We start from the raw sequence: 56,166 nt of genomic DNA, 5'->3' as shown, positions 1-56,166 counted from the left end.
CTGACGGTCGAAGCGGCCCGGGCGCAGCAGGGCCGGGTCCAGGATGTCGGGGCGGTTGGTCGCGGCGATGAGGATGACGTTCGTCTTGACGTCGAAGCCGTCCATCTCGACGAGCATCTGGTTCAGCGTCTGCTCGCGCTCGTCGTGCCCGCCGCCCATGCCTGCGCCGCGGTGGCGGCCGACGGCATCGATCTCGTCGACGAAGATGATCGCGGGCGAGTTCTGCTTGGCCTGCTCGAACAGGTCGCGGACGCGGCTGGCGCCCACGCCGACGAACATCTCGACGAAGTCGGAGCCGGAGATCGAGTAGAACGGCACCCCGGCCTCACCCGCGACGGCGCGCGCGATGAGGGTCTTGCCGGTGCCGGGCGGGCCGTACAGCAGCACGCCCTTGGGGATCTTGGCGCCCACGGCCTGGAACTTGGCGGGCTCGGCGAGGAACTCCTTGATCTCCTGGAGCTCCTCCACGGCCTCGTCCGCGCCCGCGACGTCGGCGAAGGTCACCTGCGGGGTGTCCTTGCTGACGAGCTTGGCCTTGGACTTGCCGAAGCCCATGACCCGGTTGCCGCCGCCCTGGGCCCGCGACAGCAGGAACCAGAACACGACGCCGATCAGCAGGAACGGGATCAGCACCGACAGCATGGAGGACCAGAAGCTGGGCTGCGGCACCTCCGAGTCGAACCCGTCGGCCGGGTCGGACTTCACGATCGCGTCCTCGACCCGGTCGCCCTGCGGCACCGTGTAGAAGAACTCGACCGTCTTGCCGTGGTCGACCTCCTCGGCGGCGTCGCCGTCACCCTCGGTCGACTTGTACGCCTTGGTGAGCTCGAGCTCGACCCGCTGCTCGCCTTCGACCATGAGGGCATGCTTCACCGTGCTGCCGTCGAGCAGCTCGATCCCCTGTGACGTCTCGATCCGCGAGACGTTGGGCTGGTTCAGTGCCGAGATGGCCAGCGTCACCACGACCAAGGCGACCAGGATCCAGATGACGGGCCCACTCAGAAGCTTCTTGATGTTCATCGGCGACGGGGACTAGGCCCCGTTTCCCTCCGCTCGCGCAGTATGTATCCGTCGAAACTACATGGTCTCCCTGAGAGGAGCCCCGAGTGTTCGCCCAGAGCATGTGACTCCTGCACCACACTCGCCCGGACGCGACGAACCGTCCGGGACGGGCACCGTTCAGCCGCCGTAGACGTGCGGTGCCAGGGTGGCAACGAACGGCAGGTTGCGATAGTTCTCCGCGTAGTCGAGGCCGTAGCCCACCACGAACTCGTTCGGGATGTCGTAGCCGAGGTACTTCACGTCGACGTCGGCCTGCGCGGCGTCCGGCTTGCGGAGCATCGAGGCGATCTCGACCGACTCGGGGCCGCGCGAGCGCAGGTTCGACACCAGCCAGGACAGCGTGAGACCCGAGTCGATGACGTCCTCGACGATGAGCACGTTGCGGCCCGTCAGGTCGGACCGGAGGTCCATCAGGATGCGCACCACCCCGGAGGACTTGGTGCCCGAGCCGTAGGACGACACGGCCATCCAGTCCATCTGGGCCTTGTGGTGCAGGCGCCGGGACAGGTCGGCCATCACCATGACCGCGCCCTTGAGCACGCCGACCAGGAGCAGGTCCTTGCCCGCATAGTCCGCGTCGATCTGGGCGGCCATCTCGTCGAGCTTCTTGCTGAGCTGCTCCTCGGTGAGCAGCACCTCTGCGAGGTCGGTTCCGACGTCGGACTTGTCCACGAGTCACTCCTGAGTCGTTGTGGGGGGTCTGACGCCGGTCCAGCCGTCCGAGGTCCCGGTCGGCGCGGCGCGCAGGAAAAGCCTGCCACACGCACGACGCGCCCGTGCGCCGCCCGGGAGCCCGGCCGGGCCCTGGCCGCTCCAGGACACGACGAACGCGTCGAGCGCGTCGACGTGCCGCGTGGTGGTGTCCGTCGGCCGGCAGCCGGCCGCGAGCGCCGCGAGCCGCAGGGCCCGGCGCCGCAGGGCCGGGTGGGCCGCCGCGAGAACGCCGACGTCGAGGGCGCGCTCGCCGGGTTCTCCCACCGGGCCGTCCTGCGCCGCCGCCCCCGCCCGCGCCAGGAGGTCGGCCGCGAGGGAGTCCAGCAGGTCGGCGTCGTCCCGGGCCTGGTCCGCCGTGCGCGCGAGGGCCTCGGCGACGCCCGGCCCGAGCGTCGCCTCGAGCACCGGCAGCACGCGCCCCCGCACCTGGGAGCGCAGCGGCGTGAACTGCTCCGCGGGTCCCGCGTCGGGCAGCAGGTTGGTCGGGTCGGTCCAGAAGTCGAGGCCGGACGCCGCGCACACCGCCTCGGTCTGCGCGCGGCGCAGCCCGAGGAAGGGCCTGGCGAAGATGCCGCGCTCGCGCGGCATCCCGGCGAGCGAGCGGGCGCCGGCGCCGCGCGCGAGGCCGAGCAGCACCTGTTCCGCCTGGTCGTCGAGGGTGTGCCCGAGCAGCACCCGGCGGGCGCCGGTCTCGGCGACCGCCTCCTCGAACGTGCGGTACCGCACCTCCCGGGCGGCGGCCTCGGGTCCAGCGGGGGCCGGGGCGCCGGGCCAGTCCGGCCTGCGGACCAGCACCGGGTCCAGGCCCAGGGCGCGGCACTGCGCGGCGGCCCGGGCGGCGACGTCGGCCGACCCCGCCTGCAGCCCGTGGTCCACGATCACCGCGCCCGCCCGGACGGCGTGCCCGCGCGAGCGCACCGACCGTCCGACGCGGCGGGCCTCGAAGGCCACCGCCGTGGCGAGGGCGAGGCTGTCGGCCCCGCCGGAGCACGCGACGAGCACGAGGTCGTCCGGGCCCAGGCCGAACAGCGCCGCCCGGACCGCGGTACGGGCCGCGGCGACGGCGGGGTCGACCCTGGCCACGGTCAGCCGTGCACCCGGCGCACCCACGCGCGGGCGTCCGCGATCTCCCGGGCGGTCGGCAGGTTCTCGGGCCCGGCCCACACGGCGTTGAGCCCCTCGCGCCCCACGGCCCGCTCCACGGACCGCACGAACGCGGCCCCGTCGCGGTACTGGGCGAGCTTGGCCTCCATGCCGAGCAGCTTCTGCACGACGACGTCGAACGTGCTGCGCCCCTCGCCGTCGCGCCGCCGCTCGAACTTGGCCCGGATGCGCCGCACGGACGGCACCACCCGCGGCCCGACGGCGTCCATCATCACGTCGGCGTGCCCCTCCAGGAGGGCCATGACGGCGGTGATGTCGGCGAGCTCGGCCTTCTGGTCGTGCGTGAGCACGCCGTCCATGATCGTGCCGCCCTCGCCGCGCAGGGCGTCGAGCACGCTCCGCCCGATCACGGCGATCTTCCGGTCGAACCGGGCCTTGGCCAGCTCGGCCGAGGTCCGGGCCATGCCCGCGACCAGGCCCTGGGTGCGGCCGCTCAGGTGCCCCGACAGCCAGGGCGCCGCGGCGAACTGGAGGGCGTGCGTCTGCTCGTGCAGGCAGACCCACAGGCGGAAGTCCGCCGTCGGGACCTCCAGCGCGCGCTCGGCCTGGAGCACGTTGGGGGCGACGAGGAGCAGGCGGCCCGGTCCGGAGTACGGGTCGAACTGGCCGAGCACCCGCCCGCTGAGCAGGGCGAGCACCGCCCCGATCTCGGCGGCGCCGGCCATCTGGGCGCCGGCCGAGGTGGCGCTCTTGGAGACCTCGGCGACGACGGCGCCGATCCCGTCCGTCATCACGGCCATCGACTGGGTGTTCGCGCGCGCCCAGGTCGCCCGGTCCACCACCGCGACCGGGCTCAGCGCCGCGCCGCCGGCGGCCTGGACGGCCGGCGTCATGCGCGTGGTCTCCAGCACGTGCCCGACGGCGTCGCCCGCCGCCGTCCGCAGGCCGCTCACCAGGGAGTCGAGCTCGTCCCGGTCCGCGCGGGGCCCGGGTGCGGCGAGACGTGCCGCGATCTGGGCGGCCGCCGACCAGTCGACGATCTGAGGGGTTGTGGAGACCTGGGTCACCGGACCACGGTACGGCCAGGAGCGGTCGCGCGTCAGCCCTGGGCGGAGTACGCCGCGAGGTCCCCGACGAAGTCGTCGTAGATGGACGTGGCGCCCGCCGTCTGCTTGGCGGGGATCGAGTCGGCGAGCACGGAGAAGACGAGCAGCCGGTCGTCGGCGGTGATCACGGTCCCGGCGAGAGCGCGCACCTTGGGCAGGCTCCCGGTCTTGGCCCGCGCGAGCCCCTGGGCGGGGTTGTCGCCCGTGAACCGGCCGTGGCTGGCCGCGAGCGTGCCCGTCAGCCCCGCGATCGGCATGCCGGCGGCCTCGCTGCGCAGCTGGGGGTTCGCCGGGTCGACCATGACCCCGAGCAGGTCGACGAGCTGCTGCCCGCTCAGGTAGGAGCCGTCCCCGAGCCCGGAGCAGTCCCGCAGGCGCGCGCCGGTCATGTCGACGCCGAGGTTCTTCGCGGCCGCGATCACGGCCTGCGTGGCGCCGTCGTTGGAGCCCGGCAGGCCGGCGTCCACCGCGACGAGCCGCCCGAGCACCTCGGTGATCGTGTTGTCCGAGTACTGCATGGCGAACCCGACGACCTCCGCGAGCGGGGCCGAGCTGACCTCGCCGAGCACCCGCGCGTCGTCCGGGGCGTTCTCGTCCACCACGGCCCCGGCGGTCTTGAGCCCCTGGTCCTCCAGGGCCGCGGAGAACGCCTCGGCGGCGTACTTGCCCGGGTCGGACGCGCGGGGACCGTTGTCGGTGTAGCCGTCGGACAGCAGGCCCACGTTGATCCCGACGGACGAGACGGGCGCGATGTAGCCGGCCGCGATGTCGGGGCTGGCGACGGTCGGCGCGATCTCGTCACCGGTGAAGAGAGTGTCGTCGAGTGCGACCCGCACCTCGGTGTCGCCTGTGACCTTGATCTTGGCGGCGACCTGCTGGGCGAGATCAGCCAGCCCGGCCCGGCCGTTAACCGCGTTTGGGTCGCCCTTGCCCTCGGCCAGCATCATGTCGCCGCCGCCGACCAGCACCACCGTGTTGTCGTCGACGAGCACGGCCTTGGTGTCCAGCGTGCTGTTCGCCCTGGACGACGTGAGCGCGGCGACGCCGGTGAACAGCTTCTGCGTGGACGCGGGGGTCATGAGCTTGTCCGGGCTCGACGAGCCGAGCACCTGGCCGGTCGCGCCGTCCGCCACCACGACGCCCACGCGCGAGCCGAGCCGCTTGTCCTTGGCCAGGTCGCTGACCAGGCGCTGCATCTCCACGCTGTCCGGCACCGGGGCGTCGTCCGGGAGGTCCTCCAGGAGCGCGACGGGCGCGGGCCCGTCGACCGCCCCGGGGGCGGACGGGAAGGGACTGGGCTCGGGCCAGGGCGCGGCGGTCGTGAGCATGCCGGGGACCATGTCGTACGCGTCCGCCACCAGGTACCCACCGAACAGTGCGACGACCGCGGCGACGGCAGCGCCGGAGCGCAACCCCCACTCCATGGGCATCCTCTCGATCGTCACGTGAAAGCCATCGCCAACTCTAGTCGCGGCAAACCACGCGGCGTGTACGACAGCGGCGATTCACGGGAAATTTCACCCACACCTGCCGTCGCTTCCCGCGCGCGTCGCGCACGCTGCGAATTATGCCGAACGCGGACAGTGGTTCTGACCACAGGTCACGGTCGGGAAACAAGACACATGGCACACTGGACGAGCGCAAGACCGCCGCCGCGGTAAGACACTTCGGCGACCATCATCGAGAACTGGAGCACATCGGCGTGGAGTTCGACGTCACGATCGAGATCCCCAAGGGTCAGCGGAACAAGTACGAGGTGGATCACGAGACCGGACGCATCCGCCTCGACCGCATGCTCTTCACCTCGACGCGCTACCCGGACGACTACGGCTTCATCGAGGGCACCCTCGGCGAGGACGGCGACCCCCTGGACGCGCTCGTGCTGCTGGAGGAGCCCACGTTCCCCGGCTGCCTGATCAAGTGCCGCGCGCTCGGCATGTTCCGTATGCGCGACGAGGCCGGCGGCGACGACAAGGTGCTGTGCGTGCCGACCGGTGACCAGCGCGCGGCGTGGCGCCAGGACATCGACGACGTCTCGGACTTCCACCGCCTGGAGATTCAGCACTTCTTCGAGGTCTACAAGGACCTGGAGCCCGGCAAGTCCGTCGAGGGCGCCCACTGGGTGGGCCGCGCCGACGCCGAGGCGGAGATCGTCCGCTCGATCCAGCGCGCCAAGGACACGGGCTACTACGACAAGCACTGAGCCGGACCCGGTCACCGAGCCCTGACGACCTCGGCCCGCGTGCACCCCGTCGGGGTGCACGCGGGCCGAGGTACTTCTGCACGACCGTCGGCGAGTCAGTCACTTACATCCAATGTCCTCTGGCACGGCTGGGCCGCAGAGGTAGAAGTCCCAGCCGTTCGTGACGACGTGCTCCCTGCCGTCGGGAGTCAGGTAGGTGAACCTGATGTCTCGCAGGTGTGCGCCGTCCGATGTTCCCGTCACACCGAACACGATCTCGCCGATAGACCCGCTGATGGGCGGATCGCCCTCCACGCGACACTTGCGCGTGACTGTCATGCCGGTGAATTTGTCGTCGATAGGCTCATAGCCCCTCAAGGAAGGATCTTCGAGGGCGCCATATGCACTCCCGATTGCGTTCACTTCTCCGACCGTGAACGTCCTGACACCCACATCGACGGAAACTGGTTCCAGGCCGGCGCTGCTCGACCAGGACACGTCCGCGATCTCGATCGGACCATCTCCCCGAGCGACGCACGGCATAAAGCTCCCGAACATACCGCTCCAGTTGTGACCGTCAGCAAGATCTTCCGGCATCGCAATGCCGATCAACCCGGACCCGGGATACAGAGACAACGCATGATCTAGGTCATCCGCATGAGTCTCCACCCCGTCAGCCTCGTCACCTGCGGAGCACCCCGCAACCAGCAGGCACAGGAGCAAAGAAGCTCCGACCGTGATCGCCCTGTCCACACCAAGCCCTTTCGTCAATTGAAATTTGACATGAAATGGCGGCACGGTGAGGAGTGCATCCTCACCGTGCCGCTCTCAGGGCCTAGCTCTGGTATCGGAGCATCAACTGACGTCTCCCGAAACCACTTTGCGTGCCTGTCGCCATGCTTCCTCAAACTACCCACGGACGACGACGTCCGTTCCTGGCAGGACGGGCAGTACCAGGGCAGTTTGCGGTCAGAACACGGACATCAACAGGTGCATCACCGTCATGTGCCACGGCTTTCTTGCGCGTCAGGGCCGGCCCGCGTAGGGCATCGCGCTCGACAGGCGCAGCGGGTTCTCCGACAGCGGGTGCCCGGGCAGCGTCGCCTCGATCATCATGCCGCCGCCCGTGTACATGGCGACGTGGTAGATCGACGACGGATCGCTCGGATCCGAGCCGTAGAAGATGAGGTCACCGGGCCGCAGGGCACCGTAGCCCACCTTGCCGACCGCCAGGTACTGCGAGCGCGACGTCCGCGTGATGTCCACGCCCTGGCTCGCCCACGACATCATCGTCAGGCCCGAGCAGTCGTACGACGTCGGCCCCGCGGCGCCGAGCAGGTACGGCGCGCCCAGCTTGGTCCGGGCCCAGCCCACGGCGCCGATCCCTCGGCCCGCCGACCCGGCGGAGACCCCTGAGGTGGGCGGGACGACGGGTGCAGCCGCCGGCGGTTCGCCCGACGTCGTGCCGCCACCGCCGGCACCACCGGAACCGCCGCCCGAACCGCCCGGCTCCTCCGCCCGCCCGGCGTCCTCCTCAGCCCGGGTCTCCGCCCGAGCCTCCGCACGGGCCGCGTCCCGGGCCTCCTGCTGCCGTTCAAGCTCCGCCCGCGCCGCCGCCTCGCGCGCGGCCTCCGCGGCGGCGGCCCGGGCGGCCTCCCGCTCCCGCTCGATCCGCACGCTCGTCTGCCGCAGCTCCGCGAGCCGCGCCACCAGGGCATGCCGCTCCACCTCGGCCGCCCGGGTACGCGCCTCGAGGTCCGCGGCCGCGGCCTGGGCGCTGTCGAATGCGGACTCGGCCTGCTCGGCCGCCGCGTCGAGCTCCTTCTTCGCCGCCGTCCAGCGCGCGTCGGCGGACTCCGACGTCGCCCGCGCGTCCTGGTACTCCGCCAGGGCCCCGCCGACCTTGCGCTGCACCGCACGCTCGGCCGCGCTGCGGCCCACCATGTCGGTCACCGAGTCCGCCCGGAGCGCGACGCCGAGCGAGCCCAGGCCGTCGTCGCGCGACGACGCCCGGTACACCTCGGCCAGGCTCCCCCGCGCCGCCACCTCGCCCTGGTGCGCCTTCGCGGCCGCGGACCGGGCCTTCCCCACCTTCCGCTCCGCCTGCTCGACGGCCTGCTGGGCCTCGGCGTAGTCGGCCGCCGCGACCTGCACGCGGACCCGTGCCGCCTCGAGCTCGGAGCGGAGCGTCGCGAGCGCGGCCTCGGCCTGCTCGACGTCGAGGGTGCCGGCGGCGACCGCGTCCCGGGCGGCCTGCGCGTCCTGGGCGGAAGGCGGGTCGGCGGGCGGGTCCGCCTGCGCGCTCGGGCCCCACGGGAACACCAGCCCGAGGGCGAGGACCGCGGCCCCGAGAGCCCGGAGTGCCAGCACGGCGTGGATCCGTCGCATGATCCCCCTTCCGGTCCGCACCTCTTCGGCGTGTCGCCTTGCGCGGATCCTGTGAATCACTTCGTTGTTACCGGTCCAAATGTGCCCCGAGCATCCGAAGTGCGCATCCGGAAGGCAAAACGGCGCATAGGACGACACGGGCCCGGAGTCGCCCGCGGTGTCTCATTTCTGCATCTCACGATTCAAGACATGTCTTTCGACCTCGCCTTGGTGCGTCTACGGTCACACCATGACTCGTCGAATGTGTTGTTGCTGATCCAGCGCACGTTCGCCTGCCCTCGGCCGGTCGGCCGACCTCCGCGTGCGCGCCCTCGACCCCGCCGCGGACCCATCCCCTGATGCGCAGGCCCTCCGGGGCACGCCGCGGCACCGCTCGGTCAGTTCAGCCAGAAGCACGCCACACCGCAGAGGAAGCAGGGAGAGCCATGACTCAGCCCCAGTGGTCGTTCGAGACCCGCCAGATCCACGCCGGCCAGGAGCCGGACCCCACCACGGGCGCACGCGCCCTGCCGATCTACCAGACCACGTCGTTCGTGTTCCCCGACGCCGGGGTCGCGGCGGACCGGTTCGCCCTGAAGGACCTCGGCCCGATCTACACCCGCATCGGCAACCCCACCCAGCAGGTGGTGGAGGACCGGATCGCCAGCCTGGAGGGCGGCGTCGGCGCCCTGCTGGTCGCGTCAGGCCAGGCCGCGGAGTCGCTCGCGATCCTCAACCTGGCGCAGGCGGGCGACCACGTCGTCGCGTCCGCGAGCCTCTACGGCGGCACCTACAACCTGCTGCACCACACGCTGCCCAAGTTCGGGATCGAGACCACGTTCGTGGACGACCCGCACGACCTCGACGCGTGGCGCGCCGCGGTACGCCCCAACACCAAGGCGTTCTTCGGCGAGACCATCCCGAACCCGCGCTCCGACGTGCTCGACATCGAGGGCGTCGCCGCGGTGGCCCACGAGACCGGCGTCCCGCTGATCGTGGACAACACCGTCGCCACGCCGTACCTCATCCGCCCGTTCGAGCACGGCGCCGACATCGTCGTCCACTCGGCGACCAAGTATCTGGGTGGCCACGGCAGCGCGATCGGCGGCGTGATCGTCGACGGCGGCCGGTTCGACTTCGCGGCCGACCCCGAGCGGTTCCCCGGCTTCAACACGCCGGACCCGAGCTACAACGGCATCGTCTTCGCGCGGGACCTCGGCGTGAACGGCGCGCTGGGCGCCAACCTGGCCTTCGTGCTCAAGGCGCGCGTCCAGCTCCTGCGCGACCTCGGCGCGGCGATCTCCCCGTTCAACGCCTTCCTGCTCGCGCAGGGCCTGGAGACGCTGTCGCTGCGGATCGAGCGGCACGTCGCCAACGCCGAGCACGTCGCCCGGTGGCTGGAGAGCCGGGACGACGTCCGCGGCGTGCACTACGCGGGCCTGCCGAGCTCGCCGTGGAACGCCAACGCCCAGAAGTACGCGCCCCAGGGCGCCGGTGCGGTGCTCGCCTTCGAGCTCGACGGCGGCACCGAGGCCGGCCAGGCCTTCGTCTCCGCCCTGCAGCTGCACTCCAACGTGGCGAACATCGGCGACGTCCGCTCGCTCGTGATCCACCCCGCCTCCACGACGCACTCCCAGCTCACGCCGGACGAGCAGGCGCTCTCGGGCGTCACGCCCGGCCTGGTCCGTCTCGCGGTGGGCCTGGAGAACGTGGAGGACATCCTGGCCGACCTGGAGCTCGGCTTCACCGCCGCCAAGAACCTCCTGGGCGGCGAGACGGACTGATCCACCCGCAGTACCCGGGGCGGGCACCGGAGAAACCCCGGTGCCCGCCCACCACCCCGAGCCGCAGGAGGAGCCATGGCCGTCACCACCCCGAAGGCCGCTCACGGTGCCCTTGACCCGAGCATCCGCACCACGAGCGTCCCCTTCTCCGTGCCGCAGGACACGCACGGCGGGGGCGACGTCGCCACGCCCGGCCCGGCCGGACCCGTCGAGACCTCGCGCGCCCGGAGCAAGCCGCCCGTCCCTCCGAGCGGCGCCTGGCGCGAGGGCGACGACCCCGGGCTCCGGCAGTTCGCCGACGTCGGCGCGTTCGAGCTGGAGGCCGGCGGCCGCCTGCCCGCCGTCCGCGTGGCCTACGAGACCTGGGGCACGCTGAACGCCGACGGCTCGAACGCCGTGCTCGTGCTGCACGCCCTCACGGGCGACTCGCACGTCGCCGGCGAGGCCGGGGCGGGGCACGTGACCGCCGGGTGGTGGAGCCAGATGGTCGGCCCCGGCCGGCCCATCGACACGGACCGGTACTTCGTGGTGGCGCCCAACGCGCTCGGGGGCTGTCAGGGCACGACCGGACCGTCGTCGACGGCGGACGACGGGCGCCCCTGGGGCGGCCGTTTCCCCTACGTCACGACCCGCGACCAGGTGGCCGTGGAGATCGCGCTGACCCGGGAGCTCGGGATCCGGTCGTGGGACCTCGTGATCGGCGCCTCGATGGGCGGGCTCCGCGTGCTGGAGTGGGCGCTGCTGGGGCCCGAGTCCGGCATCCCCGTGCGCAACCTCGCCGCGATCGCGACGACCGCGCAGACCGGCGGGGACCAGATCGCGTGGGCGCACCCGCAGCTCGCCGCGATCCGCGTGGACCCGCGCTTCCGCGGCGGCGACTACTACGACGCGGCCGACGACGACGGCCCGCACACCGGCCTGGGCATCGCCCGCCAGATCGCGCACACGACGTACCGCACGGGCTACGAGCTGGACCAGCGCTTCGGCCGCCTGCCGCAGGGCGGCGAGGACCCGTTCGCGGGTGGCCGGTTCGCCGTGCAGTCGTACCTGGAGCACCACGGCGACAAGCTCGCGCGCCGGTTCGACGCCAACTCCTACCTGGTGCTCACCGAGTCGATGCTGTCGCACGACCTGGGCCGCGACCGCGGCGGCGTCGAGGGCGCGCTCAGCCAGATCACCGCGCGCACCCTGGTCGTGGCGGTGGACAGCGACCGGCTGTTCCCGCCCACCCAGTCGGCGCGGCTCGCGCGCTGGATCCCGCGGGCCGAGCCGCTGCGGATCGTCACGAGCGACGTGGGGCACGACGGGTTCCTGGTCGAGGCGGACCAGATCGGCCCGATGGTGAGCGAGTTCCTCGGGTAATCGTCGCGCGGTCCGCACGCCCCAGGCTTAGCGTGGCCGTATGCCAAAGCTCAACCCGTACCTCAGCTTCAAGTCCGAGGCCAAGGATGCCCTGGACTTCTACCAGTCCGTGCTCGGCGGCGAGCTCGAAGTCAGCACCTTCGGTGGAACCCCGATGGAGGGGATGCCCACACCCGACGAGGACAAGGACCTCGTCATGCACGGCCAGCTCGATGCCCCGGGCGGCCTCACGATCATGGCGGCCGACACGCCGTCGTTCATGGAGTACGTGGCGCCCACCAGTGGCGTCACCGTGTCTCTGACCGGCGGCCCGGACGACCACGACTACATCAGGAACGCCTACGAGAAGCTGTCCGACGGCGCGACGCCGGGCCAGCCGCTCGAGCTCGCCCCGTGGGGCGACTACTACGGGGCGCTCACCGACAAGTTCGGCATCTCGTGGATGTTCGACATCGGGACGGAGCAGTCCGCCGGGTGATCTTTCGTTACTGAACCTGGCTCCAGTAACCTTCGTCGGGCCGGTCGACGCCGACCGGCCCGACGAAGAGGAGCGTCCAGTGACACAGCGCCGTGCACTCTCCATCCTTGCCTCGCTCGGCCTCGCGACCTCGGTCGCGGCCACCGCCTCCGCCCCGGCGCAGGCCGACCCGCCGCCACGAGAGGTGCTGTTCGTCGCCAACAACTGGGACGGCACGGCCTCCGTGCTGTCCTCGGGCGCGGACCTCACGCCCGTCGGGCAGGTGGACGTGATCCCCGACCGCGAGCAGCGGATGCGCGAGATCTACCGCGACCCGGTGCGGCTCGCGGCGTTCCTGGTGATCCGGGAGACCGTGGGCGAGGGCCACGACCAGTACGCGGACGACATGTACACCACGCCCGACGGCTCCTCCCTCGTGGTGTCCCGACCGAGCTTCGCCGACGTCGTCTCCATCAGCCTCGCCACGGGCGAGGTCGAGTGGCGGTTCCCCGTGTCCGGCCTGCGGGCCGACCACATGGCGGTGTCGCCGGACGGGACCCAGGTCGCCGTCTCGGCGTCGACCGGTAACCGGGTGCACGTGCTGGACATCGAGACCGGCGCCGAGGCCGGCTCGTTCGCGACCGGCGACAAGCCGCACGAGAACGTCTACACGTCCGACGGGCTGATCTGGAACATGTCCATCGGCGAGGTCAACAACGACCTCGACGACCCCGCGCTCGACTTCCTCAAGGGCGACCGGGTCATCACCGTGGCCGACGCCGAGACGTTCGAGGTGGTGCGCGAGATCGACATGCGCGACCGCCTCGACGCCGCGGGGCTGGGCACCCTGTCCGACGCCGTCCGCCCCGCCACCTTCAGCCCGGACGAGTCGAAGCTGTACTTCCAGGTGTCGTTCTTCGGCGGGTTCCTGGAGTACGACGTCGCGAGCGACCGGATCACCCGGGTCAAGGCGCTGCCGCGCGTCTTCGAGGGCCGCCGCGACGAGATGGTGAACGACTCGCGCCACCACGGCCTCACCATGCAGCCCTCGGGCGAGCACCTCTGCGTCGCCGGGACCATGGACGACTACGCCATGGTCGTGGACCGGGCCACGCTCGCCGAGGGCCCGCGGGTCGACGTCGACAAGCCGTACTGGTCCACCGTGACGGGGGACGGCGCGGCGTGCGTCGTCTCGGAGTCGGGCGCCGACCAGGTGACGTCCATCGACTTCGCGACCGGGCGGAGGATCACGTCGGTGCCGGTGGGCGACCACCCGCAGCGCGTGCGGCTGGGCAGCGTCCCGGCCGGCTGGTCCGGTACGACGAGCCAGGTAGGTTGAACGGATGCTTGCCGCCTACGTGACCCGCTTCTCGCCCGACAGCCCGCTCGACGGCCTGGAGGTGGGCGAGCGACCTGAGCCCGGGACCCCGGAGCACTGGACCACCGTGGAGGTCCGGGCCGCGTCCCTGAACCACCACGACCTGTGGTCGCTGCGCGGCGTGGGCCTGCGGGAGCAGCAGCTGCCGATGATCCTGGGCACTGACGCCGCGGGCGTGGCCCCGGACGGGTCCGAGGTGATCGTGCACGGCGTGATCGGGGCCGACGGCCACGGCGTCGGGCCGAAGGAACCCCGCTCGCTCCTCTCGGAGCGCTACCCCGGGACCCTCGCCGAGCGGGTCGCCGTGCCCACCGCGAACCTGGTGCCGAAGCCCGCCGAGCTGTCGTTCGAGGAGGCCGCGTGCCTGCCGACGGCTTGGCTCACCGCGTACACGATGCTGTTCACGCAGGGCGGCCTCACGCCGGGCGACCGCGTGCTGGTGCAGGGCGCGGGCGGCGGTCTGGCGACGGCGGCGGTCGTGCTGGGCGCGGCGGCGGGCCTGGAGGTCTGGGTGACGTCGCGCTCCGCCGAGAAGCGGGAGCGGGCCGTCGCGCTGGGCGCGGCGGGCGCCGTCGAGACGGGTGCCCGGCTGCCGGCGCGCGTCGACGCGGTGCTCGAGTCGGTGGGTCAGGCCACCTGGGCGCACTCGATCCGCTCGGTGCGGCCGGGCGGCTCGGTGCTGGTCTGCGGCGCGACGTCGGGCGACGCTCCCCCGGCGGAGCTGACGCGCATCTTCTTCCAGGAGATCCGGGTCCAGGGCGTCACCATGGGCTCGCGGGAGGACCTGGGCGTGCTCGCCCGGTTCTGCGCCCGTACCGGCGTGCGCCCGGTGATCGACGCCGAGGTGCCGCTCGCAAAGGCCGCCGAGGGCCTGGCACGCCTGGACGAGGGCGGACAGTTCGGCAAGGTCGTCGTCCGGCCCTAGGCCCGCCGGCCCGCTCAGGCGAACCGGCGGGAGAACTCCTCCACGAGCGTGGGGCCCGTGTCGCCGATGCGCCACACGCTCCAGCCGTCCGCGGTGTACGAGCCCGAGGCCGCGGTGGCCGCCGAGTCCGGGTGCCGGTACCGGGCGCCGTTGGCCAGCTCGATGGCGCCGTCCGGCAGGAGCATCGCCTCGAAGTGCTGGTTGCGCCTCGGGCGCGACCACACGATCCGGGTGGGCATGCCGATGCTGCGGGCCAGTGCCTCCAGGTCGGGGTCGTCCTCCTCCTCGAACAGCATCGGGGTGCTGGCCCGGATGCTCTCGCCCGGCGGCACCGGACGGGCCGGCGCCTCGGGCGCGCTCGACGGGTACGGGTCGGCGGCGAACGACGTCTGCCCGTAGCCGTCGTCCGGGCCGGCCAGGTAGCCGCCGGACTCCCACGGGCTCTGCTCCACCACGACCGGCGCAGCGCCGTCGGCGTAGGGCGACTGGTAACCGGGCTGCTCGCCGTAGCCGTAGCCGCCCTGGTCGCCGTAGCCGGAGGCCTCGGCGGAGTAGTCGTACGCGGGCGCGGCGGAGGCGGGCGCGAAGGACGACTCGGACTGGAAGGCGGGCTCGCGCTCGTAGCGGGGCCGGGTGATCTCGAAGTCCGGGGTCTCCGGCTCGGGCGCGGCGGCGTAGGCGGGCGCCTCGTCGTACGGCGCGGGCTGCCAGAGGTTCTCCTCGGCCGGCTGCGGCGCGGGGGGCGGCGGGGGCGGCGCGTAGGGGGCGGCGGCGGACGGCGTCGGGCCGGACGCCGGGTAGCCCCCCGGTGCCGGCTCGTCCGGCTGGCTCGACGCCGCGAACCGGTCGGTGCGCGAGCGGCGGCGTACCGACGGGGCGGCTGCCGGGGCGGGTGCCGGCTCGGCGGGGGTCTCCGCGCGGGCCGGCGTGCTCGTCCCGCCCAGGGAGGACCGGCTCGCGGCGAGGCGCGGCGGCGTGCTCGGCGTCGGACGGGACTCCGCGCCGGGGCGCACCCGGGAGACCGGGGAGCTCGGTACGGGCGGGGCGCTCGGCGGGGCCGGGGGGCTCGGCGGTGCATCGGCCGGCGCGACCTGGGCCGGCGCCGCCTCGGACGACGCCGCGGCCTGCGCACGGCGGCCCGCGCGGGTGCCGGCGGCGCGCTCGGGCGTGCCCCGCTGCGCACCCCCGCGGAGGCTCGACCGGAGACCGGTCGCCGCGTTGGTGGGGCTGGACGGCGGGCCGTCGGCGACGGGCGGCTTGGGCGGCGCGGGGCGCTCGGGCCGGGCCTGCGGGGCCTGGGCGACGACCGGCATCTTGCCCGTGAGGGCGTAGCCGACCTTCACCCCCTCCTCGAAGGCGTCCTTGGGCGCCGAGGAGCCGCCGCCGGTGACCCCGCCGGTCACGCCCGTACCCATGGACGTGCTGACCGAGCTCGTGATGGTGCCGCCGATCGGCGCCGACTTCGGGGCCGGCAGGCCGGGCGGCAGGTGCACCACGAGCGGCGACACGTCGAGGAACTTGCGGCCGTCGTTCGAGTTCACGACGCCCATCTTCAGCACCTCGACGGGCATCGAGGGCTGGCGCAGGAAGTCGACGGCGTTGAGGATCTCGTCGGGCGCGTTCTGGCAGATGATGATGAGCCGCGCGCCCCCGCCGCCGTTCTTGCCGGCCTGCGTGCGCGTGATCGGCACGCTGTCGTAGAACGCCGCGACGTCGTGCTGGAACGAGCTGGCCCCGCCGCGGTAGCGCGCCGCGAGCTCGGCGCGGGTCAGCCGCCCTGCCGCGCCGGCGTGGTCGAGCGCCTTGGCGAGGTTCTCGCGGTCGAGGTCCGCCACCAGCTCCACGACGACGGGCGAGCCCGACGCGTCGAGGGCGAGCAGGTGGGGCTCGTCCGGGCCGGAACCCTGCGCGATCGGGAAGACCTCTTCACCGAGGAGCCCGTCGATGTGGGAGTCGACCACCTGGTTGGCCGTGGTCTTCAGGCCGGGTTCGGAGCCGTCCGGGCCGTTGGCCGACGTCACGAGGAGTGGCCGCTGGGTATCGACCTCGAACAATGGCATCTCGTGATCTCCCCGGGTCCTGCGGCATCGGTCCGCCTTAGCCTAAAGGCCGCTGGCAAGTGTCCGGAAACACGGGGGTGAAGGGTTAGTGAGACTTGTCCAGTGGCCGCGCGGTGCGTAGGGTCCCGGCCATGATCACGACCCACGCCCCCACGTTCCTGTCCCGGCGACGTTCTGTCGCCGGTCAGCAGGCGCGCGGAGCGGGAAGGTGCCACCAGGCACGTCGATGAGCGCCGCGGCGTCGGTGACGACGCTGTGGCCGGTCCTGGCCGCGGGTCTCGTGGCCGGGTACGCCGTGGCCCTGCCGGTGGGACCCGTCGCGTCGTACCTCGTGGGCCTGGCCGCCCGGCACCCGTGGCGCGTGGGCGTGGCGGGCGCGCTGGGCATCGCGACCGTGGACGGCGCGTACGCCCTGGTCACCGGCCTCTTCGGCACAATCGTCGCCGACCTGGTGCGGCCTGTCGCCGGTCCGCTCCGGGTCGCCTCCGCCGCCGTGCTCGTGGTGCTCGCCGCCCACGGCGCGTGGACCGCGTGGCGCGAGCGGGCGGCGTCGGACGGCGGGACGCGCACCGACCCGCTCAGCGCGCCGCGCGCCTTCGGAAGGTTCGTGGCGATCACCGCGATCAACCCCGGCACCGTCCTGTTCTTCGCCGTGGTCGTCACCGGCGGCGCGCTGCTGCCCGACGCCGCGGCGACCGGTGCCGCACCGGCCGCCGCCGTCGTGTTCGGGGTCGCCGCGTTCCTGGCGTCGGCGTCGTGGCAGCTCGTGCTGGCGCTCGGCGGCACGCTGCTGGGCCGGGTCCTGTCCGGGCCGCGCGGCAGGCTGGGCACGGCGCTGGCGTCGTCGGGCCTGATGGTGGCCCTGGCCGTCGTCCTGCTGCTGGGCTGAGGCCGCGGACGCCGCCGCACCCGTCAGGAGTGGCCGGTCTCCGACTCGTCGGCGGCCAGCCGCTCCTCGACCCGGGCGATCTTGCTGTCGATCTGCCCGGCGGCGGCACCCGGCCGGATGTCGGCCTTGATGACGAGGGACACCCGGTGCCCGCCGCGCGCGACGGAGTCGGTCGCGCGCTGGATCACCGGCATCACCTCGTCCCAGGACCCCTCGATCTCGGTGAACATCGAGGTGGTCCGGTTGGGGAGCCCGGACTCCCGGACGATACGGACGGCCTCGGCGACCTGGTCGGCGACGGACTCGCCTGCGGTCATGGGGGCTACGGAGAACGCGAAGACAGCCATGCACCCATCCTGCCCCCTCCGGACGGGTCCGGGAGGTACTGACCTGTGCGACGCGCACGTAGGCTCGACGCGTGAACGTCACCCTCCTCGCCGGCGGGGTCGGCGGTGCGCGGCTCGCGCACGGCCTCGATCTCGCGCTCGGCGCGGCACCCACCGGAAAGCCGGCCCCGGCCCTGACCGTCGTCGTGAACGTCGGCGACGACACCGAGCTGCACGGCCTCGACATCTCCCCCGACATCGACACCGTGCTCTACACCCTCGCCGAGCTCAACGACGAGGAGCGCGGCTGGGGCCTGCGCGGCGAGTCGTACGCGACGCTGTCCGCGCTCAAGGACCTCGGCGAGGACACCTGGTTCACCCTCGGCGACCGGGACCTCGCGACCCACATCGTGCGCACCGCGCGGCTGCGCCGGGGCGAGCCGCTGTCCGCCGTCACGGCGCACCTGGCCGCCGCGATGGGCGTCCGCCCGCGGGTGCTGCCCGCCACGGACGACCGGCTCGCCACCCTCGTCGACACCCCGTCGGGACGGCTCGGCTTCCAGGAGTACTTCGTGGGGCGGCAGCACGCGGACGCCGTCCTCGGCCTGCACTTCGACGGGGCCGACGCCGCCCGCCCGGCCCCCGGCGTGCTCGACGCGCTGGCCGCCGAGCTGGTGGTGCTCGCGCCGTCCAACCCGTTCCTGTCCATCGAGCCGCTGCTCGCGGTGCCGGGGGTCCGGGAGGCGCTGGCGACCGCCCCGGGCCGCCGCGTGGCGGTCAGCCCCATCGTGGGCGGGCAGGCGATCAAGGGACCGGCCGCCCAGATCCTGGAGTCGCTGGGGCACGAGGTCTCCGCCCTGGGCGTGGCCCGGATCTACGCGGACCTCGTGGACGTCATGGTGATCGACGAGCGCGACGCGAACCTCGCCGGGCCCGTCGCCGACCTCGGCCTGACCGTGCACGTCACCGACACGATCATGGGCGGCCCGACCGGCCGTGAGCGCCTGGCCCGCGAGCTGCTGGCGTTCGTATGACCCGCTCGCCCGGGCAGGGCGGGGGCACGACGGCGGTGGTGCCCCTGCGCGACGGCGTCTCGGGCAAGTCCCGGCTCGCCGCGGTGCTCGACGCCGGTGCGCGGCGCCGGCTCGTCCGGGTGCTGGCCCGGCACGTGGTGTCCACGCTGCTCGCGGCCGACGGGATCGACCGGGTGGTCGTGGTGACGGCGGACCCGGTCTTCACGCGCGAGACCCTGGCCGGACTGCCGGTCCAGGTGCTGGAGCAGCCCGCGGACCGGCCGGGCCTGAACGCCGCGCTGGAGCACGCCCGGGAGGTCCTGGCGGCGGACGTCGTCGGGTCGCCGAGCCCGCGCCTCCTGGTCGCGCACGCCGACCTCCCCGCGCTGTCCCCGGCCGACGTGTCGGCCCTGCTTACCGAGGAGGCCCCGGTCGTGATCGCGACGGACCGGTACCGATCGGGCACCAACCTGCTGCTCATCCCCTTCGAGACGGGCTTCCGGTTCCGGTTCGGCGTCGGGTCCCTGGCGGCGCACCTTGCCGAGGCCGAGGCCCGGGGGCTGACGGCGCGGGTCGTGGACCGGCCCGGCACCGCCGTCGACCTGGACACCGCAGACGACTGGTCGCAGCTCCCGGACGAGGTGCGGGCCGCCGTCGGCGCGCAGGTGCCCGGGCTGCCGGCCTAACCGCGCACCGGGGCCTCGGCCGAGGCCGCCTCGACCGCCGCCCGCAGCCCCCGGATCGCCGCCGGCAGCCGCGCGTCGGCCAGGTTGCCGTAGCCGACGACGAGCACGGTCGACCGGGCCGACGGCGCCGCCTGGTACCGCCGCAGGTCCACCAGCGCGACGTCCCGCGCCGCCCCCTCGCGCACGACGGCGGCGGCGTCGACCTCGCCTGGCCCGGCCCGCACCCCGGCCAGGTCCACCGTCACGTGCATCCCGGCCGCGATCCCGCCGATCCGCGCGCCGGGCAGCTCGCGCTCCAGGGCGGCCAGGAGCGCGGCCCGGCGCCGGGCGTACCGGGTGCGCGCCGCGCGCAGGTACCGCGCGTAGGCGCCGTCCCCGACGAACCGGGCGAGCGTGAGCTGGTCCAGCGTCGCCGGTCCGGGGGCGGGGCCGCGGCGCACGGACACGTCCAGCACCGGGGCGCGCCAGCGCTGCGGGACCACCATCCAGCCGATCCCGAACGCCGGGGCCAGCGTCTTGCTCGTCGAGCCGAGCAGCAGCACCCGGTCCGGGTCGAGCCCCTGGAGGGCGGGCACGGGCCGGCGGTCGTAGCGGAACTCGGCGTCGTAGTCGTCCTCGATCAGCAGCCCGTCCACCTCGCGCGCCCAGTCGAGCAGCGCCGCGCGTCGCTCGTCCGGCAGGGCCGCGCCCAGCGGGAACTGGTGCGCCGGGGTCAGCAGCGCGGCCCGGGCACCCGTGCGGGCGGCCTCGGCGCGCAGCCGCGCGGGCGAGATCCCGGCGTCGTCCACCGGGACCGGCACCGGGGTGAGGCCCGCGGCGGCGGCGACGTCGCGCAGCGCGGCCCAGCTGGGGTCCTCGACGAGCAGGTGCGTGTGGCCCGCCGCGGCGAGGGCCGCCGCGATCCGTGACATGCCGTCGGCGGCACCCCGGGTGAGCAGCACGGCGTCGTCGGGCCCGGACACGATCCGGGAGCGCCGCAGGTGGGTCGCCACCGCCGCGCGGGCCGCGGGGTGCCCGGCGGGCTGCTGCGCGCCCAGGTCCTGGTTGGTCGCCTCCGCGAGCGCCTCGCGGGCCGCGCGCAGCCAGGCGTCGCGCGGTACGTGCCGCAGGTCGGGCACGCCGGGGGCGAGGTCGTGCGTCGCGCGGTCGAGGGCGCGCTCCAGCCGCGGGGCGAGGGCGGCCCGCCGCGCGGCGCCGTCCGGCACGGCGGTGGGCGCGACCGCCGCGACCCGCGTCGCCGACCCGGTGCGCGCCTCCAGCACCCCCTTGCCCACCAGGTGCCCGTACGCCTCGGTGACCACCCACCGCGAGATGCCGAGGGCGTCGGCGAGGGTGCGGCTGGGCGGCAGCGCCGTGCCGGGGGCCAGGCGGCCGGAGGCGATGTCGCCGAGGATCGCCTCCTCCAGCCGGTGCCGCAGCGCGCCCGGACCGGGGGCCGGCGCGATCAGCACGTCGGCAGAATTGGTCTGGTCCGGGGCCATGGCATTGGACCGTAGCACCAGACCGATCTCTCCCTAGCGTGGTACGTGCCGGGCAGGAGCCCGGGAAGTGACCGCCGAAGGAGCTGACATGCGGTACCGCACGCTGGACAACGGGCACACGTCGTTCGAGGTGTCGACGCTGTGCCTGGGCACCATGTGGATGGGGACCCGGACGGACGAGGAGACGTCGTTCGCGATCCTGGACCGGTTCACCGAGGCCGGGGGCACGTTCCTCGACACGGCCAACAACTACAACTCCTGGGGCGAGGGGTACGGGCGCGACTCCGAGGACGTGCTCGGCCGCTGGCTCGCCGCGCGGGGCAACCGCGACGAGCTGCGGATCGCGACCAAGCTAGGCGCGGCCAGGAAGGACCCGGCCCTGCCGCTGTCGACGACGCCGCCCACCAACTACCAGGGCCTGGGCGCCGCGACGATCGACCGGGAGGCACGCGAGAGCCTGCGCCACCTGGGCCTGGACCACATCGACCTGCTGTACGGGCACGTGGACGACCGGGACACGCCGCTGGAGGAGACGGTCGGCGCGTTCGGCAAGCTGGTGGACGAGGGGATCGTAGGGATCCCCGGCATCTCGAACGTCGCGCTGTGGCGCGTCGTCGAGGCGCGGGGGACCGCCGCGCGCCTCGGTGTGGCGCCGTACGGCGCGGTGCAGCAGTGCCACAGCTACCTCTACCCGCGCCCGCAGCCCATCCGGACCAACTGGGCCACGCCCGAGCTGCTCGACTACGCGCGGTCCACCGGCACCGACGGCCGGCCGGGGCTCACCGTGCTGGCGTACTCACCGCTGCACCAGGGCGTGTTCAGCCGCGACGACAAGCCGTTCTATGACGGGGCGGACCACGCGGGGTCCCGCGCGCGGATCACCGAGCTCCGGGCCGTCGCCGCCGAGCTCGGCGCGACGCCCAACCAGGTGGCCCTCGCGTGGCTCCTGGGCGGCGAGGTGCCGGTGGTCCCCGTGTTCGGCGCGAGCAGCGTCGCGCAGCTCGACGAGGCGCTCGGCGCGGTGGACCTGGTGCTCGACGACGACGTGCGGGCGCGGCTCGACGCCGCGTGACGCCGGGTCACCACCCGCCGCGGTGCACCACCTCGTCGAGGGGCTTGCGCCGGCGGCGGGTGGGCGAGCCCTTCGCGCCGCCGTCGGCCGGGTGCCCGACGGCGACGACGCCGGTGATCTCGAACTCCTCCGGGATGCCGAGCTCGGCCCGGACCGCCGGCACGTGCGCCGGCGGGACGCCGAAGAAGCAGGCGCCCAGCCCCTCGTCGACGGCGGTCTGCAGCATGAGCAGCGACGCCATCCCGACGTCGACGTGCCAGAAGGGGACGGGCCAGCGGGCCTCGTCGAGGTCCTCCCAGCCCTTGTCCTTCTCGGCGTACCGCCGCAGGTAGGCGGCCTTGGACGCGAGCGCCAGCACGATCACGGGCGCGGTGCGCATGCCGGCGAGCCACGCCGACATGTCGCGCTCCGTGTCGTCCGGGGTGGACGCCGCCCAGAACCGGTCCCGGTCCTCGGGCGTCTCCAGCACCACGAACGCCCAGCCCTGGCTGAACCCCGCGCTCGGGGCGCGGACGGCGTTGCGGGTGATCCGGTCGACGGCCTGCGCCGGGACGGGCTCGGCGGTGAACTTGCGGTGCATCCGGCGCGTGCGGACGACGTCCTGGAACTCCATGAGTGCATTCTCCCTTCCGGCCGCCGAACGTAGGCCTGGTCGTTCTGTCGGCGGTCTTGACGCGACCAGGCCTACGTTCGGCCACCCACGAATCTGGTTGCCGAGTGGCGACCCGGCCGCGAGGGTGGGCACATGACTCTCCAGGCGATCGAGCAGGCAACGCTGCCGCACGGCAACTTCGAGGGCTACCTCCACGGCTCCGAGGTGTCCGTCATCTTCGAGCGGGTGGCCCAGGACGGCACCGGGCCGCGACTGCACCGGCACCCGTACTCCGAGACGTTCGTGATCCGGTCCGGCCGAGCGCTGTTCACCGTGGACGGCAAGGAGTTCGAGGCCGTGGGCGGCCAGATCCTCGTGGTCCAGGCGATGGTGCCGCACAAGTTCAGGACCCTCGGCGCCGACCTCTACGAGGCGGTCCACATCCACGCGAACGACCGCTTCGAGACGGAGTGGCTGGAGTAGCCGCTACAGCCGGTCGGCGATGACCTCCAGCAGGGACTTCCCCTCGACGCCCATGAGGTCCAGCGCCTGGGTGCGGCACGAGAACCCGTCGGCCAGGTAGGTGGTGCCGGGGGCGGCATCGCGGAGCGCGGGCAGCAGCGCGTTCTCCGCGACCGCCACCGACGTCTCGTAGTGCCCCTTCTGCATGCCGAAGTTGCCGGCCAGGCCGCAGCAGCCCGCGAGCACCTCGATCTGCGCGCCGCCCTGCTCCAGCAGCGCCTGGTCCGCCTCGTACCCCATCACGGAGTGCTGGTGGCAGTGTGGCTGCACCACGGCCGAGACGTCGGCCAGCGAGGGCATCTCCCACTCGTCCGGGGTGTCGTCCGAGGTCAGCAGCTCGGCCGCCGTCCGCGTCATGCGGGCCACGGCCTGCGCGCGCGGGTCGTCCGGGAACAGGTCGATCAGATCGGACCGCAGCACCGCGGTGCAGGACGGCTCCAGCCCCATGATCGGGATGCCGTTCACCGCGTACGGCCCCAGCACCTCCAGGAGCTTGAGCAGCCGGCGCCGGGCGCCGTCGAGCTGGCCCGTGGAGATCCAGGTCAGGCCGCAGCACGCCTGCTCGTCGGGCACGATGACGTCGAACCCGGCGGAGGTCAGCACCTTCAGCGCCGCCTGCGGCACCGTGGGCGAGAGCGCGTCGCTGAACGAGTCGGTCCACAGGACCACCTTGGGCTTGGTCGCGAGCCGCGCCGCCGTCCTGCCCTCGTGTCCCGGCTCGCCCGTGACCGGCAGCCCCGGCACGCCGTGCGTCGCGCCGCCGCGCGCCCACCACTGGCGGAACGGCACCTCGGCGAACTTCGGCATCGACCGGCGGGTGTCCATGCCGCCCGCCCACAGCACCGCCTTGCCGATCCACCGCACGCCGAGCAGGGCGTTGACCAGCTCCGGGACGGCGCCCGCGAGGCGCGCCCAGCGCGGCAGCCAGCCCAGGGCGTAGTGGTCCACGGGGCGCAGCTTGCCGCGGTAGGTGCGGTAGAGCACCTCCGACTTGTACTGCGCCATGTCCACGCCCGCGGGGCAGTCGCTGGAGCAGGCCTTGCAGGACAGGCACAGGTCCAGCGACTCGCGGACCTCGGGCGCGGCGAGGCCGCCGACGAGGGTGCCGTTCACGGCCTCCTGCAGCACCCGGGCCCGCCCGCGCGTCACGTCCTTCTCGTCCTTGGTGGCCTGGTAGCTGGGGCACATGAACCCGCCCGCGGCCGAGTTGTCGGCCCGGCACTTGCCCACGCCCACGCAGCGGTGCACGGCCGTGGTCAGGTCGTTGTGGTCGTGCGCGAACGAGAACCCCTCGTACCCCGCCTTGCGGCGCACGCCGTGCCCCGAGCCCTTGCCGACCAGCGGCAGCTTGGTGCGCACGGCCGCGGCGGCCGGGCGGCGCAGGTCGTCGTCCACGGCCCGCGGCCGCACGACGACGCCGGGGTTGAGCAGGTCCTTCGGGTCGAACAGGGCCTTGAACCGCTCCATCAGGGCGATGGCCTCGGGCGAGTAGATCAGGGGCAGCAGCTCCGAACGGGCCCGGCCGTCGCCGTGCTCGCCGGACAGCGACCCGCCGTACCGGGCCACGAGCTCCGCGGCCTCCATCATGAAGGTGCGCAGCACCGAGCCCGACGTCTCCAGCGGGATGTCGATGCGCAGGTGCACGCAGCCGTCGCCGAAGTGCCCGTAAGGCAGCCCGTCGACGCCGTAACGGTCCATCAGCGCCTGCAGGTCACGCAGGTAGGGTCCGAGCTTCTCGGGCGGTACCGCCGAGTCCTCCCAGCCGGGCCACGCCTGCTCCCCGGCGGGCGTGCGGCCGGCGAGCCCGGCGCCGTCGGCCCGGATCTGCCACATCTTGGTGGCGTCCGGCCCGGCGGGCAGCACGGCTGAGTCGAGCGCCGTCGACGCCGCGACGATCGCGTCCGCCCGGCCCAGCGCCTCGGCCTGCGACGAGCCGCCGACCTCGATCATGAGCCAGCCCGTGACGTTCGGGTCGCCCGCGCCGGGCAGCGGCGGTACGGACGTGGCGCCCTTGGCGCGCCGCACGACGTCGACCAGCCGCGCGTCGAGCCCCTCGATGGCGAGCGGCTTGTGGTCCAGGAGCCGCGGGACGTCGTCGGCGGCGGTGGCCATGTCCGGGTAGCCGAGGACGACGAGCGTGGGCGCGCCCGGCACCTCGACCAGGTTGAGCTCCGCCTCCAGGACCGTGACGAGCGTGCCCTCCGTGCCCACGAGCGCGCGGGCGAGGTTGGACCCGTTCTCGGGCAGGAGGTGCTCCAGCGAGTAGCCCGACACCTGGCGGCCGAACCGGCCGAACTCGGTGCGGATCAGCGCGAGGTTCTCCCGGACCAGCTCCTTGAGGCCGGGCACGTCGGCGAACTCCGGGTCGCCCGAGCCCGCGGTGAACCGCCGCCCGGCTCCGTCGACCACGTCGAGCGAGACGACGTTGTCGGCCGTACGGCCGTACGCGACCGCGTGCGGGCCGCAGGCGTTGTTGCCGATCATGCCGCCGAGCGTGGCCCGGTTCTGGGTGCTCGGGTCGGGGCCGAACCGCAGCCCGTGCGGCCTGGCCGCCGCCTGGAGGGTGGACATGATCGTGCCCGGCTGCACGCGGGCCGTGCCGCGCTCCGGGTCGATCGCGAGCACCTGGTTCAGGTGCCGGCCCAGGTCGAGCACCACGCCGGGGCCCACGGAGTTGCCCGCGACCGACGTGCCGGCGCCGCGCGCCGTGACCGGGACCGCCAGCTCGCGCAGCGCCCCCAGGGCCGCGACGACGTCGTCGGTGCTCTCCGGGAAGACGACGCCCTCGGGGACCACGCGGTAGTTCGACGCGTCCGTGGAGTACTCCGCGCGGCGGCGCGTGCTGGTGTCGACGGCGCCGTCCACGACGGTGCGCAGCGCGTCGGCGACCGCCTCGCGGGCGGCCTCCGCGGCGTGGTCCGCCTCGCGGCGTGCGGCCTTGCGCCGCTCCTCGCTCTCGGCGCGGCGGCGCTCCGCGTCCTCGGCGGCGCGGGCCTCGGCCTGCTCGCGCGCGGTGCGGGCGGCCTCGGCGTCGTCGGCGGTGTGGCCCTTGTCGTTCATGCCGTTCAGGGGTCGGGCGTCGTCGTGGGTCTGAGGTGGCACCCCGCGATTCTCGCACCACGGGACGGCAGATCGCGTCAGGCGTTCACGGGCGCGTGGCGCGCCCGTGAACGCCCTGCTCAGCCCTCGAAGGTGACGTCGAGCGTGATCTGGCCGACGCCGGTCAGCGCCTTCGAGATGGGGCAGCCGACCTTGGCGGCCTTGGCCGCGGAGATGAAGCCCTCCTCGTCGATGCCGGACGCGAACCCGCGCACGGTCAGGGCGCTCTTGCTGATGTAGAGGCCGCCGGCCGGGTCCGGACCGAGCGTGACCACAGCCGTGACCTCGATCTGCTCCGGCGTGGCGCCGGCCTGGCCCAGCTCGTTCGTGAAGGCCATCGTGAAGCACGACGAGTGCGAGGCGGCGAGCAGCTCCTCGGGGCTCGTGACCCCGTTGGCCTCGTCGGCGGCGCGCGCCGGGAACGACACGTCGTACGTGCCGACGCCGGACGACGAGAGCTCGACCTGGCCCGACCCCTCCTGGAAGGTGCCGTTCCAGGCGGTGCGAGCGGTACGTGCTGGCATGGTGCACTCCTTGAAGATCGCGTTGTGACCTCGGACGGGTCCCTGCGTGCCCGACCCTACGACGCCCGCCGGGCAGTCGCGTCACGGCGTGAAGTCGAGGAGCTCCTCGTCCACCGCGAGGACGGTCCAGCTGCTGCCCGCGGCGTCCGCCAGGTCGTACGCGGGGACGAGCAGCACGGCGCCGTCCGGCAGGGTGTAGCGCACGTCGGTGAGCACCGCCGAGACGATCGTGACGTCCTCGACGGGCCACGCGATCGGGCCGGCGGGGGCGGGCGCCTGCGCGGAGGCGCCGCCGTCCGACCTGGACTGCCCGGCCCCCCGCGCCGCCGGCGCGAACCGCGGGTCGCCCAGGCGCTCCACGGCCGCCTCCTCGCTGACCACCGGATACGTACCCAGGCTCGCGCCGTCCGCCGAGCGCACCTCCGCCGTCCGCGGCGTGTCCGTGAGCCCCACGCCCGCGTGGAACACGAGCCGCGTCGCGGAGTCCAGGTCGCCGCCCGCGTCGAGCGGCTGCACCCCCTCGGTTCGCTGCTCCTCCGGCGCTCCCATGACCGTGGGCCCGTCCTCCTGCGCCGCCGGCGCGTCCGCGGACTCGGCTCCGCCGTCCGCGGCCATGGGCGCGAGCCCGAGGCCGGCCTCGCCCGCCAGGTAGCCGCCACCACCCACGGCGACGAACCCCGCGACGGCGGCCGCCACGAGCCACGGCGTCCGGCGCCGGTGCCGCCGCACCGCTACCTCGTCCACCTGCGCCGGCCGGGCAGGTGCCCGCCCGGCCGTCTCCCGCCCCGAGCCGGAGATCAGCGCGTCGACCTTGGCCCGGAGCACGCCCCCGACCGGGTCGGGCGCACGCTTCGCGGGGTCCGCCGCCGTCAGGCGGTCGAACGCCGGGTCCTCCGGTCGCTGGTGCTCGTTCATCGCTGTCCCTCCGTGCCGTGCCCGGCTCCGCGCCGTCCACACCCTCTACATGTGCTCATGCGTCCACCGCTTGCTCGTGCGCGTCCCACGCGTCGCGCAGCCGGGCCCGGGCCCGGGACAGCGCGGCGTCGGCGCCGCCGCGGGAGACGCCCAGCACCTGGGCGAGGTCGTCACCCGACAGCCCGTCCCAGGCGACGAGCAGGAGGATGCGCCGGTCGCGCGGGGACAGCCTGGCCAGCACCTGCCGCACGGCGTCGTCGTCCACGGCCAGCGTCGCGGGGTCCACGTCGTCGGGCTCGTCGGGAACGATCGCGACCGGCAGGGCGCGCATCTTGCGCCGGTGGTTCGCCAGCACGTAGCCGGCGGTGCGGTAGAGCCAGGGCAGCACCGCGGCGTCGGGCACGTCCGCGCGCCGCCGCCACGCGGTGGCGAGCACCTCGGCGGCGAGGTCCTCGGCGTCCGAGGCGCGGCCGCCGTCGGGCAGCCGGCGCACGAAGTAGGAGTAGAGGGCGCGCGAGTGCGCGTCGAAGAGCGCGCCGAACCAGGCCTCGTCGTGCGGGGGCGGCTCGTCCTGCGAGGCGCCGGGGCTGTCGTCCACGACCTCACTCTGTCGCGGGTGCCGGGTTCCTTGCACCCCCGGACACAGGAGAACCCCGGCGGGACGTCCCGCCGGGGTTCTCCGTCAGCGTGCGTCAGGTCAGCAGGCGCCCAGGTCCTGCCACACGCCCCACTCGCCCGTGGTCCCGGGCGTCTCGCCCTGGGTCCACCACTTGGCGCGCCACTCGTGGTCACCGTGCGAGACGGTGTTGCCGCCCACGTAGACGGCGGAGGCGCTCCAGGCGGCCGAGGCGCAGGCCTCGCCCGGCGGGTCGGTCGGCGGATCCGTGGGATCCGTCGGCGGGTCGGTCGGGTCGGTGGGCCCGCCGCCGCCCTCCACGGGGCCCGGGGTGCCGGATCCGAGCACGTTCCACAACGCCCCGGTCAGCGCGCCGGACCGGTCACCCGACAGGTCCCACCACATGGCGCCGCCGAGCCCCTCGGACCGGATGTACTGCGCCTTCTTGGCGACCGACTGGTCGTTGTCGTACGACCACCAGGTGTTGCCGTCATGCCGCCAGGCGGCGCCGAGGTTCGCGTCGTAGTACCCGGTGCCCACGTTCTTGATCACGTCGTAGTCGTTGATGCCGGCCTCCCACTGGCCGGGAGCGGCACCGGTCGCCGTGCCCCACGCCGCGGACGACGTCGCACCGGTCCACCCGCGCCCGTACATCGCGAGGCCGAGTCCGAGCTGCGCGGGGTCGATCCCGGCGTCGGTGTACGTCCGCACGGCGAGGTCCGCGCTGAACTGCCGGGCCCCCTCCCGCGGGTCGGCGGGGTCGTGGTAGAGGTTGCCCTGGTGGCCGGTGAGCGCCGGGTCCCAGGCGCCGTGCAGGTCGTAGCCCTGGACGTTGCCGAAGTCGAGGTAGTCGAAGACCTCCGGGTCGTTCCAGCCGCCGTCCTCGACGTCGGCCGGGTTGGCGGGCAGGAACGCCGAGAGCTCGTAGTCCTTGCCCGTCGTCGCGCCGAGGGCGTCGAGCTGCTCACGGAACTCGGCGAGCAGCAGCTTGAAGTTGCGGGCGTCGTTGACCTCGTCGACGTGGTTGCCCACGTTGCCGTTCTGCGAGCCGGGCCACTCCCAGTCGATGTCGAACCCGTCGAAGACGCCCGCCGCGGCGCCGGTGCCACCGCGGCCGTCGATGACCGGCAGGTTGCCCTTGATGAACATGTTGACGCAGCTGGAGACGAACTTCTGGCGCGAGGCGTCCGTCGCGGCCGCCAGCGAGAAGTTCTTGGACCAGGTCCAGCCACCGATCGACATCAGGACCTTGAGGTCCGGGTGCTTGGCCTTGAGCTGCTTGAGCTGGTTGAACGACCCGGCCAGGGGCTGGTCCCACGTGTCGGCGGCACCCGAGACCGAGTTGGCCGCCGTGTAGCCCATGCCGTAGTCGGCCCAGGCGTCGCCGGCGCCGTCGGACCCGTTGGGGCCCTCGCCCTGCGCCTTGTTGGCCTCGAAGCACTCGAGGTTCTGGTGGTGGATGTTGGCGAAGGCGTAGTTGATGTGGGTCAGCTCGTCGGCCACGCCGGACGTGTCGAGCTGCTTGACCTGGTAGCCGCGGCCGTACACGCCCCACTGCGTGAAGTAGCCGACGCTGCGGAAGCCGTTGATGGCCGAGCTGCTCGCACCGGCGGCCGCGGTCTCGGCCTCGGCCGCGTTCGCGTCCCGCAGGCCCACGCCCGCCACGGCGGCGGAGGCTGCCACCGCGAGCGCGGCGACCCCCGCAAGTATTCGTCGGGTGGTCTTACTGGCACCTGATAGCGGTTGGTACGTCGAGTCCATCGTCTTCCCTCTCTGGTCCGGTCGTCGATCCGGCAACAGTGGTCGCGCTGGTCATGCTCCGTTAAAAGTAAGGAAACCTGCGTTAACGGGAAATAAGGGGATTCCACACGGTGGGACTACGTAGTGATACGGGGCGGTCGACGCCGGGTTGTTTCGGTGTGAAACCTTCGCCACCGAAACAACTTCGTGCGGTATCAGGTACCCGGACAGTGCGAGGAGGGGCAGGATCCCAGGATCGGGGCCACATCGCAGCAAAAGTCGCACGCCCAGGTTGATGCGGGTGAAACGTGTGGAGGTCATACTTGCGAGCACCGTGAACGAATCCGGGAGGCTCGACGATGACCGCGCTGCCGCAGCAAGTCGTTTTTCCGCTCCCCCTCGGTGACCGCACCGTGGCCCCTCACGTCGCGTGCGAGCTCACGCGTGTGGTGGGTGACGAACCTGGATGTGTGGACCAGACAGCACGGATGCTCGACGAGGAGCATCTGGTCGGGACGGCGCTGATGCCGGACCCGCTGCCTGCCGCACGTGCGGTCCGCGAGGCCGTAGGCCCGCTCGGCCTCGACGACGACGCACGCCGTGTGCTGCTCGTCGCCGCAGTCGCCGTGGTGGACCGCACCGAGCTGTTGCTCGCCGCGTCGGGCACAGACATCGACACCCTCATGGCCGGCCCCGCCGGCCGCCACCTCCATCTCGTGGGCGGCCGGTTCCGCTTCCACCATCCACGCGTCCGGTCGGTGGTGCACGACGACGCCGACCTCGCCTCCCGCACCGCGGCCCACGTCGCGCTGGCCGAGGTGCACCGCAAGGCCGACGAGCCGCTCATCGCGATGTGGCACACGGCCCTGAGCACGCTCGCGGGCGACCCGCTGCTCGCGGACGGCCTGGTCGAGCTCGCCGAGCAGCACCTCGCGCGCGGCGACGTCCACCGCGCGCACGAGGTGGCTCGCGAGGCCGCGAGCCACGGCACCGACCGGGTGCGGTCGCGCGCCTTCGCGGTGGCCGGGCGGGCGGCGCTGTGGGCGGGGCACGTGCACGACGCCGTCGTCTACCTCCGCCGTGCGACCAGCCCCTCGGACGCCGGCTCGTCCGCGGCCGGCGCGCCCGACGCCGCCCGCTCGCTCGGCATCGCGCTGGCCCTCCTGGACGGCCGGCCCGACGCCGTCGTCCCGGAGGACGCCGCCGGACCCGACCGCGCCGCGATCGCCGCGGCCCGCAAGACGATCCGCCTGCTCGACGGCGCGCCCGGCGAGGCCGCCGCGATCCTGTCGGAGGTGGCCGAGCTGGCGCCGGCGCGCCAGCCGGGCTGGTGGTTCGACGGGCCGGACGAGGCCCTGACCCCGCTCGCCGAGGCGCATCTCCGGGTCGCGCAGTCGTACCTGGCGCTCCGGCTCGGCAACATCACCGAGGCGGCCTCGGTGCTCGACGACGCCGTCGAGCGCCTGCCCGTGGCCCTCGCCTTCGGGGGGCTCGGGATCGCACTCGCGCGCCGCCTCGACCTGGTCCGCGACGGGCACCTCCGGCGGCCGACCGCCGCCCTCGAGGCGTCGGTGCCCGGCCAGGTCGCACCGGTGGTGCGGGCCGCCACGCTCGGCGACCGCGCCCAGACCGCCGTCTTCGACGGGCGCTGGGTGGAGGCCGCGACCCTGCTCGGGCTCGCGGCGGAGCGCGGCGGCGACGAGCTGCGCCGCCTCTGGCTGCCCACGCCCGACCCGGTGGAGCTGCTGGTGCTCGCCGGGCAGGACCGGGCCGCGCGCCGCTCCCACGAACGGCTGCGGCTCCGGGTGCTGCCGTCGGTGGGCTCCGACCCGGGCGGCGGCTATCCCACCGGAACCGGTCACGCCGGAACCGGGCACCCGGTCTCCGGCCACGCCGGACCGGGTCTCGCCGGGCCCGGCACGTCGGGCGGCGGTTTCTCGGGCGGGCCGATGCGCCGCCGTCGGCTCGACCTGGCGCGCGCCGAGCTCGCGCTGGCCGACGCGTCCGGCGTGAACCGGGCGCGCGAGCGCGCGGTGGAGGCGTCGCTGCGCGTGGGTTCCACGTTCGAGCGGGGCCTCACGGAGCTGGTCGCCGCCCGCTCCTTCGCGCGGCTGGGCCTGCCCGGCGACGCCGCCGCGCACCTCCTCGGCGCCCACGAGCTCTTCGAGGAGTCGGGCGCCAAGGCGTGGCAGCACATCGCTGAGCAGGCGCTCACCACGCCGGGGTTCGTCCGCGACGCACCGGGCCAGACGGGCCAGGCGGGCCCGGCGCAGGGGGGCGGCGGCCGCGGCCGCGGCGCCGAGGCTCCCCCGCGCCCCGACGTCGGCCGGCCCCGGCGGGACCCGGCGGGGCCGGTGCCGACCGAGGCGCCGGGCGAGCCGGTCATCGACGTCGGGGAGGAGCTGTGCGGGCAGTGGACCGACCTGCTCACCGAGCGGGAGCTGGACGTCGCTCGGCTCGTGGTGCAGGGCCGCACCAACCGGCAGGTCGCCGCGAACCTCTACGTGTCGGTCCGCACCGTGGAGGTGCACCTGGGGCGGGTCTTCCGCAAGCTCGGGGTGCGCTCCCGCACGGAGCTGGCGGTGCTGGCCCTGCGCGGGTAGGCCCGGCTCACGCCTCCAGGAGGATGGTCACCGGACCGTCGTTGACCAGCTCCACCTGCATGTCGGCGCCGAACCGGCCCGTCTCGACCGTCAGGCCGCGCTCGCGCAGCGCGGCCACGACGGCGTCCACGAGCGGTTCGGCGACCGGCCCCGGCGCCGCCTGGTTCCACGTCGGGCGGCGCCCCTTGCGGGCGTCGCCGTAGAGCGTGAACTGGCTGACGACGAGGACCGGCGCGCCCAGGTCGGCCACCGACTGCTCGTCCTGGAGGATGCGCAGGTCGGCGATCTTGCGGGCGATGGTCTCGACCTGCGCCGGGCCGTCGTCGTGCGTGACGCCGACCAGGGCCAGGATGCCTGGCTTGTCGATGGCGCCCACCACCTCGCCGTCGACCACCACGGACGCGCGGGTGACGCGCTGGAGCACCGCCCTCATCGGCGGCCCTCGGCGTACTGATCGGCGAAGACGGCCCGGACCTCCCCGACCGGCCGGCCGCCGCCGAGCACCGGCACGCGGCCCAGCCCGTCCAGGCCACCGGGGTACACCCCCGGCAGGCCCGCCGCTCCGGCGGCGCGCAACGCAGCCGCGAGGATGGCGGGACGGGCCCGGGCGGAGCCGTCGAGCACCTTGAACGCCAGCGCGGAACCGTCGGGCAGCCCCGCGGCGTAGACGCCCTCGGCGCCGTCCTTGGCGACCAGGCCCGGTACGGCCTGCATGGCGAGCGTGACGTCGCGGCCGGTGCCGCCCACCATGTCGGGGTGCGCGGAGATGGCGCGGGCGGCCCGCGCCTCGTGCGAGCGGACGTCCTCCGTCGGCGCCGCGCCCAGGGTCGAGAAGGCGCGCGCGAGGCCGAGCAGCGTCGTGGAGAACAGGGGCGCGCCACAGCCGTCGACCGTGGTGTGCATGACGAGCTCGGCGTCACCGGTCATCTCCAGCACGGTGCTGCGCACGGCCCGCTGCAGCGGGTGCTCGGGCGACAGGTACGTCTCGATGTCCCAGCCCTGCGTGAGGCAGGTCGCGAGCATCGCCGCGTGCTTGCCGGAGCAGTTCTGCGCCAGCGGCGCCGGGCCCGGCCCGCCGTTGTGGGGCGCGACGTGCCACTCGAGCGCGGCCGGCGGGTAGAGCGGCAGGTCGGGGGTGTTCTGGAGCGCGCCGGAGCCGAGGCCCACGGAGCCCAGGATCTGCAGCACGCCCTCCAGGTGGAACTGCTCGCCGTTGTGGCTCGCCGAGGCCAGCGCGAGCAGCCTGTCCGGCAGCTCCAGGCCCGCGCGCAGCATCGCGAGGAGCTGCAGCGGCTTGAGCGACGACCGCGGCCAGACCGGCGTGGTCGGGTTGCCCACCTGGAGCACCGGCCGGCCGGACGGGTCGAGCACCACGAGGTGCCCCAGGTGGACCGACTCCACGAGGTCGCCGCGGATCACCTCGGCCAGCGGCGCGGCGCCGTCGAGCACGGCGTCCGACGTCGAGGTCGCGCGCCCGACCGCCATGGGCGCGGTCACCATCCGCCCTGCGGACCGCGCGGCTTGTTGCCCGTGCCGTACGGCAGCAGGCGGGGGCGCACGTCCGCCCAGTAGACGATGGCCGGGACCACCGCGATCACGTTCAGGAAGGAGCTGGCCGTGATGAAGCTCGGCGGCAGCCCCAGGAGGCCGAAGACGGCGGCCACGCCGAGGATCGCGAGCCAGATCGGCTTCGACAGCTTGCCCTCGGACGTGTAGGCGTGGGCGGGACGACGGATCGCGTCGACCAGGGCGATGACCTGGACCGCGAAGACGATGACGCCCAGCACGATGAAGACGAACGTTTGGAGAGCTCCGAACACAGGACGAGCCTACGGCAACCGGGGCGGCGTCTCGCCTGGTCCGGGTGCTCAGCCGGCCTGGCGCGCGACGTCCTCGTGCCGGGCCCCGAACAGCATGGTGGCGAGCATCAGCATGAAGACCACCCAGCCGAGCACACCGGGGAGCCACACCCAGGACCAGCTCACGGTGGTGCCGACGACGAGCACGGCGACGCCGGTCAGGCTCCACACCACCACGGTGTAGATGCCGAACCGCGCGGCGGCCGCCGGATCGCGGTCGAACCGGTTCCCGGCCTGCGCGTGTACGGACTCCTCCGCCAGCGCCCACTGCTTCTTCCGGTTGGTGGTCGTCGCGGCGAGCCACGAGAGCAGCACCACGCCCGCCACGAGCACGAGCCCGTCCAGGACGAGCCACCCGCTGGTCCCGCCGGACAGGTGCACCAGGGCGAGCAGGACGCCCACCAGCACCAGGCCCCAGCCGGCGCCGAACAGCGCGGCACGCCGGCGGGGCATCGGGTGGCTGGCCGTCGTCTCCTGGCTCAGCGAGCCGCCCACGACGGCGCCGAGCGCGAGCCCCGCCACCAGCGCGAGGGCCGTGGGCAGCAGGGGGCCGAGGTCCCCGTGCGCGTACCCGACGGCGGCGAACACCGTGCCCGCCACGCCGGCCGCGAGCACGATCGACATCAGGACCACCGCCGCGACGAACGCACCGGACGCCGGGACCCGGTTCCGGGCCATCAGCTCGAACGAGGACGGCGCGGGCCGCTCTGCGTCACGAGGGCCCGCGTCCGCCTCCTCGACGAGCGCGCGCACGTCGCCGAGCTCGCCGACCGCGCGCCGCGCGGCGTCGTCGGGCGCCACGCCGCCGGCGGTCAGCTCGGCCACGCGGTCCACGAGGTTCGCACGGATCTCCTCCTTGAGGTCCTGCACGTCAGGGGTCGTCGGGATGCCCGCGAAGGCTTCGTCCAGCAGGCGGTGCACCGAGGTGTTCGTCATCAGGAACCTTTCAGGTCGAGGAGGGAGTCGATGGTGCGTCGCGTGGCCACCCACGCGTCCACGTTGCGCCGGTACACGGCACGCCCCGCGTCGGTGATGCGGTAGTACTTGCGGCGTCCGCCCTGGGACTCGTCGCCCCAGTACGCCTCGACCAGGCCGTCCTTCACGAGCCGCCGGTAGGCCGCGTAGAGCGTGGCCTCCTTGATCTCGTGGTTGCCGCCGGTCGCGTCGCGGATCTGCTTGTAGATCTCGAAGCCGTAGCGATCCCGGGCGCGCAGCACCCCGAGCACGATCGTGTCGGTGTGCCCGCGCAAGAGGTCGGCGGCGAAGGGGTCTATCACGCCAACTACTGTATCTGATCAAGTACCTGACGACAACAAGTTCTGTGCACAACCTGTGGACGGGCGGCTACAGCTCGGGCAGCGCCGCGCGCGCCTCGCCCGGGGTCGCCCCCGTGGCCTCCAGCGTGTCGACCACCGGCGAGCGCAGCAGCATCACCAGGGACTGCACCTGCCAGTCGCCCTCGCCCACGGTCCGCGGGTCCACCCGGGCGGCCACGGTGGTCAGCACCTCCCGCGCCCGGGCGGCGTCGCCCCCGGAGCCGACGTCGGAGGCCAGGAGCCGGACGCCCGACGCGAAGCCCTCGACCAGACCGGCGACCGGCCGGACGTCGTGGTTCCCTTCGACCACCGGGAGCACGCGGCGGGCCAGCACCCGCACCGACCGCATCGTCCGGTCCACGAGCACCGCCTGATCCTCCAGCCGGGCGAGCTCGCCGCGGTGGATCCGCCCCACGGAGATCCGCGCCAGCTCGCGCGCGTCGCGCGCAGCCTCCTGCCACTCCGCGAGCACCGGCTCCGAGGCCCGGCCGCGCACGAGGGCCGCCCTGACGTCGTCCGCGTCGTCCGAGCGCAGGCCCCGGGCGAGCGTCTCCAGGGTCTCGGCGAGCTCGGTGACGGCCTGCTCGGCGAGCGCCCGCGGACGGCGCCGGGTGTCGCCGGGCGTGAGCAGCGCGACCGTGAGCGCGACGGCGCCGCCGACCAGGGCGTCGGTCCACCGGCCGAGCGGCCCGCCGGAGACCTGGGGCAGGCCCACCACGATGATCGCCTGGACGCCGGCCTGGGTGACCAGGAGCGCACCCCGGTCGATGAACCGCGCGGCGACGGCGGAGATGAACAGCACCAGGCTGAGCTGCCACCAGCCCGAGCCGATCAGGTGCACGATCAGGTCGCCCATCGCGACGCCGACCGCCACGCCGACGGCCATCTCCGAGACCCGGCGCACGTCCCGCTGCGCGGTGAAACCGAGCAGCACCCACGCCGCGACCGGCGCGAAGAACGGCTGCTCGTGCCCCAGCACGTACCGCGCGATCAGGTACGCGACACCCGCGGCGAGCGACGCCTGGGCGATCGGGATCAGGCTCGCCCGCGCGCGGGTCCAGCCCTGCCGCAGCCGGGTGCGCAGCATGAGCGTGCGCATGGCCTTGCGCCACATCTCGTCGGCCGGGCCGGGCAGTGAGGTCACGGTGGCATCCTGCCACCCGGCCTCACGGACGCGTCAGATGAGCGACGCCGGGCCGCGCAGTCCCTTGGTGAGGGGCCCGTGGGACTCCGGCCGGTCGACCGACACGCCGTCGCCCGGCACCACGATCTCCTGCGCCGCCGACACCTCGATGCCCTGTCCCGAGACCTCGCCGGACACGATGAGCTCGACGTCCTCCGGGACGTTCCGCTTGAGCACGGCCAAGCCGATGGGACCCAGCTCGTGGTGGCGCGCCATCGAGGTCAGCGTCCCCACGACCTTGCCGGGCGCGCCGTCCGTCGCCGGGAGGCGCACCTCGGCGCCGGCCTCCGGGAGCAGGTGCTGCGAGCCGTCGAGGTGCAGCATGACGAGCCGGCGCGGCGGGCGGCCGAGGTTGTGCACGCGCGCGACCGTCTCCTGGCCGCGGTAGCAGCCCTTGTTGATGTGGACGGCGGTGCGCAGCCAGTCGAGCTCGTGCGGGATGGTGCGGTCGTCGACCTCGCGCGCGAGGCGCGGGCGCCAGGCCTCGACCCGCAGGGCCTCGGTGGCCCAGGTACCGGCGAGCGGCCAGCCCGCGGCCTCGCGGGCGGCGACCTGCGCCTCCAGCTCGGCGCGCGGCACCAGCACGAGCCGCCAGGGCCGCATCGCGCCGGGGTGCTCGCTCTCGGCCGGCCCGTAGCGCGTGCCGCCGCCCACGACGTTCGGCCAGGCGTCGTGCCAGGTCACCGGCTCGCCCTCGGCGCCCTCCGCGGCCACGGGCTCGCCGATGGCCGCCCACTCGTCGGTGGCGTCCGTGATCTCGACGCGGAGCATGAACTTCATGCGGTCCAGCCAGCCGGCCAGGGCGGGCGCCGACTCGCGCTCGGTGATCAGCCAGGTGGCCTCGCCGTCGTCCACCACGCCCGCGACGTGCTCGACGTGACCCTGCGGCGACAGGACCAGCAGCTCGGTGCTGGTCCGGGGCGCCAGGCCCTCGAGCTGCTGGGACGTGATCGAGTGCAGCCAGCTCAGCCGGTCCGGGCCTGCGACGCGCACGATCCCGAGGTGCGACTGGTCCACCACGGCCCCGCCGCGCGACAGCGCGCGCTGCTCGGCCGTCGGGTCGCCGTAGTGCCAGGCGACCCCGGCGTCGGGCCCGGCGGCGGCGACCGCGCCGTGCCGGCTCAGCAGGGGGCTCTCGTAATCCATGCTCACCTCAGGTGCAGCGTCGGGGACCGGCGGGGCATTCCCGTCCGGCTCTGTTACTGCCGGTCCAGCTCGGCCGAGGCGTACGAACGCAGCGGCTCGCCGAAGGCGGCGAGCTCCTCCACCCACAGCAGGCGGCCCTGGACCAGGCCGTACAGCCGCTTCGACGCCCGCACCTCGGACGCCGTCGACGTCCGCGCGATCGCGTCCGAGGCCAGGTCGATCCGCCCGTTGCCCACGGCGCCGATGTAGACGGTGATGCGCCCGGAGGCGTCGGCCACGAGCACCTCGAGCGCGTGCTTGTTCTCCTCGAGGCCGTCGGGGCGGTCCGAGGACACGCGCCAGTAGCCGGTCTCGGTGGACCAGACGGTGCCGGCCTCGCCCACCTCGGCCTCCGGCGCCTCCGCCTCCGTCGGATCCGTCTCCGTCGGGTCCGGTACCGGTGCCGGCCACTCGCCGTCGTCGGGCAGCTTGTCGGGGACGACGCTCTCGAGCACCCGCAGAGTGGACTCGAACCGCAGGTACGGGCCGCCGTCATGGTCGAAGACCAGGTCCTGCACGAAGGTCTTCTTGCCGATGCCGGGGTAGTCGATCACACCCTCACCGCGCCAGCGGCCGACCAGCCAGGCCAGCGGGTACACGTCGGGCGAGAGCCCGTCGGGAAAGGTGAACGTCATCAGCGCTGGCCGGTGTACAGCTTGTAGACGACGTAGCCGGCGAACCAGGCGACCGCGACTGCGACCGCCACGATGAGGCCGGTGAAGATGAGCTCAAGGGCATGGATCGACATGGTGCCGATCCTAACGTCCACGGCCTACAGTCGGCCCATGCGCCCGCTCGTGATCAAGACCACCTCAGGCCTGGACCGTCCCGAGGCCACCAACCAGGCCTTCACCGTCGCCGCGGCGGCCGTCGCGTCCGGCGCGGAGGTGAGCCTCTGGCTCACCGGCGAGTCGGCGTGGCTCGCCCTGCCCGGCCGTGCGGCCGAGCTCGAGCTGGAGCACGCGACGCCCCTGCCCCAGCTCATCGAGGTGGTCCTGGGCGCCGGCACGGTCACGGTGTGCACGCAGTGCGCGGCGCGCCGGGACATCACCGAGGCGGACGTGCTGCCCGGCATCCGGATCGCGGGCTCGGCACTGTTCACCGAGGAGATCCTGCGGGACGACGCCCAGGCGCTCGTCTACTAGGCGCGGACCAGGCCCGACCGGCGCAGCAGCAGGTACAGCTCGCACCCGAGGCACAGCCCGACGACGGCGTTGAGCGCCGCCGCGACGAACGCCGCCGCGGCCGCGATCGGCACGGCCGGGAGCACCCCGAAGAAGCCGAGGATCACGCCGACGCCGGTGACGAAGAGGCCCACGCCCTGCGCGAAGCGCGGCGGGCGGCGGTCCTCCATCTCCGTGGGCGGGCTCAGCCGCGGCCGCACGAACCGCTTGTAGAGCAGGCCCTGCCACGAGCCCTCGGCACCGCGCACCGTGCCGAGCAGGAAGCTCAGCATGATGAACGTCAGCAGCCACAGCCCGGCGGTGCTCGCGCCCAGCAGCACGACGGCAGCCAGCAGCACCGCGGTGATGCTCGCCCCGACGCGCGGCCCCCGCGGGTCGATCCCCTTGCTCACGTTCATGAGTGCGCTTCCCCCTCTGTCTCGAGCGCTGCCGCCGGAACCCGGCTCAGCGCCTGTCGCGCCTGGGTGTCGGACACCACGCCGCTCATCCGGGCCACCTCGCGGCCGCCGCCGTCGACCACGAGCACCGTGGGCGTGCGCAGCACGCCGAGGGTGCGGACCAGGTCGAGGTGGTCGTCCACCAGCACCTCACGGTGCTCGACGCCGGAGCGCGATCCCGTCAGACCGCCCAGGACCCGGGAGGTGGACCGGCAGGCGGCACACACCTCGGCCGAGAACTGCACGAAGGTCACCCGGTCGGCGAGCGCGATCCCCGAGGAGGCCCAGTCGATCCCGACGGGCGTCTCGCGGGGCGCGCGGACGGCGCCTTGACGCGCCGACCACCACACACCGAGCGCGGCAGTACCGAGCACGAGGACGACGAGTGCGATCACCTGTCCCAACATTCGCCCCACCCTGCCGTGCCTCGCTCGTCCAGACAAGTCCTCGTCCGCGATATGGATCCACCATGAGGCCGGTCACAGTGCGGGGCCCTGACCTTCTCGGGTGCCCGCCCCCATGATTCCCTGGTCTGCACAACCCGTCGGAGCAGTATTTCTCGTGCCGAAACGCCACCTGAGCCGACGACCCCCCGGTGGTAGCGTGCATGCATCCGCATATATAGGAGAATTGTCTAGGATGGAAGTTTTGCCAACTCGTACGTGGAATGGTCTGACCATCCCTGCGGCCGGGGTCTACCAGATCGACCAGAATCACAAGCGGCTCGGCTTCCTCGCCATGCACATGATGGTCAGCCCCGTCCGCGGCGAGTTCGCCGAGGGCGAGGCGACGGTCACCGTCGGCGAGGACCCGCTCGCCTCGCAGGTCACGTGCACCATCCAGGCGGCTTCGGTCGACACGCACGTGGGCGACCGCGACACCCACCTGCGCAGCGCGGACTTCCTGGACGTCGAGAACCACCCGACCATCGAGTTCCGCAGCACCGGGTTCCGGATGCGCACCCAGGTGGACCCGATCTTCTCGTGGGCCCGGCTCAAGGCGGGCACCGCCGGCCGGCGGCCGCACGACCCGATGCAGGCGGACGGCTCGTTCACCAAGTTCGTCATGGACGGCCTGCTCACCGTGCGCGGCGTGACGCGCCCGGTCACCCTGGAGTGCGAGTTCGGCGGCGTGGGGCACGACCCCTACGGCCAGGACATCTTCGGCTTCCACGGGAGCTGCGAGATCGAGCGCGAGGAGTGGGGCCTGCTCTGGAACGTCGCGCTCGAGGCGGGCGGCGTGCTGGTGGCCAAGAAGGTCCGCATCGAGATCGCCGGCGAGATGATCCGCCAGTCCTGACCGCGGCCCGCCCGGGGGTCACCTCAGAGGATGACCATCCGGCCCACGACGAACACGAAGATGCCGCACACGGCGACGGGCAGCGCGCTCGCCGAGAGCCCGGCGAGCCGCGCGCCGCGGGCGGGCAGCCGCTCCAGCAGCAGGTGGAGCGCCCCGACGACGACTCCCGCAACCAGGCCGCACCACAGCCCGCTCACGGTGTCGATGTTCGGCAGCAGCGTCCCGGCCGCGCCGCCCGCCACCACGGCGGCGACCGCGGAGATCCCGAGCGCCACCCAGCCGCGCACCGGCAGCGCCGCGACGGCGGCGGCCACCGCGAGCGCCACCGCGCTCGTGACGACGAGCGCGGCCCCGGCGTCGGACCGGGCGGCGGCGATCCAGCCCGAGGCGGCGATCGCCGCGACGACGCCGGCCACGGTGCCCGACACGGACTCCGTGAGCTGGGGACGCCCGTCGCGGCGCAGCATCTGCGCGATGAAGGCGAGCACCACCGCGCCGGCCAGCACCATCGGCAGGTGCCGCAGCACGGGCTCGCCCTGGGTGAGGTAGGTCGCGGCCGCTCCCCCGACGCCGCAGAGCGCGACGACCACCCGGGTGCTCCCCGAGGCGGGCAGGCGCAGCAGCGACGGCCAGCCCAGCGCGACGAGGACCGCCAGGACCACGGCCGCGCCCACGAGGGGCAGGGGCCGGGGCTGGACGTAGGACGCGGCGGCGACGAGGGCCGCGAGCGCGGCGGTCGTCACGGCGCGGGTGGAGACGGACACGGCTCAGAGTTTTCCAGAGACTTACCGAGTTGCCTCAATCGCGGCCCGGGGCGCCGCCGTTCGGGCCAGTTCCCGGGCCTTCTTCCAGCCCTGAGCGAGACGAGCAACACCCGCGTCATGCGAACGTCACGGGTCCTGACCAGCATGGTGGTGTCCAGGAAAAGGGCGTGTAACATGCACGCAACAAGCAACAGGGCAGACTTCCGCAGAGCCAGTTGGACGCGACGGGACGTCTCGCTTCAGCGAGACCCGAGCCAGGGACGGTAGCAGGACGCCGGTTCCGAGAGGAGGTGCGTCAATGGCAGAGCTGTTGATCCTCACGCCCGCCACCGGCGGGTCGGCCGAGGTGCTGCCCGCACTGGGACTGCTGTCCCATCGGGTGCGGGTGCTCCCGATGGAGCCCTCCGCGCTCGTCGACGCCCCCGACGCGGACGTCGTGCTGCTGGATGCCCGCCGCGACCTCGTCGCGGCCCGCACCACGTGCCGCCTGCTGCACGCGACCGGCCTGACGGTGCCGCTGGTACTGATCCTCACCGAGGGCGGCCTCACGGTCGTGACCCACGAGTGGGGGGCCGATGACCTCCTGCTGGAGTCCGCGTCGCCCGCCGAGGTCGAGGCCCGGCTGCGGCTGGTGGTCGAGCGCTCGGCGCGCGGCCCGGCCGAGGAGTCGCAGCAGGAGATCTCCGCCGGCGAGCTCGCGATCGACGCCGGCGGGTACACCGCCCGGCTGCGCGGCCGCCCGATCGACCTGACGTACAAGGAGTTCGAGCTCCTCAAGTACCTGGTGCAGCACCCGGGCCGCGTGTTCACTCGCGCCCAGCTGCTGCAGGAGGTCTGGGGCTACGACTACTACGGGGGCACGCGCACCGTCGACGTCCACGTGCGGCGCCTGCGCGCCAAGCTGGGCCCCGAGCACGAGCAGCTCATCGGCACGGTGCGCAACGTCGGCTACCGGTTCGACCCGCCCAAGGAGCGTCCGGTCGAGGAGGCTCCGGCACCCTCGGCCCCGGAGGCCTCGTCCGACACCAAGCCCGCCGACGACCAGAACGGGCGACGCGCAGACCGCGCACCGAGCGCGTAGGTTCGTGTCTGTGACCGCACTCTCGGCCAGACCGGTCGTCCGCTCGGCAGCCACCAGCGACTACACGTGCGCCCTCGTCGAAGGGCCGTGGCGGCACGAGTTCGTCTCCTCGGGCGGTTCGCGCTTCCACGTGGCGACCGCGGGCCCGGAGAGCCGCTCCGCGCCCCTGGTGCTCCTGCTGCACGGCTACCCCCAGTTCTGGTGGTCCTGGCGTGCGCAGATCCCGGCCCTGGCGGACGCCGGCTACCGCGTCGCGGCGATGGACGTCCGTGGTGTGGGCGGCTCGGACAAGCCACCGTCGGGCTACGGGCTGACGGCGCGGGCGGCGGACGTCGCCGGCGTGGTGCGCTCCCTCGGGCGGGAGAACGCGGTGGTCGTGGGGCACGGTACGGGCGGCACGCTCGCGTGGGCGGTCGCGGCGCTCCACCCCGGCACGACGTCGGCCGTCGCCGTCCTGGCCAGCCCGCACCCGGCCAGGGTGCGGCTGCGCAGCACTGCCGCGTTCACGCCCGCCGCGCTGCGCGAGCTGGCGTACCTCCAGGTCCCCACGCTGCCGGAGCGGGCCATGATCCAGGGCGACCTGGTGCGGCGCACCCTCGACCTGGGCGCCGCCGCCCCGCTGCCCGACGACGTCGTGGACCGGTACCGGGCCGTCATGCGCATCCCGTTCGCCGCCCACTCGGCCGCCGAGGCGCTGCGCTGGGTGGTCCGCTCGACGCCCCGGACGGACGGGCGCCGGTTCGGCGCCGCGCTGCGCCGTCCGCTGGACGTGCCCGCGCTGCAGCTCCAGGGCGCCCGGGACGGGTTCCTGCGGCACGAGCGCGCGGATGTGGACGCCATCGCGCTCGCGTCCGACCTGCGCTACGAGCTGATCCCCGGCGCCGGCCACTTCCTCCCGGAGGAGGCGCCGGAGCGGGTGAACGAGATCCTGCTGGGCTGGCTCGCCCGGGTGGCCTAGCTACTTCAGCGGCAGGCCCGCCAGCGGCGAGCGCTCCGGCGCGGGACGCACCAGCTTCGCCGCCTTGTCGGGGTCGGTCTCGCCCGCACCGTATGACGGGCACAGGTGCGAGATGCTGCACGCCCCGCACGCCGGGGTCCGCGCGAGACAGACGCGCCGGCCGTGCCACACGAGGTGGTGGCTGAGCATGGTCCATTCCTTCTTCGGGAAGAGCTCACCCACCTCGGCCTCCACCTTGACCGGGTCCTCCTCGGCCGTCAGGCCCAGCCGCCGGGACACCCGCCCGAAGTGCGTGTCCACGGTGATGCCCGGCACGCCGAACGCGTTGCCGAGCACCACGTTCGCCGTCTTGCGCCCGACGCCGGGCAGCGTCACCAGGTCCTTCAGCCGCCCCGGGACCTCGCCGTCGAACCGCTCGACGAGCGCCTTGCCCAGGCCCATCACGGCCTTGGCCTTGGCCCGGAAGAAGCCGAGCGGACGCAGGATCTCCTCCAGCTCCGCCGGGTTCGCCTCCGCGTAGGCCTGCGCGTCCGGGTACATCACGAACAGCTCGGGCGTGGTCTGGTTGACGCGGACGTCGGTGGTCTGCGCGCTGAGCACCGTCGCGACCAGCAGCTCCAGCGGCGTCCGGAAGTCCAGCTCGGCCCGGGCGTCCGGGTAGGTCTCCGCGAGCACACGGTTGATGCGCCGCGCCCGGCGCACGAGCGCCAGCCTGCTCTCCGGCGCAATCTTGGAGTGCTTCTCGGATTCGCGTTCGCTGACGGTCACGTCGCCACAGTAGCGACCCCCACTGACATCCGACCCGGGGTCGCCGCGAACGGGAACCTGGTGCGGTGTTGGCTCGTGTACCTAGGACGCGGAGTATGAGAAGGTCAAGGGCGCACCCGCCGTCCACCAGCCGAGCGGTCGCGACCCGATGCCCGCCCTACGGTCCGGGCAGCGCCCCGGACCCCACGACGGTCCACGTGAATCGAGGAAGAGTCACCATGCCGTACACGCACCACCTACGCGTCTACCCGTCCGCCGAGCCGCTGAAGCGCACCGACCAGCTCGCCTGGAAGCTCGCGGAGCTCGCCACCGACACCGTCGAGCCCACGGCCGAGGTCACCGACATGGTGATCAACCGCGTGATCGACAACGCCTCGGTCGCGGCGGCCAGCCTGACGCGTGGCCCCGCCGTCGCCGCCCGCTCGCAGGCACAGGCGCACCCCTACACCCCGGGCTCCACGGTCTTCGGCCTGGCCCCCGAGGCCACCAGCAGCCCCGAGTGGGCCGCGTGGGCCAACGGCGTCGCCGTCCGCGAGCTCGACTTCCACGACACGTTCCTCGCCGCCGAGTACTCGCACCCGGGCGACAACATCCCGCCGATCCTGGCCGTGGCGCAGCACGCCGGCCGGTCGGGGCGGGACCTGGTGCGCGGCATCGTGACCGGCTACGAGATCCAGGTGGACCTGGTCCGCTCGATCAGCCTGCACAAGCACAAGATCGACCACGTGGCGCACCTCGGCCCGTCGGCCGCGGCCGGCATCGGCACGCTGCTGGGGCTGGACACGGAGACGGTGTTCCAGGCGATCGGCCAGGCCCTGCACACGACCACCGCCACGCGGCAGAGCCGCAAGGGCCAGATCTCCACGTGGAAGGCGCACGCCCCCGCGTTCGCCGGCAAGCTCGCGATCGAGGCCGTGGACCGCGCCATGCGCGGCCAGACCTCCCCCGAGCCCATCTACGAGGGCGAGGACGGCGTGGTCGCCTGGCTCCTGGACGGACCCGACGCCGCGTACGACGTGGTGCTGCCCGAGCTCGGCGAGCCGCGGACCGGCATCCTCGACACGTACACCAAGGAGCACTCCGCGGAGTACCAGGCGCAGGCGATCATCGACATGGCCCGCGCCCTGGGGAACGAGCGCCCCGAGCTGCGGGACCCCGCGAACGTCGCCTCGATCGTGCTGCACACCAGCCACCACACCCACCACGTGATCGGCTCGGGCGCGAACGACCCGCAGAAGTACGACCCGACGGCGTCGCGCGAGACGCTCGACCACTCGGTCCCGTACATCTTCACGGTCGCGCTGCAGGACGGCGGCTGGCACCACGTGGACTCCTACGCCCCCGAGCGTGCGCAGCGCCCCGACACGGTCGAGCTGTGGCGCAAGGTCACCACCGCCGAGGACCCGGAGTGGACGCGCCGCTACCACTCGACCGACCCCGCCGAGAAGGCGTTCGGCGGCCGGGTCGAGATCACGCTCACCTCGGGCGAGGTGGTCACGCGCGAGATCGCCGTAGCCGACGCCCACCCCCTGGGCGCCCGCCCGTTCGCCCGCGCGAACTACGTGGCCAAGTTCCGCACGCTGGCCGCGGGCATCCTGTCGGACGCCGAGCTCGACCGGTTCCTCGACCTGGCCGAGCGCCTGCCCGAGCTCACGCCCGCCGAGGTCCGCGAGCTCACGATCGTCGCCGTCCCGGGCGCGCTGGACGCCGTCCCGGCCCCGACCGGCCTGTTCGAGCTGGGGAACCGCTGATGCTCTACTCGCACCTCACCGCCGCGGCCAAGCGCAAGGCCTTCCGCGAGGCCCTAACCGGGCCGGACCTCCTGCGGCTCCCGGGCGCGTTCAACCCGCTGAGCGCCAAGCTGATCCAGGACAAGGGCTTCGACGGCGTCTACGTCTCCGGCGCCGTGCTGTCGGCCGACCTCGGCCTGCCCGACATCGGCCTCACCACGCTCACCGAGGTGGCCGGCCGGGCCGGGCAGATCGCCCGGGTCACCGACCTGCCCGTGCTCGCCGACGCCGACACCGGGTTCGGCGAGCCCATGAACGTGGCCCGCACGGTCCAGACCATGGAGGACGCCGGCGTGGCCGGCATCCACATCGAGGACCAGGTCAACCCCAAGCGCTGCGGCCACCTCGACGGCAAGGAGGTGGTCGGGCTCGGCGACGCCGTCCGGCGCATCCGGGCCGCCGTCGACGGCCGCCGCGACCCCGACTTCCTCATCATGGCGCGCACCGACGTGCGCGGCACCGAGCTCGGCGAGCGCGGGCTGCGGCTCGCGATCGACCGCGCCAAGGCCCTGGCCGACGCCGGGGCGGACGCGATCTTCCCCGAGGCGATGAAGGACCTCGCCGAGTTCGAGGCCGTGGCCTCGGCCCTCGACGTGCCGGTGCTCGCCAACATGACGGAGTTCGGCAAGTCCGAGCTCTTCACGACCGAGCAGCTGCACTCCGCCGGGGCCCGGCTCGTCATCTATCCCGTCACCCTGCTGCGCATCGCGATGGGTGCCGCGGAACGGGCGCTGGACCAGATCTCGGCGTCGGGCACGCAGGCGGACCTGGTGCCGCAGATGCAGACCCGGGCCCGGCTCTACGAGCTGACCGACTACGCGGCCTACAACCACTTCGACTCGAACGTCTTCACCTACCAGCCCTGACTTAGTCTCGACACGAAGGAGTGCGCATGACCGAGACCACGGAGATCCGCAAGGGTCTGGCCGGCGTCGTCGCCGACACGTCGGCGATCTCGAAGGTCAACCCGGAGACCAACTCGCTGCTGTACCGGGGCTACCCGGTGCAGGAGCTGGCCGCGAAGAAGTCCTTCGAGGAGGTCGCCTACCTGCTGTGGCACGGCGAGCTGCCGACGCCCGCGCAGCTCACCGAGCAGACGGCGGTCGAGCGCGTGCACCGCGAGCTGCCGGACAACATCCGGGACGCGATCCTGGAGCTGCCCACCGACTGCCACCCCATGGACGTGTGCCGCACCGCGGTGTCGATCCTGGGCGCGCACGACCCGCAGGCCGAGGACTCCTCGGTCGAGGCGGAGCTCGCCAAGTCGCTGCGGCTGTGGGCGGTCCTGCCCGCCGTCGTCGCGCTGGACCAGCGCCGCCGGCGCGGCCAGGAGCTCGTGCACCCGCGCGAGGACCTGGGCTACTCCGCCAACTTCCTGTGGATGGCCTTCGGGGAGGAGGCCGAGCCTGCCGTGGTGCAGGCGTTCGAGGCCTCGATGGTGCTGTACGCGGAGCACTCGTTCAACGCGTCCACGTTCACCGCGCGCGTCATCACCTCCACGCTCGCCGACCTGCACTCGGCCGTGACGGGCGCCATCGGCGCCCTCAAGGGCCCGCTGCACGGCGGCGCGAACGAGGCCGTGCAGGCCACGTTCGAGGAGATCGGCTCGGCCGACCGGGCCGAGGCCTGGCTCGAGGACGCGCTGGCGCAGAAGAAGAAGATCATGGGGTTCGGCCACCGGGTCTACAAGAGCGGCGACTCGCGCGTGCCGACCATGCGCGCCGTGCTCGGCGACCTCGCCGAGCACTACGGCGACACCGCGGTGATCGACCTGTACGACACCCTCGAGAACGCCATGGTCAGCCGCAAGAACATCAAGCCGAACCTGGACTACCCCGCCGGACCGGCCTACCACCTGATGGGGTTCGACACGAACATCTTCACGCCGCTGTTCGTGGCCTCCCGGATCACCGGGTGGACGGCGCACGTCATGGAGCAGCGGGCCGCCAACTCGCTCATCCGGCCGGTGTGCGAGTACGTCGGACCGGAGCAGCGCGAGGTGCCCTGACAGGTTCCCAGGACGCCCGTTCCGAACTCCCAGGTGACACCCCTAGGATTTGTGGACGGGCGTCCTACTTCGTGCTGGGCAAAGCCGACATCCCGCATGAGGCGGACGATCGCGTCGGGCTGCACGCCACGCGGACGCCACGAGAGACACCGATGACCCGGCAATCTCGTGACATTGAGGCAGACTGAGAGGTGGAAAAGACTGATGGACGAAAGTCCCCGACACGTGAGGACACCACTGGTGGACGACGAAGTCGTACTCTCTGCCCCCCTCTTCGCGGACATGGAAGGCGAGGAGACGCACGCGCTCTTCGAGTCCATGGTGCCCGTGGAGCTGGTCCGGGGTGACGTGCTCTTCCGCGAGGGCGAGCCGGGCGACCGGCTCTACGTCATCGCGCAGGGCAAGATCAAGCTGGGCCGCCGGTCGAGCGACGGCCGCGAGAACCTGCTGTCGATCCTGGGCCCGGGCGAGATGTTCGGCGAGCTGTCCCTGTTCGACCCGGGTCCCCGCACGGCGTCGGCCTCGTCCGTCTCGGACTCCGTGGTCTACGAGCTGCGTCACGACTCGCTCGTGAAGTGGATCGCGGACCACCCGGGGGTCGCGACCCAGCTCCTGGGTGCCCTCGCACGCCGGCTGCGTCGCACGAACGAGACGCTCGCCGACCTCGTGTTCTCCGACGTCCCCGGCCGTGTCGCCAAGGCGCTGCTGGACCTGTCGACCCGCTTCGGCGAGCCGAACGACGACGGCATCCGCGTGGCGCACGACCTCACGCAGGAGGAGCTGGCACAGCTCGTCGGCGCCTCGCGCGAGACCGTGAACAAGGCCCTGGCCGACTTCGCGACGCGTGGCTGGGTGCGCCGTGAGGGCCGCGCCGTGGTCCTGCTGGACCTCGACCGCCTGGAGCGCCGGGCCCGCTGACCCGTTCGCCGGGGTAGAACCGCTGGTTCTACCTCGGCGCCGCCGTCAGTGTCATCAGCGTCGCCTCCGGGCGGCACGCGAAGCGCACCTGGGCGTACGGCGACGTGCCGGCGCCCGCCGAGACGTGCAGCCACGTCGAGTCCTCGCCGCCCTCGCGGTCGGGGCGCAGGCCGGGCCACCCGTGCAGGCCGGACGCCCGGCCGCGGTCCAGGTCGCAGTTGGTCACCAGGGCCCCGTAGTACGGCAGGCAGAGCTGCCCGCCGTGCGTGTGGCCCGCGATGATCGCATCCACGCCGTCGTCCTTGAGCTGGTTCAGCACCCGCTGGTACGGGGCGTGCACGACGCCGAGGCGCAGCACCGCGTCCTCCTCACCGGGCACGCGGCCCGGCTCCGGCATGACGTCGAGGTCGAGGTGCGGGTCGTCCATCCCGACCAGCCCGATGGTGCGCCCGTCGCGCAGCTCCACGAGGCCGCGCCGGTTGTCCAGGTCCACCCAGCCGGCGTCGGTGAACGCCTTGCGGAGCGACTCGGTGGGCAGCGGGATCTTCTCGCCGCCCTCGATGCGCGCGTCCGGCAGCAGGTACCGGGCGGGGTTCTTGAACGACGGCGCGTAGTAGTCGTTCGACCCCATGACGAACGCGCCCGGCACGTCCATGAGCTGGCCCAGGACGTCGAGCAGCGGGGCGAGCGACTGCTGGTGGCCGAAGTTGTCGCCCGTGTTGATCACCAGGTCGGGCTCGAGCGCGGCCAGCGACCGGACCCACGCCTGCTTGGTGCGCTGGCTCGGCGTCAGGTGCAGGTCGGCGACCTGCAGGATCCGGACGGGCCGCTGCCCCGGGGGCAGCACCGGCACGGTCACCCGGCGCACGCGGAAGAGCTTGGACTCCATGTGCGCGTACGCGATACCTGCGACGGCAATGCCTCCGACGATCCCGAGGGCCCTGCCGACGGTACCCAGCGTCCCCATGCGGATCAGTCGTCCCCGCCGGGGCCAGGGCCGCCGCCGGTGTCGCCACCGCCGGGTCCGGCGTCGCCGCCACCGTCGTCGCCGCCACCGGCACCGCCGGTGTCGCCACCGGCGTCACCGTCGCCCGAGCCGGCGTCGCCCTCGTCGCCGTCGTTGCTCTCCTCCGTCTTCGGCGGGGTCGGAGCCTTGCCGACGAGCGCGGGGTCGGGAGCGGGGAACGCCGTCGCGGGCAGGCCGGCCATCGCCTGGTCCATGTACCGGCGCCACGTCGGCGCGGCGATCGTGCCGCCGTACATGGGGCCGGCCTTGGCCGAAGCGCCGTACCAGGACATCGACGGCAGGTAGACGTTCATGTGCGGCACGTTGCCGCTGGCCTCGCCCACCCAGACCGAGGTGGAGAGCTCGGGGGTGTAGCCGGTGAACCAGCTCTGCATCGCGTCGTTGGTCGTACCGGTCTTGCCCGCCACCGGACGGCCGTCCGCGAGGCCGGGGGCGATGCCCCAGGCCGTGCCGAACGGGCTGGTCTGGAAGACCTTGGTCATGGCGTAGGCCACCGTGTGGGCGACCTCGGGCTCCAGCGTCTGCTTGCAGTCGGCCGACGGGACCGGGACGTCCTTGCCGTCGTGGTCCTTGACCTCCAGGATCGCGACCGGGTTGCAGTAGGTGCCGCCCGAGGCGAACGTCGCGAAGGCCGACGCCTGGTTGATCGGCGTCGAGGCCTGCGTACCCAGCGTCATCGAGGCCAGCACGTCGATGTCCGCCTGCTGGGGGTTGTCGATGGTCCGGAAGGTCCCGGCGCCGTCGCGCGTCAGGCCCGACGTCATCGGGCGGAAGCCCACGTCCCACGCCGTCTTCTGCACGTTGCACAGGTCGAGCTGCTGCGACATCCGGGCGTAGACCGTGTTCAGCGACTGGAAGGTGCCCTGGAGCACGCTCACCGTGCCGCTGGCGGCCCCGTCGACGTTCGACACGTTCCACGGCTGGTGGGTGAAGGCGTGCACGCAGCCATTGGCCTGGAACGACGTCTCGTACGCCGAGAAGCCGTTGGCGCTGACGCGGTCCTGGAGCGTGCGGCCGCTGCGCAGCCACTCGGCCAGGACGAAGGGCTTGAAGTTCGAGCCCACCTGGAAGCCGCGCGAGTTGCCGTGGTTGTAGTCGGCCGAGTAGTTCTGCGCCGTGGTGCGCGTCGCCGGTTCGGCCCGAGCGTCGTACGGCACGTTCTGCGCCATGGCCTTGATCTGCCCGGTGCCGGGCTCGACCGACGTGACGGCCGCCTCCAGGTCGTAGGCGTTGTCGGCCGGGACCGCCTGGCTGATCGTCTCCTCGGCGGCCTTCTGCATCTTGAGGTCCAGCGTGGTGACGATCCGCAGGCCGCCGCGGTACAGGAGGTCGTACCGGTCGTCCCTGGTCTCCCCGAACTCGGGGTTGGCCATGATCTCCTTGATCACGTAGTCGCAGAAGAACGCCGCGCCACCCGCCGAGTCGCAGCCGACCTCGATGGGCTGCACGTCGAGCGTGTCCTCCAGCTTGGTCGCCATCGCCTCGTCGCGCTCGGCGGTGGAGATGTAGCCGAGCTGCCACATCTTGCCGATCACGAGGTTGCGACGCACCGACGCGTCCTCGGGGTTGGCGACCGGGTCGAACTGGCTCGGCGCCTTGGTGATGCCGGCGATCGTGGCCGCCTCGACGACGGAGAGGTCCTTGGCGGACTTGTTGAAGTAGTGCTGCGAGGCCGTCTCGACGCCGTACACGCTCGTGCCGAACTGCGCGATGTTGAGGTAGCCCTGGAGGATGTCGTCCTTCGACATCTCCTTCTCGAGCGCGATCGCGAGCTTCGCCTCACGGAGCTTGCGGGTGAGCGAGTCCTCGCGGGCCTCCAGCACGCCGAAGGTGTCGCCGGCGCGGTCGGCCTCCTCGATCAGCACGTTCTTCACGTACTGCTGTGTCAGCGTCGACGCGCCCTGGGTGTCACCGCCGCCGAAGTTCTGCACGGCGGCGCGGGAGATGCCCTCGGGGTCGACGCCACCATGGGTGTAGAAGCGCTCGTCCTCGATCGCGATGACGGCGTTCCTCATGTTGGCCGACACCTTGTCGAGCGGCACCACGATGCGGTTCTGCGCGTAGAACGTGGCCAGCTTCGTCTTGCCGTCGCTCGCGTAGATCTGCGACTGCTCCGACAGGGGCCCGGGCACCAGCTCGGCGGGCACCTCCTCGAACACCTCGACACCCGTGTCGACCGCGGTGTCCATCCCGGACGCCAGCGGGATCACCAGCCCGGCCGCGATCACACCGCCTGCGCCGGCGGTGAGCACGAATGCGAGAAGAAGTCCGATGAGCTGAGCCGCGGGTATGGTCCGAGTGATCCGGCGCGGCTCGCGAGGGTTCGCCATGGCCATGCGCCCAGGTTACGGGGTGTCACTGACAGGGCACGCCGAAAACCTGCCCGGCCGGTGTGCAGGTCTCGTGCGGAATCGCCGTCGCCGATCGCGGGCTAGCATCGTCGGCATGGCAACGAAGTGGGAGTACGCGACGATCCCCCTCCTCATTCACAACACCAAGGCGATCCTCGACCAATGGGGCTCGGACGGCTGGGAGCTCGTGCAGGTGGTCCCCGGACCCGACGGCACCGGTCTCGTCGCCTACCTGAAGCGCCCCACGGGCGGTGACGCATGAGCCACGAGCAGCGCCTCGCCGAGCTGGGCATCAAGCTCCCCGAGGTGGCGGCCCCGGTCGCGGCCTACGTGCCGGCCGTCCAGACCGGCCGCTACGTCTACACGTCCGGCCAGCTGCCCTTCGCCGAGGGCGCGCTCCAGGCCACCGGCAAGGTCGGCGAGGGCGAGGGTCTGGTCTCCCCCGCCGACGCCGCGGGCTACGCCCGCACCTGCGCGCTCAACGCACTTGCCGCCGTCCGGTCGATCACGGGCTCGCTCGACTCGATCTCCCGGATCGTCAAGGTGGTCGGCTTCGTCGCGAGCGACCCGTCCTTCACAGGCCAGCCCGGTGTGATCAACGGGGCCTCGAACGTGCTCGGCGAGATCTTCGGCGACGCCGGCCTGCACGCCCGCTCCGCCGTCGGCGTGGCAGTCCTCCCGCTGGACTCGCCGGTCGAGGTGGAGCTCGTGGTCGAGCTCGCGTAACGCCGTCGCAGCGGCCCGGAACGGGCGTGACCGGAGCCACTACGGATTCGGTTTCCGTTCCGGGCCATGCGTCGGCTATTCTGAGCAGGCTTCCGCGGAAGGGCTTCGTGCCTGATGCGCGGTGGACTCCATCGGGGTGTGGCGCAGCTTGGTAGCGCGCTTCGTTCGGGACGAAGAGGTCGCAGGTTCAAATCCTGTCACCCCGACCATGGAAAAGGCCCTCTGACCAGCAGAAATGCTGAGTCGGAGGGCCTTTCGCTTGTCTAGGGTTCCACGTCTCCAGCCCTCCGGGGACTAACTGAGGGACTACATCGTCTGCCCGCGCGGTCACCTTGGTGAGGCGGTTGCTAGGCCTAGTGTCACAGGCGTAGATCGGGCTCGTGGGTTGCGGCTCCCGCGTCGAGTCAGGGACCTCCGGTCGACTCGTCCAGCCCATCGAGGATGAGCATGTCGGCGACGAAGGCCGCGACCGCACCGTCAGCAGCGCGCCCCACCCACACGGGGTACGAGCCGTCCCCGTAACCGGCGTGCCACATCACGAGGGCCCCGTCGTCGACGGTCCCATGCCAGTCGTCCAAGTCGGCGGAGACCTGCTGAGCCGGGTCAGCCACCGAGGAGACGGCCTCGACGTCGGTGAACGACGCGACCCCGGTGTCGACGCCGAGCCCGTAGAACTCCCCGTCGCCGAGGTCGATCTCGTGCTGGCTCTCGCGCAGCCCGAGCTCCCACGACACCACGGGCTCGTCGGACACGACAATGCGCGCTCCAGCGACCGTCCCCTGGGCGATGCTCAGCTGCACCGGGTAGGAGCCCGGGGCGACACGCACCGTCAGCGGTCCTTCCCACCCCCGGAGCGTCTGCACCAGGTACCCCGGGTCCGTGGCCAGTAGGGCGCCGGACGAGAGCTTGACCTCGCCGGCATCGACCACCTCGATCTCCACCGGGTCGCCCGCCGCCTGAGCACGGGCACCAGGAGTGAACATCGCCTTGAGGTCACCGGGGCGCAACGGGTGACCCGGTGCCCACCGGTCGCCGTCGTTGTTCACCGCGAGCGGGGGGGCGGCATCAGCGCCAGACAGGTCAGCGTCCTTGATGCCCGCCAGGGCAAGCATGTCCCGCCAGGAGCCGAAGCCCGGGAGATCGGTGTGTGGCCGGTCGACCTCTCCCGACGTCTGGGACATGCCCCTGTAGTGCAGCTCGCAGGCCGCTAGCCCGTCCCGCCCATACGTCACCGTCCGCACCACGTTCAGTTCGGACGCCTTCCCCGTGAGCGGCGCACCGTCGGTGTGACGCAGCAGGAAGAGCGACCCATCGTCGTCGACGCGGAACTCATCTCTGGACGTGACCTCACCGGCGTCGTCGAGAACGTCGATCTCCGCACGACGCTCGTGCCATGCGGCGCGCACAACGGCATGCGCACGGCCCTTCGCGTGCAGCACCGCCACGTACGGGTCCCGGCCTGGTCGAGCACACGCGCCTGCACCGGAGTCAGGACGTCGACCAACCCGTCGTCCCAGCCCAGCGCGTACGTCGCGACGAGGCCCGTGGGCACCGAGGGCCGGTCCGGGACGCACGGCTCCCCGACCATGATCGTCATGATCCGGGGCCGACCGTCCTCATCCATGGCCGAAACAGTACATCTCGAGCGACGAGTGGCATGCTCTCCGGCTCAGCTCACAGGCCCGATCTATGGCTGCCCTCTGACCAGCAGAAATGCTGAGTCGGGGGCCTTTCTCGTTCACACCACGTCGGGGTCGATGCCGACGGCACCCGCCGAGCGAAGCGAACGGCCAAGTTCTCCGGTGAGGATGCGAGGGTGGCGTCGCCACCACCACAGATCGGGTCCCGGCAGTCGGTGGAACTGCGCGAGCACCGTTCCGTCGTCATCGACGGTCACGTCCTTGTACTGGTCGTCCAGCGACCTGACGCGCGGGGTCAACAGCTGCACGACGGGTTCGTCCAGCAGGAGCCACGCCTCGTGCAACCAGTTCCGGCAGTAGAGGTCGTTGGTGTACTCGAAGATGTCGTCGTCGTAGCCGGCCTCGATGACGCTCACCAGGTCAGCCCACGCGTTCAGCCTGTCCGTGACCGTGAACGCCGCCCGCCAGCCGCGCAGGCGCAACAGCTCTCCCACCTCGCTTTCGGTAGCCACGGCGCGAGGCTCTCATGACTTTCGCCTGTCGCGGGCAACCGCTGTGCGTCTGTCTGCTGGCTGCCTGGCTGCCGCCTGGCCAGCTGCACGCTAGGGCGGCGCCCGACTCCGGCGCGGAGGTCGGGGTCGGATTCTGCTGTGGGCAGATGGGGCCGGTTCGACGGGCGGTGCGAACGCGTGTGTCATAGGTTGATGGCATGACACGGATGGTGGTGGTACCAGCTTCGGCAGGCGATGAGTCGCCTGCCGGGTCGGTGCTGCCCGGGCTTGAGGCGCCCGCTGATGCCTCGCTCGGCGGGAACTTTGATGGTGCAGTGGTCGACGCTGCTCGTGTACGGGAGATGCGGCAGTCGCTGGCGGGCATGGTTCTGCCGGGTGCCGCCGACGGCGATGCGGTCACTGGTGCTGGTGTGGGTACTGGCCAGGGTGGAGGCATGCCTCGGGTGCGGGCGGAGTGGGTGGACCTGCTCGGTGAGCTGGAAGTGCTGAAGAACGCGGTCACGGCGACGCAGGCTCGGTTGGCCGTGGTGTTGGACGAGACGATACGGGCCGACGAGGCCGTGCAGAGCATCCGGGCCGAG

Annotated in this window: 54 protein-coding genes, 1 tRNA gene and 1 pseudogene (1 of these 56 only partly in view); 24 read left to right on the top strand and 32 right to left on the bottom strand. The window is 73.0% G+C overall.

Annotation, left to right across the window (positions count from 1 at the left end; genetic code table 11):
- From ftsH to dacB, 5 genes are all read right to left on the bottom strand, one after another.
- Positions 1–1,020: the 5' end (the start) of an ATP-dependent zinc metalloprotease FtsH gene (gene ftsH, locus ACIPN7_RS14965; protein WP_400543412.1), read on the bottom strand. Its footprint begins 1,020 nt before the window's first position; the window shows 1,020 of its 2,040 coding nt (coding positions 1–1,020); its start codon is at positions 1,018–1,020; the stop codon falls past the left edge of the window.
- Positions 1,021–1,179: 159 nt separating this feature from the next.
- Positions 1,180–1,734: a hypoxanthine phosphoribosyltransferase gene (gene hpt, locus ACIPN7_RS14960; protein ID WP_400543409.1), complete on the bottom strand. Its 555-nt coding sequence runs from the start codon at positions 1,732–1,734 to the stop codon at positions 1,180–1,182.
- Positions 1,735–1,737: 3 nt separating this feature from the next.
- Positions 1,738–2,859 carry a tRNA lysidine(34) synthetase TilS gene (gene tilS, locus ACIPN7_RS14955; protein ID WP_400543406.1) on the bottom strand — a complete coding sequence of 374 codons (1,122 nt, stop codon included), beginning with the start codon at positions 2,857–2,859 and terminating at the stop codon, positions 1,738–1,740.
- Positions 2,860–2,861: 2 nt separating this feature from the next.
- Complete coding sequence (locus tag ACIPN7_RS14950) at positions 2,862–3,947, bottom strand: zinc-dependent metalloprotease (RefSeq protein WP_400543403.1); 1,086 nt, start codon at positions 3,945–3,947, stop codon at positions 2,862–2,864.
- Positions 3,948–3,979: 32 nt separating this feature from the next.
- Positions 3,980–5,431, bottom strand: a complete 1,452-nt coding sequence (dacB, locus tag ACIPN7_RS14945) for a D-alanyl-D-alanine carboxypeptidase/D-alanyl-D-alanine-endopeptidase (protein ID WP_400543400.1) — start codon at positions 5,429–5,431, stop codon at positions 3,980–3,982.
- Positions 5,432–5,688: 257 nt separating this feature from the next.
- Between dacB and ACIPN7_RS14940 the strand changes: the two genes are divergently transcribed.
- The gene (locus ACIPN7_RS14940) at positions 5,689–6,189 is read left to right on the top strand and encodes an inorganic diphosphatase (RefSeq protein WP_119141774.1); all 501 of its coding nucleotides are present in this window, start codon (positions 5,689–5,691) and stop codon (positions 6,187–6,189) included.
- 99 nt (positions 6,190–6,288) lie between these two features.
- Here ACIPN7_RS14940 and ACIPN7_RS14935 read toward each other — a convergent pair whose 3' ends face one another.
- On the bottom strand, positions 6,289–6,921 hold the full coding sequence (locus ACIPN7_RS14935) for a hypothetical protein (RefSeq protein WP_400543396.1): 633 nt from the start codon (positions 6,919–6,921) through the stop codon (positions 6,289–6,291).
- 273 nt (positions 6,922–7,194) lie between these two features.
- On the bottom strand, positions 7,195–8,556 hold the full coding sequence (locus ACIPN7_RS14930) for an NlpC/P60 family protein (protein WP_400543393.1): 1,362 nt from the start codon (positions 8,554–8,556) through the stop codon (positions 7,195–7,197).
- Positions 8,557–8,981: 425 nt separating this feature from the next.
- On the opposite strand from ACIPN7_RS14930, the gene ACIPN7_RS14925 reads away from it, so the two are divergent.
- The 5 genes from ACIPN7_RS14925 to ACIPN7_RS14905 all read left to right on the top strand — a co-directional run bounded on the left by ACIPN7_RS14925 (position 8,982) and on the right by ACIPN7_RS14905 (position 14,441).
- The gene (locus tag ACIPN7_RS14925; protein ID WP_400543390.1) at positions 8,982–10,319 is read left to right on the top strand and encodes a bifunctional o-acetylhomoserine/o-acetylserine sulfhydrylase; all 1,338 of its coding nucleotides are present in this window, start codon (positions 8,982–8,984) and stop codon (positions 10,317–10,319) included.
- Between the two features lie 75 nt (positions 10,320–10,394).
- Entirely contained in the window at positions 10,395–11,681 is a 1,287-nt protein-coding gene (locus ACIPN7_RS14920; RefSeq protein WP_400543387.1) for a homoserine O-acetyltransferase, read from the top strand.
- 40 nt (positions 11,682–11,721) lie between these two features.
- A complete protein-coding gene (locus ACIPN7_RS14915; protein WP_400543384.1) occupies positions 11,722–12,159 on the top strand; it encodes a VOC family protein in 438 nt (145 codons plus the stop codon).
- Between the two features lie 79 nt (positions 12,160–12,238).
- The gene (locus tag ACIPN7_RS14910) at positions 12,239–13,477 is read left to right on the top strand and encodes a YncE family protein (protein ID WP_400543381.1); all 1,239 of its coding nucleotides are present in this window, start codon (positions 12,239–12,241) and stop codon (positions 13,475–13,477) included.
- A 4-nt stretch (positions 13,478–13,481) separates the two neighbouring features.
- Positions 13,482–14,441 carry a zinc-binding dehydrogenase gene (locus ACIPN7_RS14905; RefSeq protein ID WP_400543379.1) on the top strand — a complete coding sequence of 320 codons (960 nt, stop codon included), beginning with the start codon at positions 13,482–13,484 and terminating at the stop codon, positions 14,439–14,441.
- 14 nt (positions 14,442–14,455) lie between these two features.
- Here ACIPN7_RS14905 and ACIPN7_RS14900 read toward each other — a convergent pair whose 3' ends face one another.
- Positions 14,456–16,501, bottom strand: a complete 2,046-nt coding sequence (locus ACIPN7_RS14900; RefSeq protein WP_400543377.1) for a hypothetical protein — start codon at positions 16,499–16,501, stop codon at positions 14,456–14,458.
- 208 nt (positions 16,502–16,709) lie between these two features.
- On the opposite strand from ACIPN7_RS14900, the gene ACIPN7_RS14895 reads away from it, so the two are divergent.
- Entirely contained in the window at positions 16,710–17,390 is a 681-nt protein-coding gene (locus ACIPN7_RS14895) for a LysE family translocator (protein ID WP_400543374.1), read from the top strand.
- A gap of 23 nt (positions 17,391–17,413) precedes the next feature.
- Here the strand turns inward: ACIPN7_RS14895 and ACIPN7_RS14890 are convergent, their stop codons facing one another.
- The gene (locus ACIPN7_RS14890) at positions 17,414–17,737 is read right to left on the bottom strand and encodes a thiamine-binding protein (protein ID WP_020017921.1); all 324 of its coding nucleotides are present in this window, start codon (positions 17,735–17,737) and stop codon (positions 17,414–17,416) included.
- A 71-nt stretch (positions 17,738–17,808) separates the two neighbouring features.
- Here ACIPN7_RS14890 and cofD point away from each other — a divergent pair, with 71 nt between their 5' ends.
- Together cofD and cofC are read left to right on the top strand one after the other, a co-directional pair.
- Entirely contained in the window at positions 17,809–18,750 is a 942-nt protein-coding gene (gene cofD / locus ACIPN7_RS14885) for a 2-phospho-L-lactate transferase (RefSeq protein WP_400543371.1), read from the top strand.
- Entirely contained in the window at positions 18,747–19,415 is a 669-nt protein-coding gene (gene cofC, locus ACIPN7_RS14880; RefSeq protein ID WP_400543368.1) for a 2-phospho-L-lactate guanylyltransferase, read from the top strand. The genes cofD and cofC overlap by 4 nt, the downstream gene beginning before the upstream one ends.
- On the opposite strand, the gene ACIPN7_RS14875 is transcribed toward cofC, so the two are convergent.
- Complete coding sequence (locus tag ACIPN7_RS14875; protein WP_400543365.1) at positions 19,412–20,896, bottom strand: PLP-dependent aminotransferase family protein; 1,485 nt, start codon at positions 20,894–20,896, stop codon at positions 19,412–19,414. The genes cofC and ACIPN7_RS14875 overlap by 4 nt on opposite strands.
- 88 nt (positions 20,897–20,984) lie before the next feature.
- On the opposite strand from ACIPN7_RS14875, the gene ACIPN7_RS14870 reads away from it, so the two are divergent.
- Positions 20,985–21,968 (top strand): aldo/keto reductase, encoded by a 984-nt coding sequence (locus ACIPN7_RS14870; protein ID WP_400543362.1) that lies wholly within the window; start codon positions 20,985–20,987, stop codon positions 21,966–21,968.
- A gap of 7 nt (positions 21,969–21,975) precedes the next feature.
- Here ACIPN7_RS14870 and ACIPN7_RS14865 read toward each other — a convergent pair whose 3' ends face one another.
- Entirely contained in the window at positions 21,976–22,581 is a 606-nt protein-coding gene (locus ACIPN7_RS14865; protein WP_400543359.1) for a nitroreductase family protein, read from the bottom strand.
- A gap of 132 nt (positions 22,582–22,713) precedes the next feature.
- On the opposite strand from ACIPN7_RS14865, the gene ACIPN7_RS14860 reads away from it, so the two are divergent.
- Positions 22,714–23,043: a cupin domain-containing protein gene (locus ACIPN7_RS14860; RefSeq protein ID WP_400543356.1), complete on the top strand. Its 330-nt coding sequence runs from the start codon at positions 22,714–22,716 to the stop codon at positions 23,041–23,043.
- A 3-nt stretch (positions 23,044–23,046) separates the two neighbouring features.
- On the opposite strand, the gene ACIPN7_RS14855 is transcribed toward ACIPN7_RS14860, so the two are convergent.
- The 5 genes from ACIPN7_RS14855 to ACIPN7_RS14835 form a co-directional block, all read right to left on the bottom strand.
- Positions 23,047–26,142 carry an FAD-binding and (Fe-S)-binding domain-containing protein gene (locus tag ACIPN7_RS14855; protein ID WP_400544386.1) on the bottom strand — a complete coding sequence of 1,032 codons (3,096 nt, stop codon included), beginning with the start codon at positions 26,140–26,142 and terminating at the stop codon, positions 23,047–23,049.
- Positions 26,143–26,261: 119 nt separating this feature from the next.
- Entirely contained in the window at positions 26,262–26,705 is a 444-nt protein-coding gene (locus ACIPN7_RS14850; protein ID WP_400543353.1) for an OsmC family peroxiredoxin, read from the bottom strand.
- A gap of 81 nt (positions 26,706–26,786) precedes the next feature.
- Positions 26,787–27,620 (bottom strand): hypothetical protein, encoded by an 834-nt coding sequence (locus tag ACIPN7_RS14845; protein ID WP_400543350.1) that lies wholly within the window; start codon positions 27,618–27,620, stop codon positions 26,787–26,789.
- A 55-nt stretch (positions 27,621–27,675) separates the two neighbouring features.
- On the bottom strand, positions 27,676–28,218 hold the full coding sequence (locus ACIPN7_RS14840) for an RNA polymerase sigma factor (RefSeq protein ID WP_400543347.1): 543 nt from the start codon (positions 28,216–28,218) through the stop codon (positions 27,676–27,678).
- Between the two features lie 99 nt (positions 28,219–28,317).
- Complete coding sequence (locus tag ACIPN7_RS14835; protein WP_400543344.1) at positions 28,318–29,919, bottom strand: glycosyl hydrolase family 18 protein; 1,602 nt, start codon at positions 29,917–29,919, stop codon at positions 28,318–28,320.
- 527 nt (positions 29,920–30,446) lie between these two features.
- Between ACIPN7_RS14835 and ACIPN7_RS14830 the strand changes: the two genes are divergently transcribed.
- Entirely contained in the window at positions 30,447–32,579 is a 2,133-nt protein-coding gene (locus ACIPN7_RS14830; protein WP_400543341.1) for a LuxR C-terminal-related transcriptional regulator, read from the top strand.
- A gap of 7 nt (positions 32,580–32,586) precedes the next feature.
- Here ACIPN7_RS14830 and dtd read toward each other — a convergent pair whose 3' ends face one another.
- The 8 genes from dtd to ACIPN7_RS14790 form a co-directional block, all read right to left on the bottom strand.
- Entirely contained in the window at positions 32,587–33,012 is a 426-nt protein-coding gene (dtd, locus tag ACIPN7_RS14825) for a D-aminoacyl-tRNA deacylase (RefSeq protein WP_377228330.1), read from the bottom strand.
- The gene (locus tag ACIPN7_RS14820; RefSeq protein ID WP_400543337.1) at positions 33,009–34,079 is read right to left on the bottom strand and encodes an asparaginase; all 1,071 of its coding nucleotides are present in this window, start codon (positions 34,077–34,079) and stop codon (positions 33,009–33,011) included. Before ACIPN7_RS14820 ends, dtd begins: the two co-directional genes overlap by 4 nt.
- Complete coding sequence (locus ACIPN7_RS14815) at positions 34,073–34,399, bottom strand: DUF2516 family protein (RefSeq protein ID WP_400543334.1); 327 nt, start codon at positions 34,397–34,399, stop codon at positions 34,073–34,075. Before ACIPN7_RS14815 ends, ACIPN7_RS14820 begins: the two co-directional genes overlap by 7 nt.
- Before the next feature lie 48 nt (positions 34,400–34,447).
- A complete protein-coding gene (locus ACIPN7_RS14810; protein WP_400543331.1) occupies positions 34,448–35,374 on the bottom strand; it encodes a permease prefix domain 1-containing protein in 927 nt (308 codons plus the stop codon).
- Entirely contained in the window at positions 35,374–35,715 is a 342-nt protein-coding gene (locus ACIPN7_RS14805; protein WP_400543328.1) for a PadR family transcriptional regulator, read from the bottom strand. Before ACIPN7_RS14805 ends, ACIPN7_RS14810 begins: the two co-directional genes overlap by 1 nt.
- Positions 35,716–35,782: 67 nt before the next feature.
- Complete coding sequence (locus ACIPN7_RS14800) at positions 35,783–36,898, bottom strand: aromatic acid exporter family protein (protein ID WP_400543325.1); 1,116 nt, start codon at positions 36,896–36,898, stop codon at positions 35,783–35,785.
- Positions 36,899–36,931: 33 nt separating this feature from the next.
- Positions 36,932–38,083, bottom strand: coding sequence for a YgfZ/GcvT domain-containing protein (locus tag ACIPN7_RS14795; RefSeq protein ID WP_400543322.1), 1,152 nt, complete (start codon positions 38,081–38,083; stop codon positions 36,932–36,934).
- Between the two features lie 53 nt (positions 38,084–38,136).
- The gene (locus ACIPN7_RS14790; RefSeq protein WP_400543319.1) at positions 38,137–38,757 is read right to left on the bottom strand and encodes an FABP family protein; all 621 of its coding nucleotides are present in this window, start codon (positions 38,755–38,757) and stop codon (positions 38,137–38,139) included.
- A gap of 150 nt (positions 38,758–38,907) precedes the next feature.
- On the opposite strand from ACIPN7_RS14790, the gene ACIPN7_RS14785 reads away from it, so the two are divergent.
- A complete protein-coding gene (locus tag ACIPN7_RS14785; RefSeq protein ID WP_397397796.1) occupies positions 38,908–39,267 on the top strand; it encodes a DsrE family protein in 360 nt (119 codons plus the stop codon).
- Here the strand turns inward: ACIPN7_RS14785 and ACIPN7_RS14780 are convergent.
- Both ACIPN7_RS14780 and ACIPN7_RS14775 read right to left on the bottom strand, forming a co-directional pair.
- Positions 39,264–39,704: a DUF4395 domain-containing protein gene (locus ACIPN7_RS14780; RefSeq protein WP_397397794.1), complete on the bottom strand. Its 441-nt coding sequence runs from the start codon at positions 39,702–39,704 to the stop codon at positions 39,264–39,266. The genes ACIPN7_RS14785 and ACIPN7_RS14780 overlap by 4 nt on opposite strands.
- A complete protein-coding gene (locus ACIPN7_RS14775; RefSeq protein ID WP_400543316.1) occupies positions 39,701–40,138 on the bottom strand; it encodes a TlpA family protein disulfide reductase in 438 nt (145 codons plus the stop codon). Before ACIPN7_RS14775 ends, ACIPN7_RS14780 begins: the two co-directional genes overlap by 4 nt.
- A gap of 244 nt (positions 40,139–40,382) precedes the next feature.
- On the opposite strand from ACIPN7_RS14775, the gene ACIPN7_RS14770 reads away from it, so the two are divergent.
- Positions 40,383–41,042, top strand: coding sequence for a YceI family protein (locus tag ACIPN7_RS14770; protein ID WP_400543313.1), 660 nt, complete (start codon positions 40,383–40,385; stop codon positions 41,040–41,042).
- A gap of 23 nt (positions 41,043–41,065) precedes the next feature.
- On the opposite strand, the gene ACIPN7_RS14765 is transcribed toward ACIPN7_RS14770, so the two are convergent.
- Positions 41,066–41,806, bottom strand: a complete 741-nt coding sequence (locus ACIPN7_RS14765; protein ID WP_400543310.1) for a hypothetical protein — start codon at positions 41,804–41,806, stop codon at positions 41,066–41,068.
- Positions 41,807–42,104: 298 nt separating this feature from the next.
- On the opposite strand from ACIPN7_RS14765, the gene ACIPN7_RS14760 reads away from it, so the two are divergent.
- Positions 42,105–42,887, top strand: coding sequence for a winged-helix domain-containing protein (locus tag ACIPN7_RS14760; RefSeq protein WP_400543307.1), 783 nt, complete (start codon positions 42,105–42,107; stop codon positions 42,885–42,887).
- Between the two features lie 10 nt (positions 42,888–42,897).
- Positions 42,898–43,845, top strand: coding sequence for an alpha/beta fold hydrolase (locus tag ACIPN7_RS14755; protein ID WP_400543304.1), 948 nt, complete (start codon positions 42,898–42,900; stop codon positions 43,843–43,845).
- Here the strand turns inward: ACIPN7_RS14755 and nth are convergent, their stop codons facing one another.
- The gene (nth, locus tag ACIPN7_RS14750) at positions 43,846–44,613 is read right to left on the bottom strand and encodes an endonuclease III (RefSeq protein ID WP_400543301.1); all 768 of its coding nucleotides are present in this window, start codon (positions 44,611–44,613) and stop codon (positions 43,846–43,848) included. It lies immediately after the preceding gene.
- A 218-nt stretch (positions 44,614–44,831) separates the two neighbouring features.
- On the opposite strand from nth, the gene ACIPN7_RS14745 reads away from it, so the two are divergent.
- From ACIPN7_RS14745 to ACIPN7_RS14730, 4 genes are all read left to right on the top strand, one after another.
- Positions 44,832–46,364, top strand: coding sequence for an MmgE/PrpD family protein (locus ACIPN7_RS14745; protein ID WP_400543298.1), 1,533 nt, complete (start codon positions 44,832–44,834; stop codon positions 46,362–46,364).
- Positions 46,364–47,269 (top strand): methylisocitrate lyase, encoded by a 906-nt coding sequence (prpB, locus tag ACIPN7_RS14740; protein WP_400543295.1) that lies wholly within the window; start codon positions 46,364–46,366, stop codon positions 47,267–47,269. The genes ACIPN7_RS14745 and prpB overlap by 1 nt, the downstream gene beginning before the upstream one ends.
- Before the next feature lie 26 nt (positions 47,270–47,295).
- A complete protein-coding gene (locus ACIPN7_RS14735; RefSeq protein ID WP_400543292.1) occupies positions 47,296–48,411 on the top strand; it encodes a bifunctional 2-methylcitrate synthase/citrate synthase in 1,116 nt (371 codons plus the stop codon).
- 240 nt (positions 48,412–48,651) lie between these two features.
- Positions 48,652–49,329, top strand: coding sequence for a Crp/Fnr family transcriptional regulator (locus ACIPN7_RS14730; protein ID WP_026366137.1), 678 nt, complete (start codon positions 48,652–48,654; stop codon positions 49,327–49,329).
- Between the two features lie 28 nt (positions 49,330–49,357).
- Here the strand turns inward: ACIPN7_RS14730 and ACIPN7_RS14725 are convergent, their stop codons facing one another.
- Both ACIPN7_RS14725 and ACIPN7_RS14720 read right to left on the bottom strand, forming a co-directional pair.
- A complete protein-coding gene (locus ACIPN7_RS14725; RefSeq protein WP_400543289.1) occupies positions 49,358–50,296 on the bottom strand; it encodes a metallophosphoesterase in 939 nt (312 codons plus the stop codon).
- Between the two features lie 5 nt (positions 50,297–50,301).
- Complete coding sequence (locus ACIPN7_RS14720; RefSeq protein ID WP_400543287.1) at positions 50,302–52,692, bottom strand: transglycosylase domain-containing protein; 2,391 nt, start codon at positions 52,690–52,692, stop codon at positions 50,302–50,304.
- Between the two features lie 109 nt (positions 52,693–52,801).
- On the opposite strand from ACIPN7_RS14720, the gene ACIPN7_RS14715 reads away from it, so the two are divergent.
- From ACIPN7_RS14715 to ACIPN7_RS14705, 3 genes are all read left to right on the top strand, one after another.
- Positions 52,802–52,969 (top strand): DUF4177 domain-containing protein, encoded by a 168-nt coding sequence (locus ACIPN7_RS14715; protein WP_020017885.1) that lies wholly within the window; start codon positions 52,802–52,804, stop codon positions 52,967–52,969.
- Positions 52,966–53,433, top strand: coding sequence for a RidA family protein (locus ACIPN7_RS14710; protein WP_400543286.1), 468 nt, complete (start codon positions 52,966–52,968; stop codon positions 53,431–53,433). Before ACIPN7_RS14715 ends, ACIPN7_RS14710 begins: the two co-directional genes overlap by 4 nt.
- A gap of 132 nt (positions 53,434–53,565) precedes the next feature.
- Positions 53,566–53,642, top strand: a tRNA-Pro gene (locus ACIPN7_RS14705).
- A 195-nt stretch (positions 53,643–53,837) separates the two neighbouring features.
- Here the strand turns inward: ACIPN7_RS14705 and ACIPN7_RS14700 are convergent.
- Positions 53,838–54,839 carry a DUF4241 domain-containing protein gene (locus ACIPN7_RS14700; protein ID WP_400543284.1) on the bottom strand — a complete coding sequence of 334 codons (1,002 nt, stop codon included), beginning with the start codon at positions 54,837–54,839 and terminating at the stop codon, positions 53,838–53,840.
- 332 nt (positions 54,840–55,171) lie between these two features.
- Complete coding sequence (locus ACIPN7_RS14695; protein ID WP_400543282.1) at positions 55,172–55,585, bottom strand: hypothetical protein; 414 nt, start codon at positions 55,583–55,585, stop codon at positions 55,172–55,174.
- Positions 55,586–55,782: 197 nt separating this feature from the next.
- Here ACIPN7_RS14695 and ACIPN7_RS14690 point away from each other — a divergent pair.
- Positions 55,783–56,166: pseudogene (locus ACIPN7_RS14690) on the top strand (hypothetical protein); the annotation flags it as partial.

The organism is Promicromonospora sp. NPDC090134 (assembly GCF_044746965.1).
In the GTDB taxonomy this organism is placed as follows: Bacteria; Actinomycetota; Actinomycetes; order Actinomycetales; family Cellulomonadaceae; genus Promicromonospora.
This window is presented reverse-complemented; position numbering and strand designations above follow the sequence as displayed.

Excerpts from the sequence above, each read along its gene's own strand:
- ACIPN7_RS14930 (WP_400543393.1), bottom strand. The coding sequence starts at position 8,556 with ATGCGACGGATCCACGCCGTGCTGGCACTCCGGGCTCTCGGGGCCGCG.
- ACIPN7_RS14925 (WP_400543390.1), top strand. The coding sequence starts at position 8,982 with ATGACTCAGCCCCAGTGGTCGTTCGAGACCCGCCAGATCCACGCCGGC.
- ACIPN7_RS14920 (WP_400543387.1), top strand. The coding sequence starts at position 10,395 with ATGGCCGTCACCACCCCGAAGGCCGCTCACGGTGCCCTTGACCCGAGC.
- ACIPN7_RS14915 (WP_400543384.1), top strand. The coding sequence starts at position 11,722 with ATGCCAAAGCTCAACCCGTACCTCAGCTTCAAGTCCGAGGCCAAGGAT.
- ACIPN7_RS14905 (WP_400543379.1), top strand. The coding sequence starts at position 13,482 with ATGCTTGCCGCCTACGTGACCCGCTTCTCGCCCGACAGCCCGCTCGAC.
- ACIPN7_RS14900 (WP_400543377.1), bottom strand. The coding sequence starts at position 16,501 with ATGCCATTGTTCGAGGTCGATACCCAGCGGCCACTCCTCGTGACGTCG.
- ACIPN7_RS14890 (WP_020017921.1), bottom strand. The coding sequence starts at position 17,737 with ATGGCTGTCTTCGCGTTCTCCGTAGCCCCCATGACCGCAGGCGAGTCC.
- cofC (WP_400543368.1), top strand. The coding sequence starts at position 18,747 with ATGACCCGCTCGCCCGGGCAGGGCGGGGGCACGACGGCGGTGGTGCCC.
- ACIPN7_RS14875 (WP_400543365.1), bottom strand. The coding sequence starts at position 20,896 with ATGGCCCCGGACCAGACCAATTCTGCCGACGTGCTGATCGCGCCGGCC.
- ACIPN7_RS14870 (WP_400543362.1), top strand. The coding sequence starts at position 20,985 with ATGCGGTACCGCACGCTGGACAACGGGCACACGTCGTTCGAGGTGTCG.
- ACIPN7_RS14865 (WP_400543359.1), bottom strand. The coding sequence starts at position 22,581 with ATGGAGTTCCAGGACGTCGTCCGCACGCGCCGGATGCACCGCAAGTTC.
- ACIPN7_RS14860 (WP_400543356.1), top strand. The coding sequence starts at position 22,714 with ATGACTCTCCAGGCGATCGAGCAGGCAACGCTGCCGCACGGCAACTTC.
- ACIPN7_RS14855 (WP_400544386.1), bottom strand. The coding sequence starts at position 26,142 with ATGAACGACAAGGGCCACACCGCCGACGACGCCGAGGCCGCCCGCACC.
- ACIPN7_RS14850 (WP_400543353.1), bottom strand. The coding sequence starts at position 26,705 with ATGCCAGCACGTACCGCTCGCACCGCCTGGAACGGCACCTTCCAGGAG.
- ACIPN7_RS14845 (WP_400543350.1), bottom strand. The coding sequence starts at position 27,620 with ATGAACGAGCACCAGCGACCGGAGGACCCGGCGTTCGACCGCCTGACG.
- dtd (WP_377228330.1), bottom strand. The coding sequence starts at position 33,012 with ATGAGGGCGGTGCTCCAGCGCGTCACCCGCGCGTCCGTGGTGGTCGAC.
- ACIPN7_RS14820 (WP_400543337.1), bottom strand. The coding sequence starts at position 34,079 with ATGGTGACCGCGCCCATGGCGGTCGGGCGCGCGACCTCGACGTCGGAC.
- ACIPN7_RS14810 (WP_400543331.1), bottom strand. The coding sequence starts at position 35,374 with ATGACGAACACCTCGGTGCACCGCCTGCTGGACGAAGCCTTCGCGGGC.
- ACIPN7_RS14795 (WP_400543322.1), bottom strand. The coding sequence starts at position 38,083 with ATGGATTACGAGAGCCCCCTGCTGAGCCGGCACGGCGCGGTCGCCGCC.
- ACIPN7_RS14790 (WP_400543319.1), bottom strand. The coding sequence starts at position 38,757 with ATGACGTTCACCTTTCCCGACGGGCTCTCGCCCGACGTGTACCCGCTG.
- ACIPN7_RS14785 (WP_397397796.1), top strand. The coding sequence starts at position 38,908 with ATGCGCCCGCTCGTGATCAAGACCACCTCAGGCCTGGACCGTCCCGAG.
- ACIPN7_RS14780 (WP_397397794.1), bottom strand. The coding sequence starts at position 39,704 with ATGAACGTGAGCAAGGGGATCGACCCGCGGGGGCCGCGCGTCGGGGCG.
- ACIPN7_RS14770 (WP_400543313.1), top strand. The coding sequence starts at position 40,383 with ATGGAAGTTTTGCCAACTCGTACGTGGAATGGTCTGACCATCCCTGCG.
- ACIPN7_RS14760 (WP_400543307.1), top strand. The coding sequence starts at position 42,105 with ATGGCAGAGCTGTTGATCCTCACGCCCGCCACCGGCGGGTCGGCCGAG.
- ACIPN7_RS14745 (WP_400543298.1), top strand. The coding sequence starts at position 44,832 with ATGCCGTACACGCACCACCTACGCGTCTACCCGTCCGCCGAGCCGCTG.
- prpB (WP_400543295.1), top strand. The coding sequence starts at position 46,364 with ATGCTCTACTCGCACCTCACCGCCGCGGCCAAGCGCAAGGCCTTCCGC.
- ACIPN7_RS14735 (WP_400543292.1), top strand. The coding sequence starts at position 47,296 with ATGACCGAGACCACGGAGATCCGCAAGGGTCTGGCCGGCGTCGTCGCC.
- ACIPN7_RS14725 (WP_400543289.1), bottom strand. The coding sequence starts at position 50,296 with ATGGGGACGCTGGGTACCGTCGGCAGGGCCCTCGGGATCGTCGGAGGC.
- ACIPN7_RS14720 (WP_400543287.1), bottom strand. The coding sequence starts at position 52,692 with ATGGCCATGGCGAACCCTCGCGAGCCGCGCCGGATCACTCGGACCATA.
- ACIPN7_RS14715 (WP_020017885.1), top strand. The coding sequence starts at position 52,802 with ATGGCAACGAAGTGGGAGTACGCGACGATCCCCCTCCTCATTCACAAC.
- ACIPN7_RS14710 (WP_400543286.1), top strand. The coding sequence starts at position 52,966 with ATGAGCCACGAGCAGCGCCTCGCCGAGCTGGGCATCAAGCTCCCCGAG.